Annotated in this window: 63 protein-coding genes and 7 tRNA genes (1 of these 70 cut by a window edge); 12 read left to right on the top strand and 58 right to left on the bottom strand. The window is 38.3% G+C overall.

The window, feature by feature from the left end; all coding sequences use genetic code 11:
- The 12 genes from AB1467_03795 to uppS all read right to left on the bottom strand — a co-directional run.
- Positions 1-110: the 5' portion of a 50S ribosomal protein L30e gene (locus AB1467_03795; GenBank protein MEW6295389.1), read on the bottom strand. The gene continues 232 nt to the left of window position 1, outside the view; only the first 110 of its 342 coding nucleotides appear in the window; it begins with the start codon at positions 108-110; its stop codon lies beyond the left edge, outside the window.
- 12 nt (positions 111-122) lie between these two features.
- Positions 123-1328 (bottom strand): DNA-directed RNA polymerase subunit A'', encoded by a 1206-nt coding sequence (locus AB1467_03790; GenBank protein ID MEW6295388.1) that lies wholly within the window; start codon positions 1326-1328, stop codon positions 123-125.
- 15 nt (positions 1329-1343) lie between these two features.
- The gene (locus AB1467_03785; GenBank protein MEW6295387.1) at positions 1344-3956 is read right to left on the bottom strand and encodes a DNA-directed RNA polymerase subunit A'; all 2613 of its coding nucleotides are present in this window, start codon (positions 3954-3956) and stop codon (positions 1344-1346) included.
- Between the two features lie 35 nt (positions 3957-3991).
- Positions 3992-5803, bottom strand: a complete 1812-nt coding sequence (gene rpoB / locus AB1467_03780; protein MEW6295386.1) for a DNA-directed RNA polymerase subunit B — start codon at positions 5801-5803, stop codon at positions 3992-3994.
- 11 nt (positions 5804-5814) lie between these two features.
- Entirely contained in the window at positions 5815-7284 is a 1470-nt protein-coding gene (locus AB1467_03775) for a DNA-directed RNA polymerase subunit B'' (GenBank protein MEW6295385.1), read from the bottom strand.
- Positions 7285-7527 (bottom strand): DNA-directed RNA polymerase subunit H, encoded by a 243-nt coding sequence (locus tag AB1467_03770; GenBank protein ID MEW6295384.1) that lies wholly within the window; start codon positions 7525-7527, stop codon positions 7285-7287.
- Positions 7528-7806: 279 nt separating this feature from the next.
- Complete coding sequence (locus AB1467_03765) at positions 7807-8223, bottom strand: HEPN domain-containing protein (protein ID MEW6295383.1); 417 nt, start codon at positions 8221-8223, stop codon at positions 7807-7809.
- Complete coding sequence (locus tag AB1467_03760; protein ID MEW6295382.1) at positions 8220-8756, bottom strand: nucleotidyltransferase domain-containing protein; 537 nt, start codon at positions 8754-8756, stop codon at positions 8220-8222. The genes AB1467_03765 and AB1467_03760 overlap by 4 nt, the downstream gene beginning before the upstream one ends.
- Before the next feature lie 28 nt (positions 8757-8784).
- A complete protein-coding gene (locus tag AB1467_03755) occupies positions 8785-9279 on the bottom strand; it encodes an HTH domain-containing protein (protein ID MEW6295381.1) in 495 nt (164 codons plus the stop codon).
- The gene (locus tag AB1467_03750; protein ID MEW6295380.1) at positions 9276-9590 is read right to left on the bottom strand and encodes a hypothetical protein; all 315 of its coding nucleotides are present in this window, start codon (positions 9588-9590) and stop codon (positions 9276-9278) included. Before AB1467_03750 ends, AB1467_03755 begins: the two co-directional genes overlap by 4 nt.
- On the bottom strand, positions 9553-11250 hold the full coding sequence (tes, locus tag AB1467_03745) for a tetraether lipid synthase Tes (protein ID MEW6295379.1): 1698 nt from the start codon (positions 11248-11250) through the stop codon (positions 9553-9555). The genes AB1467_03750 and tes overlap by 38 nt, the downstream gene beginning before the upstream one ends.
- Before the next feature lie 119 nt (positions 11251-11369).
- On the bottom strand, positions 11370-12077 hold the full coding sequence (gene uppS / locus AB1467_03740; GenBank protein MEW6295378.1) for a polyprenyl diphosphate synthase: 708 nt from the start codon (positions 12075-12077) through the stop codon (positions 11370-11372).
- Between the two features lie 76 nt (positions 12078-12153).
- Between uppS and AB1467_03735 the strand changes: the two genes are divergently transcribed.
- Positions 12154-12789 carry a hypothetical protein gene (locus tag AB1467_03735; GenBank protein ID MEW6295377.1) on the top strand — a complete coding sequence of 212 codons (636 nt, stop codon included), beginning with the start codon at positions 12154-12156 and terminating at the stop codon, positions 12787-12789.
- Here AB1467_03735 and AB1467_03730 read toward each other — a convergent pair.
- The gene (locus AB1467_03730; GenBank protein MEW6295376.1) at positions 12778-13758 is read right to left on the bottom strand and encodes a winged helix-turn-helix transcriptional regulator; all 981 of its coding nucleotides are present in this window, start codon (positions 13756-13758) and stop codon (positions 12778-12780) included. The two genes, AB1467_03735 and AB1467_03730, sit on opposite strands and share 12 nt — an antisense overlap.
- Positions 13759-13857: 99 nt before the next feature.
- Here AB1467_03730 and AB1467_03725 point away from each other — a divergent pair, with 99 nt between their 5' ends.
- Both AB1467_03725 and AB1467_03720 read left to right on the top strand, forming a co-directional pair.
- Complete coding sequence (locus AB1467_03725; protein MEW6295375.1) at positions 13858-14940, top strand: radical SAM protein; 1083 nt, start codon at positions 13858-13860, stop codon at positions 14938-14940.
- Positions 14927-16054, top strand: a complete 1128-nt coding sequence (locus AB1467_03720) for a radical SAM protein (GenBank protein ID MEW6295374.1) — start codon at positions 14927-14929, stop codon at positions 16052-16054. Before AB1467_03725 ends, AB1467_03720 begins: the two co-directional genes overlap by 14 nt.
- Here the strand turns inward: AB1467_03720 and AB1467_03715 are convergent.
- Both AB1467_03715 and AB1467_03710 read right to left on the bottom strand, forming a co-directional pair.
- Complete coding sequence (locus tag AB1467_03715; GenBank protein ID MEW6295373.1) at positions 16051-16929, bottom strand: CoA-binding protein; 879 nt, start codon at positions 16927-16929, stop codon at positions 16051-16053. The two genes, AB1467_03720 and AB1467_03715, sit on opposite strands and share 4 nt — an antisense overlap.
- A 99-nt stretch (positions 16930-17028) precedes the next feature.
- Positions 17029-18225: an ATP-grasp domain-containing protein gene (locus AB1467_03710; protein ID MEW6295372.1), complete on the bottom strand. Its 1197-nt coding sequence runs from the start codon at positions 18223-18225 to the stop codon at positions 17029-17031.
- Between the two features lie 116 nt (positions 18226-18341).
- Here AB1467_03710 and twy1 point away from each other — a divergent pair, with 116 nt between their 5' ends.
- The 4 genes from twy1 (at position 18342) to AB1467_03690 (ending at position 22578) form a co-directional block, all read left to right on the top strand.
- Entirely contained in the window at positions 18342-19307 is a 966-nt protein-coding gene (gene twy1, locus AB1467_03705) for a 4-demethylwyosine synthase TYW1 (GenBank protein MEW6295371.1), read from the top strand.
- Positions 19308-19398: 91 nt separating this feature from the next.
- The gene (locus tag AB1467_03700) at positions 19399-20721 is read left to right on the top strand and encodes an ATP-binding protein (GenBank protein MEW6295370.1); all 1323 of its coding nucleotides are present in this window, start codon (positions 19399-19401) and stop codon (positions 20719-20721) included.
- A 94-nt stretch (positions 20722-20815) separates the two neighbouring features.
- Positions 20816-21295 (top strand): hypothetical protein, encoded by a 480-nt coding sequence (locus AB1467_03695; GenBank protein MEW6295369.1) that lies wholly within the window; start codon positions 20816-20818, stop codon positions 21293-21295.
- A gap of 8 nt (positions 21296-21303) precedes the next feature.
- A complete protein-coding gene (locus AB1467_03690; GenBank protein ID MEW6295368.1) occupies positions 21304-22578 on the top strand; it encodes a nickel-dependent hydrogenase large subunit in 1275 nt (424 codons plus the stop codon).
- Here AB1467_03690 and AB1467_03685 read toward each other — a convergent pair.
- The 11 genes from AB1467_03685 to AB1467_03635 form a co-directional block, all read right to left on the bottom strand.
- Positions 22559-22951, bottom strand: a complete 393-nt coding sequence (locus AB1467_03685; GenBank protein MEW6295367.1) for a hypothetical protein — start codon at positions 22949-22951, stop codon at positions 22559-22561. The two genes, AB1467_03690 and AB1467_03685, sit on opposite strands and share 20 nt — an antisense overlap.
- Positions 22952-22953: 2 nt before the next feature.
- Positions 22954-23280, bottom strand: a complete 327-nt coding sequence (locus AB1467_03680) for a hydrogenase/urease maturation nickel metallochaperone HypA (GenBank protein MEW6295366.1) — start codon at positions 23278-23280, stop codon at positions 22954-22956.
- 12 nt (positions 23281-23292) lie between these two features.
- On the bottom strand, positions 23293-24525 hold the full coding sequence (locus AB1467_03675; protein MEW6295365.1) for a geranylgeranyl reductase family protein: 1233 nt from the start codon (positions 24523-24525) through the stop codon (positions 23293-23295).
- Positions 24526-24543: 18 nt separating this feature from the next.
- Positions 24544-24978 carry a hypothetical protein gene (locus AB1467_03670; GenBank protein ID MEW6295364.1) on the bottom strand — a complete coding sequence of 145 codons (435 nt, stop codon included), beginning with the start codon at positions 24976-24978 and terminating at the stop codon, positions 24544-24546.
- A gap of 17 nt (positions 24979-24995) precedes the next feature.
- Complete coding sequence (locus AB1467_03665; GenBank protein MEW6295363.1) at positions 24996-26147, bottom strand: glycosyltransferase; 1152 nt, start codon at positions 26145-26147, stop codon at positions 24996-24998.
- A 103-nt stretch (positions 26148-26250) separates the two neighbouring features.
- Positions 26251-26472 (bottom strand) — tRNA-Asp (locus AB1467_03660).
- 38 nt (positions 26473-26510) lie between these two features.
- Entirely contained in the window at positions 26511-27011 is a 501-nt protein-coding gene (locus AB1467_03655; GenBank protein ID MEW6295362.1) for a metal-dependent hydrolase, read from the bottom strand.
- Between the two features lie 18 nt (positions 27012-27029).
- Positions 27030-27245, bottom strand: coding sequence for a ferredoxin (locus tag AB1467_03650; GenBank protein ID MEW6295361.1), 216 nt, complete (start codon positions 27243-27245; stop codon positions 27030-27032).
- 4 nt (positions 27246-27249) lie between these two features.
- On the bottom strand, positions 27250-27474 hold the full coding sequence (locus AB1467_03645; GenBank protein MEW6295360.1) for a DUF1858 domain-containing protein: 225 nt from the start codon (positions 27472-27474) through the stop codon (positions 27250-27252).
- Between the two features lie 56 nt (positions 27475-27530).
- Positions 27531-28385 carry a hypothetical protein gene (locus AB1467_03640; GenBank protein MEW6295359.1) on the bottom strand — a complete coding sequence of 285 codons (855 nt, stop codon included), beginning with the start codon at positions 28383-28385 and terminating at the stop codon, positions 27531-27533.
- A 21-nt stretch (positions 28386-28406) separates the two neighbouring features.
- Entirely contained in the window at positions 28407-28553 is a 147-nt protein-coding gene (locus tag AB1467_03635) for a hypothetical protein (GenBank protein ID MEW6295358.1), read from the bottom strand.
- Positions 28554-28719: 166 nt separating this feature from the next.
- Here AB1467_03635 and AB1467_03630 point away from each other — a divergent pair, with 166 nt between their 5' ends.
- Positions 28720-29811 carry an AbrB/MazE/SpoVT family DNA-binding domain-containing protein gene (locus AB1467_03630; protein ID MEW6295357.1) on the top strand — a complete coding sequence of 364 codons (1092 nt, stop codon included), beginning with the start codon at positions 28720-28722 and terminating at the stop codon, positions 29809-29811.
- Between the two features lie 469 nt (positions 29812-30280).
- Here AB1467_03630 and AB1467_03625 read toward each other — a convergent pair whose 3' ends face one another.
- From AB1467_03625 to AB1467_03605, 5 genes are all read right to left on the bottom strand, one after another.
- The gene (locus AB1467_03625) at positions 30281-30583 is read right to left on the bottom strand and encodes a hypothetical protein (protein ID MEW6295356.1); all 303 of its coding nucleotides are present in this window, start codon (positions 30581-30583) and stop codon (positions 30281-30283) included.
- Positions 30580-30894 (bottom strand): UPF0175 family protein, encoded by a 315-nt coding sequence (locus AB1467_03620; GenBank protein MEW6295355.1) that lies wholly within the window; start codon positions 30892-30894, stop codon positions 30580-30582. Before AB1467_03620 ends, AB1467_03625 begins: the two co-directional genes overlap by 4 nt.
- Entirely contained in the window at positions 30891-31427 is a 537-nt protein-coding gene (locus AB1467_03615) for a hypothetical protein (GenBank protein ID MEW6295354.1), read from the bottom strand. The genes AB1467_03620 and AB1467_03615 overlap by 4 nt, the downstream gene beginning before the upstream one ends.
- Before the next feature lie 129 nt (positions 31428-31556).
- Positions 31557-31838, bottom strand: coding sequence for an addiction module toxin RelE (locus AB1467_03610; protein ID MEW6295353.1), 282 nt, complete (start codon positions 31836-31838; stop codon positions 31557-31559).
- Complete coding sequence (locus AB1467_03605; GenBank protein MEW6295352.1) at positions 31839-32102, bottom strand: hypothetical protein; 264 nt, start codon at positions 32100-32102, stop codon at positions 31839-31841.
- A 198-nt stretch (positions 32103-32300) separates the two neighbouring features.
- Here AB1467_03605 and AB1467_03600 point away from each other — a divergent pair, with 198 nt between their 5' ends.
- On the top strand, positions 32301-33020 hold the full coding sequence (locus AB1467_03600; protein MEW6295351.1) for a hypothetical protein: 720 nt from the start codon (positions 32301-32303) through the stop codon (positions 33018-33020).
- A 98-nt stretch (positions 33021-33118) separates the two neighbouring features.
- Here AB1467_03600 and AB1467_03595 read toward each other — a convergent pair whose 3' ends face one another.
- Positions 33119-34072 (bottom strand): Fic family protein, encoded by a 954-nt coding sequence (locus AB1467_03595; protein ID MEW6295350.1) that lies wholly within the window; start codon positions 34070-34072, stop codon positions 33119-33121.
- A gap of 255 nt (positions 34073-34327) precedes the next feature.
- Here AB1467_03595 and AB1467_03590 point away from each other — a divergent pair, with 255 nt between their 5' ends.
- A complete protein-coding gene (locus AB1467_03590) occupies positions 34328-34756 on the top strand; it encodes a hypothetical protein (GenBank protein ID MEW6295349.1) in 429 nt (142 codons plus the stop codon).
- Here the strand turns inward: AB1467_03590 and AB1467_03585 are convergent.
- The 4 genes from AB1467_03585 to AB1467_03570 all read right to left on the bottom strand — a co-directional run bounded on the left by AB1467_03585 (position 34743) and on the right by AB1467_03570 (position 39295).
- Positions 34743-35042 carry a ribbon-helix-helix domain-containing protein gene (locus tag AB1467_03585; protein ID MEW6295348.1) on the bottom strand — a complete coding sequence of 100 codons (300 nt, stop codon included), beginning with the start codon at positions 35040-35042 and terminating at the stop codon, positions 34743-34745. The genes AB1467_03590 and AB1467_03585 overlap by 14 nt on opposite strands.
- A gap of 150 nt (positions 35043-35192) precedes the next feature.
- Positions 35193-36239, bottom strand: a complete 1047-nt coding sequence (locus tag AB1467_03580; GenBank protein MEW6295347.1) for a RuBisCO large subunit C-terminal-like domain-containing protein — start codon at positions 36237-36239, stop codon at positions 35193-35195.
- 7 nt (positions 36240-36246) lie between these two features.
- Positions 36247-37179 carry a Fic family protein gene (locus tag AB1467_03575; protein ID MEW6295346.1) on the bottom strand — a complete coding sequence of 311 codons (933 nt, stop codon included), beginning with the start codon at positions 37177-37179 and terminating at the stop codon, positions 36247-36249.
- Positions 37180-37300: 121 nt separating this feature from the next.
- Complete coding sequence (locus AB1467_03570) at positions 37301-39295, bottom strand: CD1107 family mobile element protein (protein ID MEW6295345.1); 1995 nt, start codon at positions 39293-39295, stop codon at positions 37301-37303.
- A 177-nt stretch (positions 39296-39472) separates the two neighbouring features.
- Between AB1467_03570 and AB1467_03565 the strand changes: the two genes are divergently transcribed.
- Positions 39473-40351 carry a DDE-type integrase/transposase/recombinase gene (locus AB1467_03565; GenBank protein MEW6295344.1) on the top strand — a complete coding sequence of 293 codons (879 nt, stop codon included), beginning with the start codon at positions 39473-39475 and terminating at the stop codon, positions 40349-40351.
- 347 nt (positions 40352-40698) lie between these two features.
- On the opposite strand, the gene AB1467_03560 is transcribed toward AB1467_03565, so the two are convergent.
- The 4 genes from AB1467_03560 to AB1467_03545 all read right to left on the bottom strand — a co-directional run bounded on the left by AB1467_03560 (position 40699) and on the right by AB1467_03545 (position 42677).
- Positions 40699-41589 carry a phosphatase PAP2 family protein gene (locus AB1467_03560; GenBank protein ID MEW6295343.1) on the bottom strand — a complete coding sequence of 297 codons (891 nt, stop codon included), beginning with the start codon at positions 41587-41589 and terminating at the stop codon, positions 40699-40701.
- Positions 41590-41704: 115 nt separating this feature from the next.
- Positions 41705-42142 (bottom strand): DUF2666 family protein, encoded by a 438-nt coding sequence (locus tag AB1467_03555; protein MEW6295342.1) that lies wholly within the window; start codon positions 42140-42142, stop codon positions 41705-41707.
- Positions 42143-42383: 241 nt separating this feature from the next.
- Positions 42384-42458: transfer RNA gene (locus tag AB1467_03550), tRNA-Thr, on the bottom strand.
- Between the two features lie 77 nt (positions 42459-42535).
- Positions 42536-42677 (bottom strand) — tRNA-Glu (locus tag AB1467_03545).
- A 56-nt stretch (positions 42678-42733) separates the two neighbouring features.
- On the opposite strand from AB1467_03545, the gene AB1467_03540 reads away from it, so the two are divergent.
- On the top strand, positions 42734-43384 hold the full coding sequence (locus AB1467_03540; GenBank protein MEW6295341.1) for an HAD-IA family hydrolase: 651 nt from the start codon (positions 42734-42736) through the stop codon (positions 43382-43384).
- Between the two features lie 29 nt (positions 43385-43413).
- Here the strand turns inward: AB1467_03540 and AB1467_03535 are convergent, their stop codons facing one another.
- The 18 genes from AB1467_03535 to AB1467_03450 all read right to left on the bottom strand — a co-directional run bounded on the left by AB1467_03535 (position 43414) and on the right by AB1467_03450 (position 54696).
- The gene (locus AB1467_03535; GenBank protein ID MEW6295340.1) at positions 43414-43542 is read right to left on the bottom strand and encodes a hypothetical protein; all 129 of its coding nucleotides are present in this window, start codon (positions 43540-43542) and stop codon (positions 43414-43416) included.
- On the bottom strand, positions 43523-43906 hold the full coding sequence (locus AB1467_03530; GenBank protein ID MEW6295339.1) for a type II toxin-antitoxin system death-on-curing family toxin: 384 nt from the start codon (positions 43904-43906) through the stop codon (positions 43523-43525). The genes AB1467_03535 and AB1467_03530 overlap by 20 nt, the downstream gene beginning before the upstream one ends.
- A 46-nt stretch (positions 43907-43952) precedes the next feature.
- The gene (locus AB1467_03525; GenBank protein ID MEW6295338.1) at positions 43953-44291 is read right to left on the bottom strand and encodes a hypothetical protein; all 339 of its coding nucleotides are present in this window, start codon (positions 44289-44291) and stop codon (positions 43953-43955) included.
- A gap of 41 nt (positions 44292-44332) precedes the next feature.
- Entirely contained in the window at positions 44333-44698 is a 366-nt protein-coding gene (locus tag AB1467_03520) for a DUF4430 domain-containing protein (GenBank protein MEW6295337.1), read from the bottom strand.
- Positions 44655-45350 carry a hypothetical protein gene (locus AB1467_03515; protein ID MEW6295336.1) on the bottom strand — a complete coding sequence of 232 codons (696 nt, stop codon included), beginning with the start codon at positions 45348-45350 and terminating at the stop codon, positions 44655-44657. Before AB1467_03515 ends, AB1467_03520 begins: the two co-directional genes overlap by 44 nt.
- Positions 45351-45549: 199 nt before the next feature.
- Positions 45550-45655, bottom strand: a tRNA-Met gene (locus tag AB1467_03510).
- A gap of 61 nt (positions 45656-45716) precedes the next feature.
- The gene (gene rpiA, locus AB1467_03505; GenBank protein ID MEW6295335.1) at positions 45717-46385 is read right to left on the bottom strand and encodes a ribose 5-phosphate isomerase A; all 669 of its coding nucleotides are present in this window, start codon (positions 46383-46385) and stop codon (positions 45717-45719) included.
- A gap of 67 nt (positions 46386-46452) precedes the next feature.
- A tRNA-Thr gene (locus AB1467_03500) sits at positions 46453-46525 on the bottom strand.
- Between the two features lie 19 nt (positions 46526-46544).
- Positions 46545-48080, bottom strand: coding sequence for a histidine ammonia-lyase (gene hutH / locus AB1467_03495; GenBank protein ID MEW6295334.1), 1536 nt, complete (start codon positions 48078-48080; stop codon positions 46545-46547).
- A 42-nt stretch (positions 48081-48122) separates the two neighbouring features.
- Complete coding sequence (gene hisS, locus AB1467_03490) at positions 48123-49424, bottom strand: histidine--tRNA ligase (GenBank protein MEW6295333.1); 1302 nt, start codon at positions 49422-49424, stop codon at positions 48123-48125.
- Positions 49425-49494: 70 nt separating this feature from the next.
- Positions 49495-49567 (bottom strand) — tRNA-His (locus AB1467_03485).
- Between the two features lie 225 nt (positions 49568-49792).
- A complete protein-coding gene (locus AB1467_03480; protein ID MEW6295332.1) occupies positions 49793-50107 on the bottom strand; it encodes a nucleotidyltransferase domain-containing protein in 315 nt (104 codons plus the stop codon).
- Entirely contained in the window at positions 50080-50460 is a 381-nt protein-coding gene (locus AB1467_03475; protein MEW6295331.1) for a HEPN domain-containing protein, read from the bottom strand. Before AB1467_03475 ends, AB1467_03480 begins: the two co-directional genes overlap by 28 nt.
- 79 nt (positions 50461-50539) lie before the next feature.
- A complete protein-coding gene (locus tag AB1467_03470; GenBank protein ID MEW6295330.1) occupies positions 50540-51061 on the bottom strand; it encodes a hypothetical protein in 522 nt (173 codons plus the stop codon).
- A gap of 1 nt (position 51062) precedes the next feature.
- A tRNA-Leu gene (locus tag AB1467_03465) sits at positions 51063-51146 on the bottom strand.
- A gap of 73 nt (positions 51147-51219) precedes the next feature.
- Positions 51220-52773, bottom strand: coding sequence for a hypothetical protein (locus AB1467_03460; GenBank protein ID MEW6295329.1), 1554 nt, complete (start codon positions 52771-52773; stop codon positions 51220-51222).
- A gap of 19 nt (positions 52774-52792) precedes the next feature.
- A complete protein-coding gene (locus tag AB1467_03455; GenBank protein ID MEW6295328.1) occupies positions 52793-53836 on the bottom strand; it encodes a hypothetical protein in 1044 nt (347 codons plus the stop codon).
- 29 nt (positions 53837-53865) lie between these two features.
- Positions 53866-54696 carry a hypothetical protein gene (locus tag AB1467_03450; protein ID MEW6295327.1) on the bottom strand — a complete coding sequence of 277 codons (831 nt, stop codon included), beginning with the start codon at positions 54694-54696 and terminating at the stop codon, positions 53866-53868.
- Positions 54697-54766: the final 70 nt, after the last annotated feature.

Below are 54766 nucleotides of genomic sequence, written 5' to 3'. Positions count from 1 at the left end.
AGTTCCCCATTTCCTTTTAAAATATTTTTATTTGACTGCCTTGAGCCAAAAATTACTTTTCCCGTGTCCACAGCCCTTCTTATTTCCTTGTTTACATCTATTTCAACCATATTTCATCACAATTAATTTTTGTTTTTTCCTTGGCCCATCAACAGCTCAACAGTCCCTGTGCCCACCTTTATTGGCTGGCCTACAATTATGTTTTCCACTACCCCCTGCAGTTCTTCTGTTTCCCCTTTGAATGCAGCGTCAAGCAGGTGTTTTATTGTTTCCTCGAATGCAGCCCTCGCCAATGGAGAACTCTTCTGTCTTGTAATCCCTGTCCTTACAATCCCTTTTATGTCGCCTTCAAAGCACATCAAGTCTGCCAACAGTATGAGGTGCCTTATGTCCACCATTATTCCGTTTTCTTTGAATGTCTTGAATAATTCGTTTACAATTGAAATTCTCCCTGCTTCAATTCCAAGGACCCTGCTTATCTCTTTTATGTCATTTGTTATTGTCCTTGTTTCATCCACTTCCTTCATTCTCATTAAGGTTTTGAGGTTTGTTCCTCTTGTCCTAATAAGGAATTCGCCTTTTTCTTCGAACACAATTGTTTTCTCTATTCCTCTCACGCCTTGTATCCTCATGTTTATTACCTTGTTCAGATTCTTTCTTATTTTAATTAAGGGCTCTCTCCCAAGAGCGAATTCATTATGCTCTTTTCCTTTTGCCTTGCTTTTCAAATACCTTTCAATCTTTTTTGTTAATTCTTCCTTGTCAATGTTCCTTTCCTTTATTTCTTCTTCAAGGAAATGCACTTTAAGCATTCTTCCATCAAAATCTTCCTCGAACTTTACTACATCACCTATTCTCACATCAATAAGGGATTTCGCAAAGATGTCTGCCTTCTCCCTGTTATGCTTTAATTCCTCTGTCAAGTATATTGTCATTGAAGGATACTTGGCTTTGCTTCTAGCGTCCACTATTTCTTCCACCCTCTGTATCCCCGAACCAACTGAAACCTCTGCTGCCCCAGCGTAGTGTTTTGTTCTTAATGTCAATTGTGTTCCTGGTTCTCCCATTGACTGGGCTGCAACTATTCCTACTGCCTCCCCCGGCTCAACCAGTGAACTCAAGTATTTTTTTTCAATGTTTGCCACAAGCCTTGCTTTTTCTTCTGTGCTCAAGCCATACTTTACTGTTTTTTCGTCTATTTCTTTCATTATGCCGTAAGGCAGGAATTCGTGCTTTGAAATATTTTCTTCTTCCTTCATTATTTGGGCTATGGGCTTCTCTATCTTTTTCTTTTTCATTTTTTTTCTTTTTTGTTTTCCTTTTGCCATTTTTTTTGCCTCTGGTTATTCATACAATCTTTCCAGTTCCCTTCTCATGCTTATGGTTTTTCCTTTTGTGGTTTTCATTGGAAAGACACCATCTTCCCCGTACATGAACTGGATTATATTCTTGTTTGCGCTCCTTGTGGTTTTATCGTAGTTTATCACCAAATCCTTCAGTGAGTTCGCAAACCTCCTGTATAAGTATCCTGAAACCTTTGTGGAAACCCCTGTGTCTACCTCTCCCTGCCTCCCCCCCATTGAATGGTAGAAGTATTCTTTTACGCTCATTCCTTCCATGAAGTTGTGGCCTATAAAGCCTCCTGCAAGTGCCCCAACATCCTTCTCTTTGTTTGTGGTTATTAGCCTGTTCTTGAAGCCTCTTTTAGGTCTTCCTTCTCTTACTGCTGCCTGCCCCCACATGCCTTGAATATTTGTAAGGTTGATAGGGCTTCCCCTTGAGCCGCTCATTATCATTATAGTGCTGTTGTATTTCGGATTTTCCCCAAGCATTTCGTCTATTTTTTCTTTCATTATCTGTTTTTGGACTTCATCTTTTGTCTTGAAGCCTATCTGCATCATCTTTATTTCAAATGATTCTTCCAGTGTCCTGCCTGGAATGTGCTCTATTATGCCTTCCCTGTATTCTTTAACCAATTTTTCTGATTCTTCCAATTCCTGTTGTATGGCCTTTTCTTTCACTTTTTCTATTGTTTCTGTTGTCTTGTATTCGTCAAGGCCTACATTCATTCCTTTTCTTGTGATAAGGTCTTCGATTATCCTGTTTATCTTGTAATAGAATTCTTCTATCGCGCTTGCATTATAATCCCTTGCCAGTACGTCCACAATCTTTCCTTTTCCTTCCCCTACAGCTTCCTCGTCTATTACTCCTGTCTTAAGCCTGCCTTCCTCTATTGTTATATATGCGTCATAAGGGCAGCCCTCTTTCCTGCATTCATCGCATGGGTTGATCTTCTGTATTTCCTTGCAGGTATTGCTCTTGAAGCTCAAATTCAAGTCTTTCGGAAGCAGTTGGCTGAATATTAATTTTCCTGAGTAATAACCTCCTTCAAGGTCTGGCTCAGGGATTTCTGTAATTCCAATTTCATAGAAATATTTCATTGCTTCTTCTCTTGTGAATTTTGTCTGGCGCATTGTAAGGACATAGGTTCCACTAATTCCGTCCTCGTCCAAAATTATTACCGGAGCCCCATAGCGCGGGGATATAACCTGGTTTGCTGCAAGCATTAATTCTTTTGCTTCAGTTTTTCCTTCCTCTGTCTGGGGCACATGCAAGTTCATTTCGTCTCCATCGAAGTCTGCGTTGTAGGGCTTGCATACAATAGGATTAATCCTGAAAGTCCTTCCTGGAAGGATTCTCACTTTGTGCGCCATCATACTCAGCCTGTGCAGTGAAGGCTGCCTGTTGAATAATATGGTGTCTCCATTCATTATTTTTCTTTCAATCTTGAATCCTATGTCCAGTTCATCCAAGGCCTCTTTTTTTGTCTGCTCTGAAACCCTTTTTCTTGCTCCATTAGGCCTTACAATGTAAAGCACTTGGTCTGTTTCTTTAATTAGCCTTAATATTTCTTTTTTGTTCCATTCAGTTACTTGCTCTGGAACTGTAAGGTCGTTTGCTATTTCTTCTGGAACGCCAATTTCGTTAATTGAAATGTAAGGGTCTGGCGTTATGGTTGACCTTGCAGCAAAATTCACCCTCTTTCCTGTGAGGTTGTACCTGAATCTTCCTTTCTTTCCTTTCAGCCTCTGCACCAAAGTCCTTAGTGCCCTTCCGCTCCTGTGCTTTGCCGGGGGAACTCCCGCTGTATTGTTATCGAAAAAGGTTGTTACGTGATACTGCAGTAAATCCCACAAGTCTTCAATTATTAATTGAGGGGCCCCAGCATCAATGTTGTCTTTCAGTCTTTGGTTAATTCTAATGATGTCCACAAGCTTGTGCGTTAAATCGTCCTCGCTTTTAATCCCTGATTCAAGTGTTATTGAAGGCCTCATTGTGATTGGAGGCACTAAGAGTACAGTAAGCACGAACCATTCAGGCCTTATCCTTTCAGGGTCATAGCCAAACAACATTAAGTCCTTGTTTGGAATCTTCTCCAGCCATTCCCTTATCTGGGTTGGGTACAATCTTTCTTTTCCCTGGAAAAAGTTTGTTGGCTTGTCTAAAATTATTGGCACTTTTTCTGTCCCGCAGTAAGGGCACTTATGCATTTTTTTTGCCCTTAAAAGAATTCTTTTTAGCACGAGCTCAGGGTTCTCCCCAATCAATGGCAGGTACTGTTTTATTTTGTCGTCCGGGATTAACACTCTCCCGCAGCTCTGGCAGCTTCCTACAAGGAGTTCTTCCACTTTCCTGCTGAACTCTGAGTGCACTACAGGCCTCACCAATTCAATTGAGCCGAAATGCCCTGGGCACTGCTTCATTTTCTGGCCACAGGTCTTGCACCTCAGGCCCGGGTTGATCACCCCCAAGTGGGGGTCCATTAATCCTGTCTCCATTGGGTAGCCGTCTTTGTCGTAAGTATCAGGGGTTTTGATCTCTAATGCGCTCAGCTTCCTTATCATCTGAGGGCTTAATACCCCGAATTCAACTGCAGAAATTTTCTTCAACAACATTTTATTTCACTTTCTTTTTTTTTAATTTTTTTCTCTTACACCCTGTCCTTGATTATTAATTGAGGCATTATTCCTAATGCCTTTAATTCGTCTAACAATAACTTGAAGCCATAGCTCATTTCAACTGGATATACGGCTGAACCCCCGCATAAAGCACAGTATCTCCTGTTCCTTATCTGATCATTTATTGCAATTATACCGCATTTCTCGCACACTAATTCAATTACCTTATCTGAGTCTTCAATGAATTTCTCCTGCAAAAGCATTGCTGCTCCGTGGCCAACCAAGGTTTCCCCTTCCATTTCACCGAACCTTAATCCCCCCTCTTTCTCTTTTCCTTCTGTCGGCTGCCTTGTAAGAATTTGCACTGGGCCTCGGCTTCTTGCCTGCATCTTGTGTGCAACCATGTGGAACAGCCTTCTGTAAGAAACTATTCCCATAAAGATTTCGCTTTCAATTCTTTCTCCTGTAATTCCGTCAAATAATGTTTCCTTTCCATCACCCCTGAATTTTCCTTCCTTCAGCATCTTCTGGAGTTCCCCCATTGTAACTGAACTGAATGGGGTTCCGTCAATGAATGTTCCTGTAATTGAAGCAGCTTTTCCTGCAAGCATTTCAATTAAATGGCCAATAGTCATTCTGCTTGGAATTGAGTGAGGGTTAAGAATTAAATCAGGCTTTATTCCTGATGCAGTGAAAGGCATGTCTTCTTCTGGAATAATTGCCCCTATTACTCCTTTCTGGCCGTGCTTTGAAGAAAACTTGTCTCCTATTTCAGGAATCATCTCGCTCCTTATCTTCACTTTAGCAAGCCTATTACCATCTCCGTCCTCTGAAATTATTAATTTATCAACAAACCCTGGCTTTCCTTTCCTTACGCTCATTGAAGCCTCTCTTCTTTTTTCCTGCACTACACCGAACTCGCTTACTTCCTCCAGAAACCTTGGCGGGCTTGTCTTTCCAATAATTATGTCCTTCTCTAAAGCAAATTCCTCTACTTCAATCAATCCATCAGAACCCAGCTTCTTGTAATACTCTTCTCCTAAAAATCCTACAGTTTCTTCTGTTGGAATCTCGAATTTGTCTATCTGGCCTCCTGGATACCTGTTCTCGCTGCTTTCATACATCCTGAAATAAGAACTCCTTCCAAGGCCCCTGTCCGCTGCACCTTTGTTCAGCACAATAGCATCAAGTATATTGAATCCATAGAAAGGCATTATTGCCACAACAAAATTCTGTTCCTGGGGCCTTTCCTTTATGTCAATTAAATTCATTGTCTTTGTTTCAACCAAGGCTCTCTGCGGGTAATACAATAAATGGCCTTCAGTGTCAGTCCTCAAATTATAATTTATTGCATTTATGCCTAAAGCCTGCTTGAACATTTTTGCTCCGTGCAATGCCTTTCCAGCCATGTTGTGTTCAAGGTAAGGGATCATTGAAGTTACTATGCTCAGCACGCCGGCAGGGTCTATCTCCATGTGAGTATGCTCTTTTGTTATTTCTTCTTCTTTTGTTGCAATTAAGGCGTTCTCTTCCTCTTCTGCATCCAAGTATTCTATTACCCCTTCCTTCACTAAGTCATGCCAGTGCATTTTTCCTTCTCTCACTGCCTTCAAGTGATCTTCCTTTAATTTCAGTTTACCTTCTTCAACTATAAGCAATGGCCTCTGCACCCTTCCTGCATCAGTGTTAATGTAAACTTCAGCAGTATCAATATGATGAGCAATATTCACTTGAGGGTTGATTTTTCCTTTCCTTCTCAGGGTAATCAACTGCTTTGTGAGCTCTGCCCCGTCCTTGTGGAATCCTATGAGCCTTCCGTTAATGTACGCCCTTGTTACAGCCATAAAGTCCCCTTTTATAATTTCTTTAATTTCACTCCCATGTCATACAAGATTTTTTCTACTGGCGCCCCCTCTTGGTCTACTGTTACCTCTGCAAGCAAAGACAAATTTTTTACGAGCCCACACATCGGGCCATCAGGTGTTTCGACAGGATCAAGCCTTCCCCAGTGCGTTCCATGAACATCCCTTGCCTCATATAATTCCCTGTTCTTGTCCAGAGGGCTTTTTACTTTTCTTAAGTCTGTTAGTGGAGCCAAATAATTCACTCTCTCCATGAATTTGCTTACGCCTGTTGCTCTTCCAATCCAGTTTCCTGTGCTCATGGCAAACCTTATTCTCTCGCTTATTGCGCCAGGCCTTACTACAGTACTTATATTCAGTTTCCTTCTCCTTGTAATAGTCCTGTCAATCTGAAACTTCAAGTCTTTTATGAAGTATTTGAATGAATACCTGAACAAGTGTTCCATTAATTTTCCGCTTAACTCAAGTCTCTTGTTCTTGTAATGGTCTTTGTCATCTTCCCCTCTCAGGCCTTGCGCTAATTCTATTGCTTTTGTTGCCATCATTGCAAGATAGTATGCTTTCGCAAGCCTGTCCTCTGCCCTCTGGCCTATGTGCGGAAGCAGGAATGCATCTATTACCTCCTGTGCTCTCCTCAGCCTGTACTCTATGACCTGCCCTGGAGCAACATATTTTCCTATTTTGTCTAATGCTTCTTCCTGGTTCTTTATTTCAAGGAGCTCCAAATTCAATTGAACGTCATTCTGTATTTCTTTTTCTTCTGAGAATGCCCCAACGATTTCCTTGTCTGCTATAAGTCCTAATGCCCTCAATAATACGAATAACCTTAATTTTCTCGGCGAAGAAGGGAATGTTACTGAAAGTATGCCGTCAATATTTCTTGAAATCCTTACTCTTCCCTTGAATGCTCCTTTTGTTGAAATAACTTCAGCAATTACTTTGTCTTGAGGCTGCTTGCTTACAAGAACCCTGTCTGAAGCCAATACTTCCTGTGTCATTAATGCTTTCTCTGAGCCGTTTATTATGAAGTATCCCCCAAAGTCTTTTGGGTCTTCGCCCATTTCAATTAATTCTTCATCTGATTTCCCTGAAAGCCAGCACATATTGCTTTTCAGCATGATAGGCATTTCCCCAATATATGCCCGCTTCATGTCCTGCTCTACATCCCTTCTCAGTAATTTCATTGAGAGAAAAATTGGTCCAGAGTATGTCCTGTTCCTTATTCTTGCTTCCATTGGATAAAAATTAGTTCTTGGACTGCCATCAGCCTCAATTATTTTTGGCTTTTCCACTTCAATGTCAGCCAACTCAATTCTCACTTCCTCTATTTTTGGAACTATCAGCTTGTTTTCTTCCACTATCTGGTTCAATTTCTCGTCTATGAATTGGTTGAATGAATCTATCTCCTGCTGGGCAATGTTCCTGTCCCTGTAATAAGAATTAATTAAAGGCCAGTACTTCATTTATCCCACAATCCTGTAGCTCACGCTCTTTCCTGCTGTAAGACTGTTTCTCGTAATCCTGATTAGGTCGCCTTTCTTTGCCTGGATTTCTTCTATGACAGGGTCAGTTCTCAGAATTAAAGGGAACTTTTCTTTTAAGTTCCCGTACTTCTTTATTATCTCTTTTGCTTCATTTTCTGGAACAATTTCGTGCATTGGAACAAGATAATGGTTCAAAATAGATTTATTGTCTTTTGAGGCCAAATTCTTTCCTCCGGAGGAATTCTTTCAGGCAAAGCCTAAGCTAAGCTTTTGATTCAATTCAATGCTGTAAAGGCAGGCATAAATCCAAACAAACACCATTTCTTCCAGACAAAAAATCGCTGTGCTTACGGCTCAAACCCAGTTATTTAATGAATTGTCCACAGAAAAAAATTTAAATGAATGCTTTTAAGAAAATAAAATCAATCCTGCCCCAGTTCCTTCACCAGAAACTCTCCTTCCCTTTTCTTGTAGCCTAATTTTCTTGCCATAGTATTTGCTTTAAATCAGTTCTTTTATTTTGCTTAGGAATTGCCGTGCTGTTTTTAGCGCGTGTTCTGCGTCGTCTTTGAAGTATTCTGGCTGCAGTCCGTAAAGGCTTTCGTGCCTTTCAAGCCTCATTGAATTAAATTCATATAAAAGCTGTTTTCCTATTATTTTCTCGTATTTTTCTTCAAGGAATACTAATATAGGAACATGGCCTTTTTCTCTGAATCCTTCTTTAAAGAGCAGGGCTCTGGCAGCATGAAACATTGACATATAAGAGAAAACAATTGTTGTTTCAATCAAGTCTGCTTTCAACGCTTTTTCCGCTTCTTCAAGTTTTGCCTCGCTTATCTTAATTGACTGCTCCGCTTTCTTACTATTAGGCTCTTCCCTCTTAAGCCAGCCTTTCCTGATACAATCTTGAATCTTCATGCAGGCATCCCCCCATACAAAGCTATTCCAGTTGAAATTATTTCTGTGTAGAAAGGATTATCTTTTTTTTCCAGTTCCCTGAACTCTTTTAATGTCTTTTGTATTAATTGTACTTCCACTCCATCCAATTCCTTTATTTTAACTGGTTTTCTTTTGCTTGTTATTACAAGTACATCTAAATCGCTTTCTTTTGTGTTTGTTCCCAAAGCAAAAGAACCAAATAAAACAACAGAAATAGTGCTTTCATCAACAATGTTTTCCACAAGTTTTTTTTTCTTTATCCATTCGAGGTTCTTTATCTTTTTTAGTTCCTTGAAAGTTTGGCTTTCCTGTTCTGCAGAAAAAATCCGCAGATTTGCTTTCCTTTCTTCTTTAATCAACTCAGTTTTCTTCAATTCATCTAATGCTCTTTTTGAAGTGCTTGAACTTATTTTTGCAATGCGTGCAATCTCCCTTAAATAAAACTCTCTTTGAGGGTCATCAAGAAAAAGGTTAAGCACTTTTGCTGTGCTTCCATTAATTTTATCGAACATATGTTCTATTTATAGAACAATTGTTCTATTAAACCTTTCGCTGATTTGCTTTTGGCAGCTTGAATTCTTTCACGAGGCTCAAAAAGGATTGCAGCCTTTTGATTTCTGTTTCGAGGACTTTGATTGTGTGCAAGGCCTTCTTTGCCTTTTCTGTTTTTGCGCCCTTGATTTTTGCGCTCTCCTGCATTAAATCATTCAGTGAGACATTTATTGCTTTCTCCGCTTTGAGCAATACAGCCTTTCTCAGGCAGTCAAGCAAATCAGATTGAAGCAGGACGTAAACCTTCCTGTCTGCGCCTTTCTTTGATTTTTTTATTGTGCCTAATGCTTCAAGGAAGTCAATGCTCAAGGAAATAGTTGAAAGGGAATAATTCAATTTCCCTGCGATTTCCTGCAATGGCACAGGCTTTTCTGACAGGAAAAGATAGCCTAAAATTCTTCCGTGCAAGTCGCTGTATCCTAAAGAACTGGCTACTCCCGCAAAGGCGTCAATTACTTTCTCTTCAATTCCGTCATCGTTCATAGATGAAATCCTTCTTGGAGTAATTCTTTGTATTCAATTTCTTTTTCCTGCAGTTTAATTCCCTTGAAGGGCTTTGGGATTAACTCTAATGCTTTCTTTGAATCCAAATCCAAGGGATTGAATAATACTTCCCCTTTCCTTGAATTGAATTCAATATGCGCCCTGATTATTGGCTCCTGCTTGAGTAACTCGAACTGGATGAATGCAGCGTCATTCCTTTCATTCATTCCTTTGACCTCGAATTCCAGCTTCACTAATTTCTTGAACGGACTTTCACCATAGCTTGAATCTTCTTGCCATTCCTTTTTCATAAGCCAAAACCTTTTCTTTCTCAAAAAAATTCTTTGCTTCAGAATAAGTCTTTCCGTATCTTTCGTCCTGAGTCAATTTTTCTATGTCCCTTGCATACTTGTAGCTGATGCTTTCTTTTGGGTTCTTTTTCTGCCATTCCTCTGCCGGAACACTGTACTGCGCCTGCACTTTGTCCCTGTAAATTTCAGGTATGACATTAAAAGAGCAGAATGGAATTATTCTTCCGTCAGGCATTGCGTAATGTATGTCGCACCTTTCCACCCTCTGCTGGTCGTAAAGATAAGGGTCCATGAAATGCATTAATCCAATGAATAAAGTCTTGTTGTGTATTGCGCCCAATGCATCGTAATCGTGCTTCACCAATGCATTGAATAAAAGTTTTGTGAGGTTCAAGTCCTTTGGCTGTTTCTTCTTGTCAATAAAACTGCCTAACTTCATTAAAACCTTTGCTGTAACTAAAGCCTTGTTTTTCCCTTGCTCTATTTCTCCGGTCTTTTCTTTGAGGAACTCAAAGAAGCCCTCCACATCAACAAACCTTGTTATTGGAACTACCCTGTCTCCATCCAAGAAAAGATAGGTTGCTGCACCGCAAGCGAAATGAATGCTTAATTTGTATTGAGGCTGGTTGGTTAATGCTTCAATGAAATCTGATACCGGGGTAATGCATGGTACAGGGAAGAAATCTTTCATTGAAATCATGCCGTTGGTCTGCTCTTCAATTTTTTTTATTGCCCCCGGAATTGTAATCCTCTGCTTGTCCCTCAAAGTTTTAGGCATTCTTCCAACCAATGAAACAGGCTGGAAGTTAACGCCTCGCACAATATCCAAATTATTCAATGCAAAATTGATTATTGGGCCCAAATTATGGTCGTTAACGCTCCTTATGAGGGTAGGCACTAATACTATGCTTAATCCTCCTTTCCTGCATGCATCCAGAATTAACGGAATTTCGTAATGGTTTTTCGGGTTTGTTTCAGGTGTTGTGCCATCAAAGGAAAGATAGACTGTTGTGGCTCCCGCCCCGCTCAATTTCTTTGCTAATTCAGGGTTGAAAGCAAAATTTATTCCATGAGTATTTAATTGAATGTGATCATAGCCTTCTTTTTTTATTGCACTGACAATTTCCACTATGTCTTTTCTTAATGTGGGTTCTCCGCCAGTTACCTGGCATGCATTTGTGCCCACAGGCCTTTCATTCCTTAAGTTCTTCACCATGTTCACTATCTGTTTTATTGAAGGCTCGTAGATTGCGCTGCCTTCTTTTGCAAAGAAAAAGCAGTACCAGCAGCTTAAATCGCACCTGTTGGTTACAGCAATATTGGCCAGTCCTGTGTGAGTATGATGGTTCTTGCATAGGCCGCAGTCGTTAGGGCAGTTGCTTCCATTGTTTTCTATTGCTTTCCCGACATTTGGGTTCTCTATGCTTCTGCTTCCTGTTGCAAACTTTCTGGCGAAATTATAGTATTCAGCGTCCTCGTAATAAACTTCATCAAAGCTTCCGTGTTCAGGGCAATCCTTCTTTATGAATACTGCCCCGTCCCTTTCATAGACTTCTGCGTCTAATACTCTTTTGCAGTCAGGGCACAGAGACCTTGTCTTCAGAGGCAGCCCTGAAGCATAAGTTGAAGTAACAGCAGACTTATGGCTTTTAGGCCTCATTAATACTATCCCCCCACCAACATCGCAATAATAACAACTTTTAATATTTTCTAAAACTTGTAAAATTTATAATAACTTAGAGAAAAAGAGTTTTTAAACCTTTTCAATTCCACTTGTTTTCAAGTGCCTTTTCTTCTTCGGGTGTTTTTGAAGTAGCTCCAGGCTTCTTCCAGGTCATTGATTTCTAGATCTGGAAAAAATTTGTTTATGTGGTAGTATTCTGCGTAGGCCGCCTGCCATAAGAGGAAGCCGGATTTTGCTTCCCGCGCTTTTTCTTCTTCTCCAGTCCTTATGACAAAATCGCAGGAGTGCTGTATTGCCAAATGCTTCTCTAAATCCTTTTCATTCAAGCCGAAAAACAAGTTCTTCACCCTGTTCATTGGGCTGCTTACTGCCCTGAGTATCTCGCTCTGGCCTGTATACCCAATCAGAATGTTCAGAATCTTGTTTCCATAAAATTTTGTTTCGCTTTTTATTTCATTGAATACATCTGTTATTTTTGTTGGCACCTTGTCTTCTTTTGTTGAAACAAAATTCACTCTCACTTTTTCTTGGTGTATTATGTCTTCTTCAAGCAATTGATTCAATCTCTTGTAGTAAATTCCGTAAAGCCAGTTCAATTCCTCTTTTGTTCTCTTGAAGTTTTCTTCGCTTAATCCGTAAATGCTTATTTCTCCTATATCTTGCTTCTTTAAGGCCCATTTCAGGAATAATTCCATTTTCTCTGCGCCTTTTGCGTGGCCTAAGCTGGGGTGCATTTCGTGGAGTGCGGCCCAGCGCCTGTTTCCGTCAGGGATCATTCCTATATGGTATCTTCTTTCTGTCATTTAATAATCAGCCCATACCTATTATGGAAGAATAATTTTTAATTGTTTTACTCATAATTTGTTTTAGTGCTTTTTTATGGAGAAATTGCGCGCCCTTCTCTTGATTTCAGGCGGCTTTGACAGCCCTGTTGCAGGTCTTCTTGCTGCAAAGAAAGGTTTGGAGATTTATTGCGTTCATTTCTCTCAGGTGCCTTTTGCTGACAATACAGCAGAAGAGAAAGCATTCAAATTAGCCAAACTGATTAAGGCAAAAAAGTTTTTTGTTGTGGAGGCAGGAAACGCCTTCGCTGAATTATCCAAGAAATGCGATTACAAATACTACTTCATTTTGATGAAGCGGCTTATGCTAAAGGTTTCAGAGCAGTTGGCCTTAAAGAATTCGTGCAGTGCATTAATTACTGGAGAGAGTCTGGGTCAGGTTTCCTCCCAGACTTTAAGCAATCTGGCTGTAATTGATTCTGCTGTAAGGATTCCTGTCCTGAGGCCTTTGATTGGCTTTGACAAAGAGGAAATAATTGATATTGCCCGGGAGAACGAGCTTTATGATGTTTCTGTTGGAAGGGAATTATGCGATACCTTGGGCCCAAAGCATCCTGCAACCAAATCAGAGCAGAAATTCATTCTCGAAGAAGAAAAGAAAGTGAACTTGAAAGGAATAGTGGAAGGGTTAAGCGAGAGCGCAAGGGAAAGAATATTAGATTTAAGTACGTAAAGAAATTTCTGGAAAAAATGTAAGCTTATACTCTTTATACCACAGAAAGTGGTCATAGCATTCTATGGAATCTCCAAACTTGGAACGAATATAATGTAGAATTTCCATGAAATGTTCACAGCTTTTTACTTCGGCTTCCATTTCAAGATTAGGGCCTCCTATTGTTTCATATGCATACACTATGTCAGGATGCGCATTAAAAAAAGTAATTATCTTGTCTATTTTTGAATGATCTTTCAGTGTAAAATTAACTTTATACCAATAACGTCCTATTTTTGATAAGTCAATTAAAGGTCTATAAGTTAATATTATTTTTTTCTTTTCAAGATTTTTAAGTCTGTGTACAATGCTCCCAACAGACCAATTCAATTTTTCTGCTATATCTGTAATAGGCACACGCGCATTAGAAGAAATAAACCTAAGTAATTCACTGTCTTTTTTGTCTAAATGCTCTTTGCCTAAATTTGAAATCTTTATAGGCGGTACATCATTAATTGGTTGATTTGAAAAATATGCTCTCTTAAAAATGTAAAAATTTACATATATGGATTGATTAATTGTTTTTATATATTCTCCGAATTCTTCCATAAATTTTATTTCTTCCAAATGAAAATCATTAAGGTCAGACAGCCAGCAAGCAACCCCCAAATCAAATGGCCCTTCTATTGAATCAACCCACCAATATTTTTTGTCTTCAGCAAAATGTGATATTATCTCTTTTTCTTTTTCGAAAGAGACATTCTTTAGTTTTATGAAGAACCTGCAACTCATAAAACCCAATCTGGCCGCATCAATTATAGTATAGAACCCTTTTATTACACCAACATCTATGAGCCTTTTAATTCTGTAACCCACAACCTCCTTACTAGTTCTTGACTTTTTTGCTATTTCAGAATTTGAGGCGCGCGCATTAAAATCCAAATTAAAAAGAATTTTTCTGTCCAGAGAATCAAGAATATCTTTGACCATAAATATAATTATTTACTAAAAATATAAAAATATTTGGTAATTTGATAAAAAAATTTATATAAAATATTATATTAATGATAGATTACTATTAAATATATTATGTATAATATTACAGGTGGTTCAGGAAAACCCCCTCTTCTTAAACATTATATGGTTGGCCCAGAAATAGAAAAAACTATACAGCACAATGTAAACTGGGCAAAAGGAAAAGAAAAACAGCCAATATTCAAATTTGCTTATCTAATGCTGCCAACCTCTTGCAATCAAAAATGCTTGGGTTGCTTTACAGGTAAAGATAAAGGCAAGCTGCCAAAGGAATTAAATGGTCCTTTCTATTCAAAAGAAACATTGGATAGCATTATATCTTTCTTGAAAGAGCACTCTGCAGAAACAATTGTTTATGGCGGGGGAGGCGAACTTTTCACTTGGAATGGTGCAAAAAAATATATACAGCATATAATTGAGTCAGGACTTGGAATAGTAATTTTCACAAACGGCACATTGCTTGACGAAAAAACAGTGAAATGGTTAAGTGAACTTGATGTATCTCTTATTATTTCAATTAGAGACATAAATGAAAGAGAACATAACCGTCTTGTTGGAATAAAAGGATACAAGAAAACAATGCATACACTAAATTTGGCAATTAAGTATGGAATGCAAAAAGATAATAGGCTTGCTGTTGAAATTCCTGTTACAAACTTAAACCAAAACAGGGTTCTTGATGAATTCATTCCGCAAATGCGTTCTTTAGGAGTTATTCCTTTTGTTGAAGAATTTATTCAAATAACAACCAATAAAAAAGAACAAAAAATTTGTCATAACTTCAAACAATCAAGAGAATTTTTTGAGAAAGCACGCAAACTTGATAGGTCTCTTGGATTTGAATGGAAAAACCAATTCGGGCAGAGAGTGATTGCGCAGCCAATGTGTAAAAGGCCTCTTTATTCTTTTGCAGTTTATCCGAATGGCGATGTAATGGATTGTCCCAGTCATAGTGTAAATTATGGTAACATTTACAAAAATCCAAATGGAATTAGAGGAATTATTTATTCTCAAGTGTTCAAAGATGCGCTATTAAATTTTAGTTTGTGTGCATGTTCTGTGTTTTACACTAATAATGTAGCAAAGCTTTCATCTTTGCCTTCTTATTTAGAGGTGTTTAAAGATGAAAAAGCTTAAGCCAAATATTGAGCCAATTGAAAATTGGAAAGAAATGGTCAAAGAAGGCCCAGTTCAATATTGGGGATTTTTTTCAAAAAAAGAATTGGAAGCAAATAAAGGCAAATTGTTGATGCTTGATATTGATTTTGGTAGGGCATGCTCTCTGCGCTGTCCAACATGCTTTAGAAGAAAAAATGTTGTGGACAATGGCGGCATTCCTGACATGTCATATAATGAGTTGCTTACTGTTTTGAAAAATGCCAAAAAACTTGGATTGAAAACTATAAAGTATTGCGGTGCAGGAGAACCTTTTGAGAACCCTTTATTGCTTCAATTTCTCAGAGATTTAAAAAAATTAGGTGTTGGGTCTGCTATATTCACAAAAGGTCATGTTTTGGGCGATAACAAGCTTGCAAGAAAGATTTTTGCTGGAGAAGGAGTAAAGAATGCATTAGATCTCTGCGGGAAGATATACTCATTTAAGACAAGTATTCTATTAAGTTATCAATCATTTTATAGTGAAATTCAAGATAAGCTTGTTGGAAGAAAAGGTCATACAAAAAAAAGAAATAAGGCATTGGAAAATCTTGCTCAAGTAGGATTTAACAAAACTTCGCCTACACGCCTTGCAATGATTTGTGCTCCTATAATCAAACAGATAAAAGATGAAGTTCTTAACATTTATATTTTTGCAAGAAAAAGAAACATATATCCAGTGCCTGCATATTTGATGGTCAGTGGAAAGCAATTAACAAAAAAATTTTTGAGGAATTATGATTTAACAAGTAAAGAAAAGATAGAGCTTCACAGCAAAATATACAAATGGAATATTGAACAGGGCTTGCAAACAGTAGAGCAAATAGAAAATGAAGGTATTCCCTGCATGGCTGGAATTCATCCTTGCAATCAAGTTGCTGCAGGCCTTTATCTTACGCTTAACGGAAATGTTACTAGTTGCCCTGGTGATAATAGAGTAATAGGAAATGTAAGAAAAGAATCAATAAAAGAGATCTGGGAAAAAAGCGAAAACTTCAAAAGAAGAGGAACCTTTAATTGCAGATGCCCGCCAAAAGATGGAAAAACCATTCCCCTACGATTGTACAGAGAAGTTTTAGAAAGAATTAAGACTTAAAGCTTTTCAATTATTTCTGGTATTTCATCTAAATTCTCTGCGATTATTGCGCCGGCTTTTTTGAGGGCTTCAATCTTTCCTTTTGCGTTGCCTGTGCCCCTGCATAGAATTTTTTCTGTTTCAGTCATGTTTTTGGGTTGAAGGAGTTCTGAATTCTTTCCTGCAATAAATGCAATTAATGGTTTTGAGAACTTTTTTTCTTTCAGTAGTTCAGCAACTTTTTCTTCCTGGCTGCCTGAAGAGGCTCCAAGCAGCACTAAGGCTTTTGTCTGCTTGTCTTCCTCGAATTCCTGCAGCAAGTCAGCAAAGCTTGTTCCTGAAAGCATTTCAGAGCCAGTCTCTATCACCATACTTTGGCCTATTCCTTCTTTTTTCATCAGCCATGCAGTTTCATTCGCTAAACTCTCGCTTTTGGACATTATTCCAATGCCTCCTTTGCTGTACAATTCTTTAGGCTTAGGGCTTCCAATGTATCCAACCAATGTTTTTTCAGGGACAATTATTCCTGCGCTTGAAGGGCCTATTATTCTTGCTTCCTTCTCTCTTGCCAGTGCAAGTATTTCAGTGCTGTCGTGCAGTGGAATGTCTTCTGTGAGGATTACAATCAGTTTTATTTCATTGCTTACTGCCTCGAATACTGCGTCTTTCACTCTTGACTTCTGGGCGCACACGACAGAGCAGTCTGCTTTTGTTTCTTCTTCTATTACCTGCGTCAGAGAATTAAAGCATACAAAACCGTTTGGTTCCTCGATTTTTTCCTGGCACACAAAGGCAGAAATCTTTGTACCGTAATCTTTCATTAATTCTATTGTTTTCATTGCCTGCCTTTCGTTGGCGCCCTGTACTACAACCCTTGTGTTCTCGCCTGCAATCATTTAAATTTTCCCCTAAAATTTAAATATGTTTCAAGCTTTGCTTGAAAATTTTCAAAGCTTTGCTTTGAAACTCTTTCAAATTCCTTTTTGAATTTGAAATCATTTTTCCTTTTCTCCTTTCTTTTTCCTGTGCTCTTTTGCTTTCTGCACTGCAATTTTTGTGCTCTCCCTCATTGAAGTATTCCTGTCCAACACAATCAAATCCAATGCTTTCTCTTTCTCTTTTGTTTCTTCAAGCAGTTTTAATGCTTCCTCCTCGTTCTGGCCTGCCCTTCTCACAATTACCGGAAAGGAAGGCTTTAATTCTTTTAAGGCATCGCAGAATCCTTTCATTGTTGTTTCAATGTTCACGTCGCTCACGCTGTGGCCTAAGTGCAGGCATGCTTCAAGCTCAGGCTTTGAGAGCGCAATCTTGGTTAACTGGTATACTTTTTCTGCTGGAGGGCTTCCTTCCAGTTCAAGATAGCATGCAGGCTTTCCCCCGAATTCTATTAGGGAATCAAGGTTTGCCAATGCTGTGCCTCCTGCTGTTGTTATTACTGCAATTCCTTCGCCTTCGTTGAATTCAATGTACTTTGATTTTGAGCCGTTCTGCTCGTATGACTCAATTTTTTTTGCTGCTAATTCCCTTTCATTCAACTGCCTTAAAGGCTCTCTTTCAGCGAAAGCCATTTGAGGGTGCCTGAACATTGCATTGTCATCCAATTCAATTCTTGCGTTCTCTGCTATAAGGTCGCCCTGCATTGTTTCAACCAATGGATTCATTTCAACCAATTTTGCGTCCAATCCCTTGAATACAGAATACAATTTCGAGAGGATTGGCGCAGCCTTGAGAGAAAGCTTCTGGTCGAATCCTGCCTTCAAAAGCAGATTCCTTGAAGCCCATTCCTGCAATCCAATTAAAGGCTCAACATAAATTTTCTGGACTTTATCCAAATTCTTTTCCAATTCCTTTCCCCCGTGAGAGCACGCCAGAACAACAGGCTTGCCTTCACAGAAATCAAAGCTTATGGCAAAATAATACTCTTTTTTTACGTCCAGTTTGTCTTCAACCAAGACCTTGTTCACCTTGTATCCTGCAAGGCCTCTCTCAAGCATTTCGTCTGCAACCTCTTTTGCTGCACTCAAAGAATCAGTTACCTGTATTCCCCTTGCCCTGCTTTTAGTAACCAAAACTTGCGCTTTAAGGACTCCAATTCTTGTAATCTCTCTTGCATCGCTTACTATCTGGCCTTCAGGCACATTAATTCCATGTTTTGCGAAAAGCTCCTTTGACTCGAACTCATACAACTGCATTTCAACCAATCCAAAAATAATTCCCCAAACCCCTTTAAATAACTATCGAAACGTCCTTTGACGAACAACGAAATTTTTTGATTTGTTTTTTATTTCTTTCCGCTCCAATTCTTTTTATGCATTCAGTGAAAGAATTCATTCCAGCGCAAAAGATTAATGTCCTGCAGAGGCAGCATTATGGCCTCTTCGGGCACAGTGCAGTAAAGCTATGCCATTACACTAAAACTGCCTTGAGGAAGAAGAAGTTCTGCTACAAGCGCCAGTTTTATGGGATTAAAAGCCATCAGTGCATTCAATTTACTCCTGCCTCCAATTTCTGCAACCAGGAGTGCGTTTTCTGCTGGAGGACTTTAGGATGGACAAAAAATTCATTCAAGAAGTATGATGAGCCGAAAGAAATAGTTGAAGGAGCAATTAAGGCTCAAATTCAATTGCTTTCAGGCTTTGGAGGCATACAGGACCCAAAGAAAATAAACAGGAAACTGCTTTTAGAGTCAAAGAAGCCTAAGCACATTGCAATCTCTTTGAGCGGCGAGCCTTCTCTTTATCCTGAACTCCCTGAATTAATTGAAGCATTCAGAGAAAAAGGATTCAGCACTTTTCTTGTAAGCAATGGCTCAAGACCTTCAATGCTCAAGAAATGCAATCCTACCCAATTATATCTTTCCCTTGACGCTCCAAACAAGGAATTGTTCAATAAAATTGACAGACCCAAAGAAAGGAATGCATGGAAGAATTTGCTGAATTCTCTTTCCACCCTGAAAAAGCACAAGAGCAGGACTGTAGTTAGAATTACCTTGGTGAAAGGTTTGAATGACTGCTGTAAGGAAGAGTACGCAAAATTGATTTTGAAAGCCAGCCCGGACTTTGTTGAAGTGAAAGGCTACAGCTGGCTTGGCTTCTCCAGGAAAAGGCTAAAAAAAGAGAATGTCCCTGAAATGAAAGACGTGCTTGCTTTCACAAAAAAACTGAATGAATTCCTGGAATACAAGCCTTCAGGCAGAAACCTGGACGCAAGGGTTGTCCTGCTCCACAACACAAAGAAAGGAGAAAAGCTGAAGATAGATTTTTGGGGGCAGTAAAAAACATCTTTGAATGTTATAAAGTGTATCGGTTAAATTTGGTAAAAAGTTACCGATGTATTTAAATATTATTGCTTATAATATTTATTACATGAATGAAACAGAAATAATGAATATACTTGCTGACTGGAATTTTTGGGGTAATTTTAAAGTAGACTTAAAAGAAAGGCCCATTTATTTTTCAAGGATGGAAGATTTGTTTTCTCATAAAACAGCAATGGTATTATTCGGCATAAGAAGAGCCGGCAAGTCTTCTTTAGCTTACTTGTTTATAAAAAAACGCATGGAAGAAGATAAAATTGCTGCTAAAAATATACTTATAGTAAACTTTGAGGACCCAAGGTTTCCTCCAACACTCAACACAGATAATTTATTTAAAATATACGAGACTTACCTAAAAAATCTTGAACCAATAAATCCAATACTTGTTTTTGATGAAATACAGAACATTAAAAACTGGGAGAAATTTATTAGGTATTTGATTGAATCAAAAAAAACAAGGGTTATAGTTACTGGCTCTTCTTCTAAGCTTTTAGGAAAAGAAATTTCCACAACCCTTGCCGGCAGACACACAGACATTGAAATTTTTCCGTTCAGCTTTAAAGAATTCTTGGAATTTAAAGACTTGCACGTAAAAGACAGACTTGATCTTGTTAAGAATAGAATTAAAATAGCTAGACTGCTTGAGGAATACTTTGAATGGGGGGGTTTTCCTGAAGTGGTCCTTTCAGATTCTGCCCAAAGAAAAAATGAACTTTTACTCCGCTACTTTGATGACATAATTATGAAAGATATAGTTAGAAGATTTGGAGTAAAAGAAATAGAAAAACTTGAAAATTTGGTTAATATTTATATATCCAGTATTTCTACCTTGCAGTCATTCAACAAGTTGAAAGATAAAGTAAACGCAAGCCTTGATACAATAGAAAGATTTTCCAAGTATTTGGAAATAACAAGGATTTTTTTGTTTCTTAAAAAATTTGAGTATTCTGTTGCAAAGCAGTTTAAGTCTATTAGAAAAGTCTATGTGGCGGACATTGGCTTTTATGAGATGAGAGGATTTAAGTTTTCTGAAAATTATGGTAGGGTAATGGAAAACATAGTTGCAATTGAGTTGTCAAGAAAATGTTCTTTTAATCCTAAAATGGAATTTTTTTATTGGAAGAATCATCAGCAAGCAGAGGTTGATTTTGTAGTAAAGAAAGGCTTGAAGGTTGCTCAATTAATTCAGGTGACAAGTGCTTCAAACTTTGATGAAGTTAATAAAAGAGAGCTAAATTCTTTGCTTGCAGCCTCTAAAGAATTAAAGTGTAAAAATTTGCTTTTAATTACAAAGGATTATGAAGACACCAAAAGATTTAAAGGCAAGAAAATAAGATTTCTTCCTTTGTGGAAATGGCTTCTAATACCATAATCGCAAAGAACGGGAAAAAAAGCTCAAGATAGATTTTGGGAAGCAATAATTCAGCATAGGTTTTAAATTCTTTTAATGCCTTCTTTTTTCATTTATGAAGAAAAAACTGAAGCTCGGCTTTTTTTCTTTCACTTCATGCGAAGGCTGCGTGATGGTTGTATTAAACTCATTTAACTCAAAATTCAATGAATTGAGTGAATTCATTGAATTGAAGTACTGCATTCCATTGCTGGAAAAGAACGTAATACAGGAAATGGATGCTGCATTCATTGAAGGGGCAATCGCAAGGCCCTCTGACTTGGAGAAACTGAAGAAGATCAGGGAGAACGCAAAGAAGCTTATTGTGCTAGGCGGCTGTGCTGCTACAGGCTGGCCTTCAACGCAAAGAAACTTTTTCTCCGAAGAAACGAAAAAGGAGATTTCAGGCACAGTGAAAAGATTAGGCCAGTTAGAGAAGATTTCTCTTGCAAAGGATTTCGTTAAAGTTGATGAAGCCCTGAACGGCTGCCCAATAGAATTAAAGGCTTTTGAGGATTTAATGGAAAAATTATTGAAAGAATTTCAAATAAAGTGATTTATTGAATGAATGGAATGGAATTGGAAATTGAGTCAATGACAAAGATTGAAGGCCACACAGGCCTTAAAGTAAAGATTTCAGGGAATAAAGTGGAAAAAGTTGAATTGAGGGTTTCAGAGAACAAGCGCTTCTTTGAGGAAGCAGTAATCAGAAAGAATTTCAATGAAATTCCTTTCCTTGTCTCAAGAATTTGTGGCACTTGTAGTTCTTCCCACCTCCTTGCTTCAGTCAAGGCAATAGAGAACGCCTTTGATGTAAGGCAGAGCCCTCAGACCTTGGCTTTAAGGACTCTTTTAATAAATGCCACAATGCTGAGGGATCATGGAATGCACTTGTATTATTTTGTGCTTCCAGATCTCTTCGAAAAAGAAAGCATTTTGGACTTCAATGGAAAGCTTGAGAAGTGGGTTAGGGATTCAATGAGTGTAAGGAATGCTGGAGTGCAATTGGCTGAAGCTGTAGGAGGAAGGTCAATCCACCCCCTTACCCCCTTAATTGGAGGTTTTTCTAAAACTCCTGAAAAAGAGAAATTGAATGAATGCGTTAAGTCCCTGAAAAGGATAAGGCTGCAGGTAATTGACTTGATTGACCTGTTTTATAACCATAAAATAAATTTTGAGAGAAAGACAGATTATGTCTGCCTTGCAGGGGAACCATATAATTTCCTTGAAGGCGAAATAATCAATTCAAGGGGCATCTGCATTCCTGAAGACCAGATGCTCAAGTACGTGGAAGAATTTGTCATCCCTTATTCTAGCGCAAGCCAGTTTGAATTTGACGACAAGGCTTACATGGTTGGCGCTCTTTCAAGGCTTAATTTGAACAAGTATCACTTGCACAATGAAACAAAGAATGATGTAATGAGGGCAGTGGAAAAGTTTCCCTCTAATTCTTGCTTTGACAATAATCTCGCGCAGGCAGTTGAAATGCTGCACTGCATTGATTATTCAATTGAATTAATTGAATTGAATGATTTTGTTAAAGAGGAAGTTCCTGCAATCGAGCCAATAGAATCTGAGGGCATTGGGGTAGTGGAAGCTCCAAGAGGCACTTTATATCATGAATATCATTTTAATGAAGAAGGAAAGGCAACGCACTGCAATATAATAATCCCCACTGCACAGAATGCAAAAAACATTGAGCACGACATAAAGGATTTCATTGAGCCAAAGCTTTCCCTTCAAAAAGAAGCTCTTTCTTTGGAATGCGAAAAAGTTGTGAGGGCTTATGACCCCTGCATGAGCTGTGCTACTCATTTCCTTAAAGTAGAATGGCTTTGATCTTCTTTCCTGCTTCTCTTGCAGCCTTTTCTTCAGGGTAATCCATTGGAATTCCAATAATTTTTATTTCTTTTATCTGCCCTGTTTTTTTCAGGAGCTTTAAATTGAATGCTGCATCAAAGTCATGGCCTGTAATCCTTGGGGGTAATTTCACTTTCTCCAAGTCTTCAATTAATTCCACCTTCTTTATTCCCTGCACTGCATCCATTGCAATGATCTTCCCCCCAAAATTCTTTATCTCTTCAGTTGAATCAATGAAAACGAATTCAATTTCAGGGAATTCAGGGCCTAAGAGGAGTGCAACCCTTAATGCAAGGCTGTCTTCTTCCACTTCAGGGCTCCCGAAAACAAGAATCTTCTTTTTTTCTTTCATTTTCATTCAACCTTTTTTAACAGGAGGTCTTTTCCTTCCAGGATTTTTGGATTGAATTTCCCGCACTTGGAACAATTGATTAAAATAAAGCCATGCCCCCTCTCTGCAACCATTGCTCTTCCTTTGTAGCCACAAGGGCATTCCACCGAAGAATTTTTTTTGTCTATTTCAATCTCCCATCTCACTTCCCTTTTCAATGCCTGCCTTAATTCTTCTTCTGTGAGCTCAGCTATTTCTCCTAATTCAAGCACTATTCTTTTAGGCTCTTTTCCATTCAATTTCTTTCGCGCTTGCATTACAATTTCTTCCACTATTGCGTGCTCGTGCATTTTTTTTCCTCTTCAGCTGAAAAGCACTTTCAGTAAAAATATTAAGTTGAATTCCGGTTTTTCCCTCATTTGCACTTTTGCAAGGCTTTCTGCAATCAATTCATTTGCTTTTTTGCTTTTGTTTGCTTTCCTTATAATCCAGTTAAGCAAGAACTTCATTTTGCCTGCTTTCTGTAGCCTGTAACTCCTCTTCAATTCAGGCCATAATTCATTCCATAATTCTTTTTCATACTCGCACAGTTTTCTTTCAAATTTTTTTTCGTTTTTCTCTTTCAGTGCCTCACCTATCACTTTTGCTGCAATTATCCCGCTTGCAACAGAATTTGATATGCCCTCACCTGAAAAAGGGTCTACAAGCCCTGCTGCGTCTCCCAATAAAATGCAGTTCTTTTCCTGTACCTTCCTTTTCTTTGAGCCAAAAGGCAGCTGCCATCCCTTTAATGGTGTAATCCTTCTCGCATTCCTGAATCTTTCCTTGAATAATGGTTCCTTTTTTATTATTCGTTGGAGTTCTTCCCTCAAGTTCTTTCCCATTTTCTTCATGTCACATTCAATTATTCCAAGGCCTACATTGTACAGGCCTTCTGCTTCAGGGAAAACCCAGAAATATCCTGGAATCAAATCTTTAATGAAGTGAATTTCTATTTTGTCTTTGCAGCCTTTGACATTCCTGTAATAAGCCCTGAGCGCAATGCAGTTATGCTTTGAATCATGTTCTCTTCCTCTTATTTTTTCTGCTATAAGCGAGTTCACCCCGTCTGCCCCCGCAATAACTTTTGCATGGAATTCTTTTTCTTTTCCTTTTGGGTCAATTCCTTTTACTCCAGTTATTTTTCCTTTTTTTTCAGTAAGGCCTTTCACTTCAAACCCTTCAATTGCTTTCACTGAACTGAATGCCTTTGCTTTTTCGAACAGGATTCCGTCAAAGTCTTTTCTTTTGAACACGTAGCCTGAAGGCTTTCCTTTTATTATTTCTATTGGGATTTCTGCTGTAATTCCTTCCGGGGAAGAAACTGTTATCCCGTAAATTTTCTTGTGAGGCCTTCTCTCAATTTCTTTTTCTATTTTGAGTTCCCTAAGGAGGGCAAGAGTCTTCCAGCTCAATCCGTCACCGCATGCCTTTTCTTTCGGCATTCTTTCTTTCTCCAAAAGCAAAGTGTGAATTCCCTGCATTCCAAGAAAGCACGCGCAGCTCGAGCCAGCAGGCCCTGCGCCTACAATTATTGCGTCAAATTCCTGCTTCATTGTTTTTCCCCTTAATTTTCATTTCACTATTTTTGCTATTGTCATTCCGCCTAACAGGAAAATTATGAGGCTTTCTATTGCCCATTCCACTACAAGCATTGCAGGAAGGTTTATGAGCAGTATCATTGAAAGGCTTGAGGGAATTGCTGCTACAAGGAATAGTATTAGCCCGTAATTGAGTCCTTTTTCTGTAGCATCTTTTCCTGGCACCGCCTTCTTTATTTCACTGTATACTATTGCATAGAGTAATGCTGCGATGAATCCAAATGCAATTGAATAGTAAGTGAATTCCGCTGGCGGAGGCCCTGCTGCGGGCATCATTATCTTGCTCCACACTGCAAAGTAGTTTGGGTCAAGGTAGTAGCTCATTGAAGCCATTGCCCCCAATATATGAATTATGTATCCTATTACTGTGAATATTATTGCCGCAATTATTATTTGTTTGTAATCCATTTTTTTCTCCCCCTTTTTTACTTTGATTTCTTTGTTTTTTCGTATAATTTCTCCAACTCTCTTTCAATGTTTTTAATTGATTTCTCTTTAGCTGTATTCACTGCGTTTTCTGATAGCCCCTGCATTAATTCTTGTGATGAATGAAGTTTAATTATTTTTTCTGCTAACTGCTTTTCATTGAATGCCTTGAACAAGAATCCATTTACTCCTTCCTTGATTGCTTCGGGTATTGCAAGGTAGTCTGCCCCGATGCACGGAAGCCCTATGGCCATTGCCTCGAACACTGTAAGGCCTTGGGTTTCAATCGTGCTTGCCGTAACAAAGATGTTGCTTTCACTTACTTTTTCTGCCAATTTCTTTCCCCTGAATGCACCCAAGAATTGCACTTCTTTCTCCAGCCCGGCTTTTTTTGATTCTTCTTTCAGGGATTCAATTGCAGGACCATTACCTATTACCCTGAATTCCACAGGAAATTTTTTCTGTTTAAGTATTTTCACTGCCTTGATTATTACTTCAATGTTTTTCTCGTAGCTTATCCTTCCAAAGTAAACCAGCCTTATTTTTTTTAAGTCAAATTCTTTTTTCCTAGATTCATTGAATAACTCAAAGTCTATTGCATTGGAAAGCACGAACACATTCTTCAGGCCGTGTGCTTCCAGTTCTTTTTTCATTGCCTCTGAGGGCGTTGTAATTACATTGCAGTTTTTGTAGAATAATTTGGTGTAAGCCCAGCTGATCTTTTTTGCAATGTCTGTTTTTTTTATTAGGGGCAGAGGAAGGTAAACCAAAAATTCAGGGAGGAGTGTATGATAAGTTCCAATCAAGGGCTTCCTCATTATTTTTGCTAGGCTGACTCCAATCCATCCAAGAGAGAAAGGTGTGTGCACGTGAATTATGCCCGGATTGAATTTTCTTACTTCTTCTTCTGCTTTTATTGATAGTGGAGGCGAAATCCTGTACTCCTTGTATGTGGGCAGGTTGATTGCAGCAATCCATTGCACCTTGATTTTTTTATTTAATTTTAATCCGGCTTTTTTTTCTTTTGGTTGAGGAGCAAAAATTATTATTTCATGGCCTTTTTCTGCCAGGGCATTGCACGAATTGGCAATTGAGGTCACAACCCCATTTATCTGCGGCCAGAAAGTATCAGTGAATACAGCAAGCCTCATTTTCTCCCTCAGCCATTAAACACATACAATAATAATATTCTGCTTAAAATTAGGTTTAATCCAATTTAAATTTATTGCCTTGATTCGGCTGAATAAAAAAGTTCGCCTCGGCCGGGAATCGAACCCGAGTCGCAGCCTTTCTCCCCCTTTCTTTCTTTTAGGAAAAGAAAGAAAGTGGTAAGTTATCCCAAAGAAAGAAAAATCATAATAATTGAATTTTGCTTTGGCAAAATTCCCTTTTTCTTTGGGTAACCTACACTTTCTTTTTTCTAAAAAGAAAGGGCGGGGCGACAGGGCCGCATCCTAACCGCTAGACTACCGAGGCACCTTTTTTCTTTAAAAAAGAATTAGTGGGGAGTTTTTTTATTTGTTTCGCAGGGCTTTTGTTTTTGGGTTCTTTTCTCTCCATAAATAAATTATTGCGGTTATTATTAAAGAGAAATTTATTATATTGAGTTCTATTGCATAATATTGAGGTTCAGCGTAGCCTATGGGGGAAACAAAAGTAAATTTTGATAGGGGCCAGAAGATTTGGTGCCCGTAATTTGCGTGAGTGAAAAGGTCCAGAACATTATGAAATCCCAGCCCGAAAACCACTCCTTTAAATTGCTGGAATTTTATTAGTATTACAATTGAAATTATTGCAAAAACTATGAACGAATGCAGTAAATTTGACACTTGGAAAGCAATTGAGCCCTTATAAAAAGAAAGGAATTGGGTGAAGCTTAACCCTAAGAGTGTTGTAATAATTAGGGTTGCAATGAATGGAATGTCAGGAATAATTGATGCAATTACTGCCTGTTTCACCCAGTATTTTTTTCTTGCAAGAAAGTAAGTCCAGAAAGGGTGAGAGAAAGTGTCCATTTAATAATTCCTTTTTTTTCAGATAAGCTTCTTTTTTGCTTGAGTGTCTGTGATGTGTATTACATTCACTGGGCAGCTTTGCGCTGCATTCATGTTGCATCCTAGTTCGTTCAAGTCTGTTTTCTTTGGCTTTGCTTTGTCTCCAGTCATCTCCCAGTTGCCGGGGCATACTGCAGCGCAGGCCCCGCAGCCAATGCAGTTTGGCCTGTCATGCTCTATCTTGTATTTTGCCATTCAATCACCCTTTCTTTGAATTTTTTGAATTATTCTTGTTGATTTCTTTCACTATCTCGTTAATCTTCTTTCCATCCATTCCGTGGGCCAGGCAGCCTTGCTCTAATGTTTCATACATTGAGACATGGCAGCCCAGGCAGTGAAGCCCGTTTTTCATCATGGTTTGCGCTGCCTCTGGCTTTAATTCAAGTATTTCTTGCATTGTCATTTCTTTTGTTATTTTCTTCATTAAATTCCCCGAATTCCCGTTTTATTTCATTATTAATCATAGAAAAATATTATAAATCAATGCTGCTTTTTTGTTCCAGTAAAAATATTCACTACTGCAACAATGTTCACTGTCAGGAAAAGCCACCCCCAAAAAATTAGCAACGGAAGGCCTGCGAACTGCGCTCCTGAAAGGGGAATGTTCCTGTAAACCCATTCACGGGCAAAAGTGTTAGGGATTTCATGCAGCAAAAAATTTATAATCCACGTCATGATGATTAATAAAAGAATTTTCTTGTTTCCTTCAAGCATTTCGAACAGCAATGACTGCCCGTGCCTTTTGAATACGACTGCATCGAAAGCGAAAATGTCTGCGACCATTCCAGCAAAAATTATTTCCCTTATGAAGGCGCTAGAAAAGAAGGCAAAAGAAATTATTGGGGCAATAATTGAAATAAAAAGTATTGCAATGAGGGAGTCTGAAATTCTTTTTTTTGTTTCTTCCTTTAATTTCTTCTTTTTTCTGTTTTCACTTAATTTTTTCCTTAAAAAGAATTCAAGGAAATAATACAATTCATATATTGCAAATGCCCCGAAGGTATAGAAAATGAAGGCAGGATAAATGTAATTCAATGGATAACTGAAATTTGGGTAGAGCCAGAATTTCCCTAAAAATCTCCCGTAAATCAGGTCCAGAAGAAGGCCGAAAGCAAAAAAGAAAAAGAAAAGCTTGAAGAATTCCTTGAATTTTTTTTCTAGGAGAAGGGAGAGAATTGAAGTGCCCCTTAATCTGAAGTCATAGCAGTCAAAGAAAAGCCATGCCCCAACAATAAAGTAAGTGTACCAAAAGCCTGAATGGAACCTTACTGCCTGAATTATGCCAAACAAGGCAAGCAACAGGCCTGAAGCGCTTAAAATAATTCTTTTGTCCATTGAGCGATGCCTTTTTTGTGCTTATAATGGAATTTTAAGCAAGAAGATTTTAATGAATAACTCCATGGACAAAAACATGAGCGAATGAACAATGCATTCAAAGAAAAGCCTGTTGTTGATATTTGATGAAATTAATTTTTTCTTAGCTCCATTAAATTTCATTTTCATAACAAGCCTCCAAGCAATTTCCCCAGTAAAAGAAGCTCAGCCCAATTATAAAACGGTTTTCCTCGTTAAATATATTTTAATATATTAAATATACAGAATATATTTTCTATATTTTTTATATTAAAAAAATAGTATTATATTTTTTTTGCCTTTAATTATTATATGTATGAAGAGAAAGGTCATAAGACAGGGCCACAACACTTTTACTGTTACTATTCCTATTAGGTGGGCCAGGCAGCAGGGCCTGAGCCCTGGCTCTGAAATTGATTTAGTTGAAAAAGGAAATTCTCTTGTAATAAACACTGACAAGGTCAATAACAACGGCAACACCAGGGCTGAAATTGACATTACAGGCCTTCCCAACAAGCTTTTATGGCGTTATATTTCAGCTGTGTACAGGGCAGGCTATGATGAAATAAAAATCAATTTTGACAGCACTGAAAACAATAACGAGAAATTGAATGAATTGTACTATGAAAGGCTTTTCCCAAGCCCCTCTAATGAAAGCCTTAACCTTTATGATACAACCGACTGGTTTTATAGGGGCCTTGTGCCTAAGAGAGTGCCTAATATTACTGCGCTTGATTCAATTCAGGCTTTAGTGAATAGGTTCATTGGGGTGGAAATAATTGAGCAAAAACAGGGTTATGTGGTAGTAAAACAGTTGGGGGAAATTTCCTACAAGGAATTCGACAATGCATTGAAGAGGATTTTCATGCTCTTGATTTCAATGGGGAAGGATGTATTAGAAGCAATAGAAAAAAACGATTTTTCAACTCTTAGAACAATTCACATGATTGACACAAACATTGACAGGTTTCAAGACTACTGCTTCAGGGTGTTCAACGTTAAAGGCTATGAGGAATACAAGAAGACGCCCACAATTTATTCCACTATTTTTCTGCTTGAGCTTGTAGGAGACGAATACAAGATAATTGCACAGCATGTAACCCAGGACAAGCACAAGTACAAGAAGAACTGCCTTAAATTGTTAAGTGAAATCAACTCCCACTTTGAATCCTATTATAGCCTGTTTTGCAATTTCGAGCTTAAAAAGGCAGTAAAGATTTTTGAGAGAGAAGATGAAATTGAGAAGAATGCAAGAAAGCTTTACGAGAAATGCTCTGACGAAGAAAAAGAATTACTGCATCACCTGAAGAAGATTGCAAGGCTTACTATTTCTCTTGTAGAACTGGCAATAGACCTGAAAGCTGAAAAATCTTTCGAGCCAGAGCCTCCCTCAAAAACAAAGCGCTAAAGATAAAAAAATTCTGCCTTAATGATTTGCACAGGGAGGTTAGATTGTTTGCCGTTTGTAGACGTTTTAACTCTTCCAAAAACTTTTACTACCCCAATCCCCTTGCCTTTAAGGGTCTCTTTTACTTTTTTAACTAATTCATTTTTTTGTTTTACAAGCAGTTTACGATTTGGTCTATTTTTTTTTTAGTGCAACATATCTATGATGGTTTGTAACTCTTATCACTTGACCTCTAATAGCTCCTTTAGCAACTTCTAAAGGAGTACTAAACCAGGCTGCTTTAATACGCTGAACAATAGTGCGTTTCATTATAAAACTATAAGAATAGTCATATATAATCATTTAGCTAGCCCTCATCTTTTCACTCTGTAAGCGCAGAATACTTCTTCTACCACAGAAATAGTAATATCCCGTCTTCTGGATTTGTCAATTGGAGGCATGTTGTTGGGAGTAAGAGGTTTGCGGTTTCTCATTTCTTTTCCTTCTTTTTGTATTTTTTATTTAAGAACAGGTAATCTCTCTTTAAGGCATCTGTGTATGCAAGATGTGGGCAGTTCTTTTCCAGACAAATATATTGGGGGATTCCTATACAGTAATACGGCTTTTTTGGCAGTTTGTATTTTGGGTCATAGCGGGGATTTGGAACTTTTTTGGTTTTGAATTTTTTCCAATCGACAACTTCATACCAGTATTTGTCTTTTTTGTCGCTCCATTTCCTAGCGCAGTATGCTTCCAATATTATGTGAGTCCAACCAATTGCATTTTTGCTCATTTCCAAACCTTTTCAAGGTTTTTGAGGCCTTCTTTGAATTCCTCTTCGCCTAACGGGTTAACTATGTTTCTTTCTTTTAGTTCGTCCATTATTTCCCACAAGCTGACTCCTGCTTTTTCTGCTGCTTTGCCTATGCTTATTTGTCCTTTTTGGTATTGCTCTATGGCTTTTTCTAGCTTGTACTGTTTTGCCCCCAGTGAAAATATCCTTTTCAAGGCCGTAGTTTTGTCTGTTTTTTCTTCTTTGGCAACTTCTTCTATTAGTGCAGTGTCTGTCTTTTCAAATCTTGCGGAAACTAACTCAGTTTTCATTTTTTTCCTCCTTTAATTTTTTCGATTTTATTAAATGCTTTAAGAATAAAATCAATCTTATATCTCCCTTCCTGCTGTGCTATTTTTAGTGCTTCTAAAGCATTTTCTTTGGGGATTTTTGCCCTTTCAGCAAACCCTACAATAATGTCTGGAATAGTTGCCCAGTTTATTTCAAGCAATTTTGCTGCATTTATTGCTTGCTTGTCGTCGACCAGCAAAAGTTTTGCATTTGTTTGAATGTAAAGATGTATTGCCTGACTTTCTCCTTCATCCAGATTAAGTTCCTTGAACCATTTCATTACCTTGCTGTCTTTAATAGGCGTTGCTTTTTTAACCATTATTTTGTTTTCTTCGATTGCTTCCTCTATTTTCAATGCATCTATTTTTTGCAACTCTTTTCCTGCTGCAACGGTTTCTTCAAACACTTTCTCAGGAATTTCAACCTCAAATTCTTCACATAGTGCAGTCAATAATCCGGCCTTTGTTCCAATGATCAAAGAGCTGCTGTCACTAATCACAAGCAACTTTGTCATACAATATATTATAATGTAAACAGATTATAAACCTATTGCCGTCCGGCGTGCCTTTTTATTGAGAAAAAGTCCCGCCTCCCGGATGTGCTGTCCAGAAAGTAGTTTTTGGTGTGTGGTTTGTGGTTCATTTTATCGCCTATACATATCATCGTGGTGCCCAAATTTATCAAAAATAATGAAATTTTTTTCTTTGAATACTTTGAAGAAGAGCACAAAGCTTTTCGCAACGTGAACTCTTTTGAATTCCTTCAAATCGTATCGCAGATTTTTGTAGAATCCTATTGTGGTTTCATCTCTTGAGACAACTTCTTCAATTTTTTTCATCAAAGAGTCGTAGAGGTTTTTGTCTTTCTTGAACAGCTTTTCAAGAGTTTCCTCTAACCCATCGCTGAAGTCGTATTCGAATGGCACTTACTTCGCCTCAATAATCTTCCGCAAATCTTTAACACTTCTGCTTCTGAAGCCGTATTTTTTGATGTGCCTGTCACAAGATTCAATGACTTCTCTAATGACGTCTTCCTTTACTTCAGGCTCGACAAATTCCTCCCCGCAAAGCTCGGCAAACTTGTCAAGGGCCTCGCCCTTGTCTTTCAAGCCATACTTCTCTTTAACAACACCAATTACTCTGTTTGTATAATCTTTTACTTTAACATTCATGGTCACAGTTTTCTGCATATAATTTCACCTAATATAAAATTAGTTAAACTAATTTATAAACCTTTCTAGTCGGCGGTCTTTCCAGAGGTCAATCCCGCCTCCCAACCTCCATCTGTGAGTGCAACTCCCCGACGAAAATGGCTGTGTTTATGGTTATTATTTTATAGGTGTTAATGTTCATTATTTATTAGAATTAGTTTATTTGGGAGATGTTTTTTGGCGAGAAAGAGGTTTTTGCCTGTTTATTTCTTGAGGATGGCTGAGGGGCTAAAGCAGGGAACTCCAAGACAGCAGATTGTTACAGAAATTAGCGAAAAGTATGGCATTCCGCGATCAACGGTTAGTGTTTATTTAAGCCAGGTTTTTCCAAAAAAAGAAGCTGTAACTCCTGCAAGAATAAAAGCGTTGTTGTGGGAAAAAAGAAGGGCTGTTTTATCATCTTATGATAGAAGTGAGAGGGCTTTGAAGAGAGAAGCTTCTTTGACTCCTGAGCAGAGGCGTGAGAGGGCTTTGAAAGGTTTGAAGGCTATAGCTTCTTTGACTCCTGAGCAGAGGCGTGAGAGGGCTTTGAAGGCTGCAGCATCCAGGCTGGGGAAAGTTTTTGGAGAATCGAAGTATGTTGAAGATTTGCCTGTGCTGAATCTTTTAGGTGAAGCCGAAAGAAATAAATTGTATGAAGAGCATGTTGGGATAATTGATGCAGCGGTAAGAAGGTTTAGGAACAGGCCTGATTTTGGGGATATTCAGGGAACTGCTGACCTTGCTTTTTTTGTTGCTTTGACTAAGTGGGATAGAAAAGCTGATTTGCCTCAACTGATTAAAGACCAGATAAACTATAGTTTGATTGTTTATTTTTCCGCAGAAAAAAGGCATGCTATTACTGAAGTGCCTTTTGATGAAAGAATTGCAGGAAAACCAAAAAGAGGAAAAAGATAAAGACGTTGCTATTTCTTGCTCATAAAAAAAGGTAAAATATCCCCCCTCCCAACACCGATCTGCTGGTGCAAATCCCGCCGAATTTGGGCGGCTACATTTTATTTATTTGTAGTCGCCTTTAATTGCTTTCTTAGCTTTTTGTACTCATCAAGCAGTAATTCGATTGTTGGTCTGATGTCATGGTTGTTTTCATATTCTTGCAATGATTCATAGTATTTTTTCCTGTTTTTGAAATCAATGTTTACTGGAGGCAATCCGTGCTTTATTAGTATATTGTTCATTAGTATTCTTCCAACTCTCCCATTTCCGTCCTGAAAAGGGTGAATGTTTTCAAACTGGTTGTGTACAACTGTTGCGAGTAAAATGGGGGGGTATTTGTTTTTGTATTTGTTGTACCATTGTGATAGTTCTTTTAGTAATTCAGCAGTTTTTTCTGATGGCGCTCCTTGATGAACAATATTCCCAAGACCGTCTCTTACAACAACTTCTATTCCTTTTTGTCTTATTTTGCCGGCAAATGGCTTACTATTTCTGAAAACAATTTCGTGGATTTGTTTGATTAGTTCAATCGAAATGTGTTCTTTTGTTTTTCTTATAAATTTGATTGCTTCTGTAACGCCATATGCTTCTGAAATGTCTTCTTTAGTTTTATCTTCAGGCCATTTGTCTTTTTCTAATATTTGGTTTACCTCTTTTTGGGTTAGTTCGCTTCCTTCAATTGCGTTAGTATTGTAGGTGAATATTTCTGAGAATCTTTGCCATTGTTCTTCAGATAAATGAAATATTTTAAAGGCCTTTTTTGTTTCAAGTTCCTTTATTTTTTTTATTTCTTCTTCTGTTAAAACTTCAAGCAGCGGGTCATTTATTTTCTTAAATATTTTTACTCTTTGTAAAATTTGTTTTTCTGCAACTTCCCTCATTTGTACAAGTTTTTCTTTGCTTAGATTGCTCCCCAGATATCTTCGAATTTTTCTAACTTTCTTTCCATCTCTAAATGAATGAACTAGATAATATTTCTTCTTGTTTCCGACTTTTTTTATTTCGATAAACATATTGATATAATAGACGGCTACATTTTTTAAATATATCTAAAATTTTGGCTACATTGGCAAAAAAAGCTATGTGTAATAGACTAAAATGTGTAATAAATCCCGCCTCTCAACCCCCAGCTGTGAGTGCGAGTCCCGACAATTTCAGCCATTGCTTACCTGCTGCTGGTTAATTTGTTTTAAATAATTTAAAGCTCTGCTTTAAATACTTAAATTTGCTGTGGCAAATTTAAATAATGTTAAGCAATAGTTGTTACTATGCAGCAAAAATTTTATCTTGACACTGCAATCTGGCGTGATTACTTTGAAGACAGAAAAGACGGCATTAAGCCTCTTGGCGAATTCGCTTTTCAGTTCCTGCGACAGTGCAGGGAAAAAGACATTGAGATTCTTGTTTCCGATACTGTTGTTCTTGAGTTGGAGCGTAGGCTTTCAAAGGAGCGAGTAAAAGAGATTTTTTCCTCTTTTAGTGGCATTATCAGGAAAGTTTCCGCTAGCGCTGAGCAGGTTTCTGAAGCAAGAAGAGAATGGCAAAAGAGAAACAGGCAACTTCCTTTCAAGGATGTTCTTCATACAATTATAGCGAGGGACAATAAGGCTGTACTGGTTGCGCGGGACAAGCATTTCTTTGATTTGCTGGCTTCAATTGTTGAGGTGACAATGCCAGAGGACATTACTTTAGATTGATTCCAAATTTTTTTTCATAGTGTTCTCTTATTTCTCTGTCAATCTTTTTCTCAAATTGTTGCTCTTCCTCTCTGGTTCGCATCGGCACCTTTCCCTTGAGTATTCCTCTTACAGCAAATAGTGCTTCCCACGCTTTCTTTTTCTCTCTTTCTGCTGCCAGCTGTTTTAATTTATCTCTAATGGACTCTCTAATGAATTCTGTTTTGGTAGTGTAATTGAATTCTCGCATGTCTCTCTCAATCTGCTTTGCAAAGGCAGCATCCAATTTAATGCTCACGTGCTCCATATCATTAAGTAATACCTGGTGCTTTTTATAAACCTTGCGTTTCAAAGGCGAGAGTTGCTCTAATAGGTAAGTCCCGCCTCCCAACACCGATCTACTGGTGCAACTCCCGCCGGATTCAGCGATTCTTTTATTGTTTTCCCACGCTGGCAGCTATAGATTTTGCTTAATTCTTCTTACTTTTTCAACCACATTTTTACACATTTGTGAAGACTTCTTATCGTCTGCAAAGATTTGATAGCCAAATACCAAACCATAAGGAATTCTCATTTTTTCATATGGCGCCATAATATTCTTCAAGCTATTGATTCTTGCCCCACCAGCAAGTAATGGCATGGTTTTTTTGATAGGCAAGTCTTTTGTAAATTCCATGATTATTTCTTTTTCTTCTTGTTTGCTTACATTAAAATAATCAACGTCTGCGATAGGGCATATGTAACCATCGCAGCCAAACAGCCTGTGCAGCATTGCAAAAACTTTGTGAGAAAAACTATATCCATAAACTCCCTGCAATGCAGGATGTGAGATTATGGGAACTTTTGAAATTTTCTTGATTTCATGAAGCAAGGGAAATCCAAGAGTAGAAGCATTGATTAGAACCGCCCCTATTTTTTCATCAGATACTACTTTCCTAAAATCTTCTGCCTTATCCAAGTTTATGGCTGGAATGTATTTTTGATATTTCTTTGCAAGTTTAATTCTGTGTTTCAATGGCGCATAGTTTAAGTTCCCTTGCATTTCGTCATCTTTTACTGCATTGAATCCGCCTGATAAAACAGATTTTATTTTTGTTTCCAATATTTCTGTGGTTAGAGTTTTTCCCAGTGAAGGTTTAATTATAGCCATTAAAAGCGGGTAATTGGAAACGTCAAATCGCTTCTTTATTTCTTCAGTTCCAAATTTTGGGCCTGTAAACCATTTGTAAACTTCATTTGGCAATTGTAGTTCTAAGAATTTTACTTTTCCAAAGTTCTTAACAAATGACAATTCCCCAAACAGCACTGTTACAAACTGTGAAACTGAACGGTCAAAAATATCTAAAGGGTAATATAATTTAACTAAAATAGTGTTTTTGTCAGTTTCATGAAATTCAATATTGTCACAAGGCAGGTCTTTAATCTGTTTCCAGCGCTCAATAAATGGTTCTAATTTTTTAATATCAATTTCCTTTAATTCCAATGTTGAAATAATTTGCTTCATACAATCCCTATCCTTTCAACGCATTTTGGTATTGTTTTTTGAATCTTCTCACAAGCCTGATTGCCAACGCCCTTGCATTGTTGTTGTAATGGCATTTTTCTAATGCTTTGAAGTATTGTTGTTTTTCTTTTGTTTTTATGTCAATCATTGCATAGCCATTTTTGTGTAAAACAAAATTCATTATTATTCTTGCTGTTCTTCCATTGCCATCTTGGAATGGGTGAATTCTTACAAGCTTCCAGTGCGCCCAAGCGGCAAGCTCCAGTGGGTGTAATTCTTTTTTGAGTTTTTCATATTCTTTGAAATACAGTTTTATGTCTGTTTGCACAAGTTTTGGTGGGGTGGTCTCAAATGCAGAGCCAGTTATCCTATTTTGTGCTGTTTTGTATTTGCCTGCAACGTAAGGTTTGGTTTCTTTAAAATATATTTCATGTACGTTCAGCAAAAATTCTTCTGTTAATTCTTCTTTGTGTTCTTTCACAAAGTTTAGCGTTTTTTCTGCATTCTTTGCCTCAAGCACATCCTCAAGCGGCTTATTCGGCGCAATATTTTCTCTTAACAGCAGTTCAACTTCTTTTGGTGTTAAAGTGCTGCCTTCAATTGAATTTGAGTTGAAAACAAAAGCCATTACAAAGTTCTGGTCAAATTGTTCCTGCACTGTCTTATTTTGTTTGTTGTATCTTTTCCAAAATTCTTTGTTGATTTCGTCGATCTCTGTTATTTCATCTTTGGTTAAATAGTGAAAGCCATGCAATTTAATTTTTTCTTTTTCAACTTCTTCTTCAAATTTTGCCACCTGTATTTGAAGCTTTGTTTCAGAAGGTTTTTCATTCCCCAGATATTTTCTAAGCTGCTTTCTCTTGCCAGTGGCTATTTGAATGTTTTCAACCAGGTAATAGTATTCTTGTTTGCCTTTCTTTTGTTTTGCCAAATAAGCCATAATTAGTTATTACTCAGAAATGTTTAAAAAGGCATGAGTAATAACAACAATTGAGTAATAAATCCCGCCTCCCAACACTGCTCTACCGGTGCAAGTCCTGCCGGAATTTACAAAATTAGAATTATTTTTTGTAGGTTAAGTCGTTTTTTGGTTTTTGTATTTTAAAATAATAGTATGCTGCTCCTGCTATAATTATTAAAATAATTAGAATAATGAACGGAGTAAAGTCTGTTTCTTCTGGTTTTTGTGGTTCTTTGCCATCATCATCTGTAACTGTTTTTGTGATACATTTCCCATTTTTGCATTCTTTGGTTGTTCCGCAGCTTGTTCCTTCAGTTAAGTTTGTGTTAGAGCATTCTCCTGTTGTAGAATCACAGGAATCTTGGGTGCAAGGATTATTGTCATCACAATTTTTTCCTTTGCACAAGTCTATTAGAGGTTCTTCTTCTGCGAATTCTGCTACTATTGGGGCAGTCATTTCATTTATTGCCTGATTGCTTACCTCGTCGTCTATAGTATAGGTTATGTTTTTTGTCTGGTTTGGGTTAACTTCGTCAATTGAAAATTCAATTACTGGGTCTTCTTTTAATATAGTGAATTCAAAATCGCTTTTTATTTGTGAAGCGTTTAATGCCACTGATTTTGGAATGAATTCAATTATTTTTATGTTTGTTTTCTTTTTTCCTGGATTGTTTATGTTGATTGTCATTGTAGTTTGATAACTTATTTCTCCTGTAATAGTGTCTGTTATTTTTTCCACTGTAATTGTTCTGCTTACTGTTGTTTTTCCTACTGCCTGAGAAGCTTTTTCTATTGCATTCTCTGAAGCTCCAACTTCAGTTAATTTATTCCTTATTTCCTCTGAAGTGGGTTTGTATGAAATTACTTTTTCTAATACAGTTTCTTTTGTTTCTGTTTGGCAGTCTGCTGGGCAATTGCTTGCATTTTCGTCTCCAGTGCAAATTCCATTGCCGCAAACTTCCTGAACTGCAGGAGTGCATTCAACTGAACAGCATCTATCAGAGTCCAGTGCAGTGAGCCATTGTCCTGTACATTCTTCATCATCATTGCAAATGTCTCCATAATGGCCGTCAATGTATTGGGCACGACAGTAATTTAGGCCTCCTGTATTAGGCGCTGGCGGGGAGGTTACAGATATTGTTACTGAAGCAGTTGAACTGTTTACGTCTGATTTTGTTTGTGCAATAACATAAAATGTATGGCTTGCGGTCGTTAAATTATTAAAGTCATAAGAAAGATTTGTACTGTTGTCTACCCATCCATTTGAATCTACTTGAACGTAATATTTGTTTATGTCTCCTGTGTTTGTTGCGCTGTAAACTAATGTTACTCCAGTTGATGTCTGGCTTGAACCGTCTGCTGGATTGGATATTGTTACTACTGGCGCAGTCTGGTCAATTAACACATAAAAAGTGTTTACGTCTCCAATATTTAGCGCTGCGTCAGTGGAATTGAAGTCTAAAGCCCAGTTTCCGTCAGAATTAATGAAAATGTTTGTGTCATATGTAGTCCAAGAGCCATAGGAAACTGTGCTTGATGAGTCAGTGTCAACCCTGTATTTTGTTGTAGGGCAGTTGTTTGAAGCGTCAACGCAGGTCAAGTGAATGTTGGCATCAATTTTCTGCCAAGTAGTATTGCCATCCCATGAAGTTGTCGGAGCAGTATTATCTATCATAAAGCTTGTATTGCTTGAATCTGAGCCTGAATCCCTGAAAGTACCGTTTGGCAGGCTGTCCACAACATTTATATCAATAAAATAGTTTCCGTCTGTGACCACTGCTGTGTTCCAGCTGTAAGTGCAATTATTTGTTGTTACAAAATTTTGGTCTCCGCAAACGCTTGTATTCATTAGGTTTAAGTCTGTGATTAAAGTTGTAAAAGCCCCCTGCGTAGAACTGTAATAAATGCGTGCCATCAGGTTTGAGTCAGCAATAGAATTTGAATCATTATCTGTTACATTAAAATCAATTGTATAGCTTCCTTTAATGTATTGGCTTCCGTTTGGCTGGATGACAAGCACTGTTGGCGCTGTAGCGCTAATAAATCCTAATATTAAAAGGACTCCAAAAAAAATTAAAGCTGTTTTAAATTTCATGTCATACTATAATAGAATATTGTTCTTTTTAAATGTTTTGTTGCTGTAAAGTAAACCTTTTAACTTCCCACTGACCGAAAGCTTCTTTTTGTTGGATATTGTTTGTATATTCAAAGGAGGGAGTAGTGGGCATCCAGAAGGTGGGGGATTGGAGTCCCCCACTACTTTGGATTATATATGCGGTTAACACAAGAAGAACGACATTCCATAATAAAATGCTTACGGCGAGGTAATCCTGTTTGCCTTGTAGCAAAGGTTTTTGGTGTTAACAGAAAGACTATTCGTTACTGGGGTAAACGGGATGCCAGAACAAGCTTGAAGGATAAGCCAAGAAACAAAAAAAGAAAGATAGCCTTTGAAGTAGAGCTAGCCATATTATTCATGCGTGTAATGTTTAAGTGGGGCACAGCCAGAATACAGCAAGGCCTTGTAGCCTTACCAGCATTCATGCAGAAAGAAATGAAAGAATGTCCTCAAGGAGTAAATCTTTCAAGACAATCCATTAACAAGGTTTTATGCAAGCATCACGTTAACGGATTTAATAGAGAGCAGAAGGCATGGAAGTTTTTTAGAGCTAAAGAGCCTAATGAACTCTGGCAGTTAGACTTGAAAGGGCCTTTTACTGTACAAGGAAAGAAATGGTATTTTCTGCTTTGCGTTGATGACTACAGCAGATATATTATTACAGCAGAACAGTTTGATCACTGCCCAAACATACAAGAGATATTCGCAGCCATAAAACCATTCATGCAAGAGTATCACCCCAGAAATGTTCTTACTGACAACAATCCCTTCAAGCAAGAGTGGGTTGACTTGCTCGCACAACAAAAAATAAACGCTTTGTTTGCTCACCCTTACTATCCGCAAGACAAAGGTAAAGTAGAGCGAGCCATCAGAAATCTTGCAGAAGAGTTTGTTAACCTCTTACTGAAATTTCCTCACTGGCTGGCAGGAAAAATCAAAGAATGGGTAAAATGGTACAACAACAAATGCTACCACAGAGGCATTAAAAACTATCCTGCACAATTATTCTTTAATGGGAAGTTAAACACTTGACATTACAGTTTTTGATTTTCTTTCTTATTTTGTGTTTTTATGTTTTTTTAATCTTTTGATAACAAAAGTTATGTAGTAATCCCGCCTCCCGGATTTGCACCGGGGACCTTCCGGTAACTGCTTGCTTCAGCACCAATAATAATTGCGTCGTAACACCGCTTCAAAGGTGTTGACAAACCCTTTTTTCTTTTTTGGGCAACTTACACTTTTTTCTTTTCCTAAAAGAAAAAAGGGCAGAACTACAGCCGGACGCACTACTACTATGCAAAGGCGGGAAACTGCCACTGTCAGTTTTCGCCAGCCTTTTCCTAAAAGGCTGTTAGAATTAATTTTGGTGTGAAATTGTTTTAAAGGTTGCCTTCTTTTTGGAGTGATTGCAATAGTTCTGTCTTGAGTATTTTTTCGTAGAGCAAGGGCATTAAGAGTGTGACCCACAGCCCTATCATGAATAATAATATGAATTTTATTGGTATGTCTATGGCCGGGATGAGGAGGGCTGGAATTCCTATTGCTGCCATCACCATGAATCCAATGAATTGTTTTATAAACATGTTTTGTGTTGTTAATTGTGTTGTTGTATGCCTTGTTTCTTTTAGTACAAAGAATCCTGCGTAGTACCCTATGAATAAGGCTGCTTCAGGTATGGGGCTTGCAAGCAACAGCAGGATTAATGCTATTGCTATAAGTATTATTACTATTATTTCTTCTTCAAGGCTTGTGAGCTTGAATTGGGCTTTATCAAATCTTTTGAATAAGTTCTTGCACGCCTTGCCTATCAGGAGGCCTAAGGCTATCCCAACTATTACGTCTGAAGGGAAGTGCGCTCCCACGTAAAGCCTGCTGTATGACACTATTAGCACTGCAAGGATTAACATTATTGTTAGTTTTGATTTCACTTTCCTTTCATAGAATGCTGCAACTGAAGAAATGGTTGTTGCGTGGCCGCTTGGAAAGGAGTATTCACTGCTTTTGACTAGAACCCTAAATTCGTTGCTTGAGGGCCTTGCCCTCATGAAGAAGTCTTTTAATCCAATGATAATTATTCCTGTGAATACAAGCAGGGTTGTAAGATAGAAAGAGTCTTTTTCCTTTCCTTTCCAGTAAAGCATTGAAGCCACAAGGAACCAGAATAAAGGACTTCCGAGCTCTGTTATGGCAATCATTAGGTAATCAAGAATCTGGTTGTAGAATAATTGGATTAAGTGAAGTAAAGTGTAATCCAATGGAATTAGAGTCATGTAAAAAACTCCTGTTTTTTTACATATTTCAATTTTAACAAAATTGAAATCATTTTTGCATCACATCAAAAGAATAGGCTTTTTTCTATTTAATCCTTGCTTTTTTTTCCTTATTTCAGGACTTTGCCTTCTGGAGTTTTCTCATTCCAGGAATTTCTATTTCGCTGTAGTCTATTTTGAGCTTTAATTCTTTGAGGGCTTTCTTCATTGCGTAGACTTTCATGAATTCTGCTATCTCTTTTTGCTCGTTCTTCTGGAGCTCGGGTTTCTCGCTCAAGGAATTTATCATTGAATTTATTTTTCGGCTGTTTATTTCTTCAAGCATTTCTGCAATGCTTTTTTTTCCTTCGCCTAAGACCTCGTTTATTGTTGAGTCCAGTTTGCTTAATTCAATTATCTTGCCCAAGTTTTCTTGCACCTTCCTGTCAATGCCTGTTCCAAGGGATGCAAGGAATTCCATTACTGTTTTTGGGTCTGTTGTCTCTATTACCTTTAATTTTTTTACTGCCTGCCAGCCCTGGCAGTTTGCAATGAATTGAATTGATTCTTCCATTTGATACCACCTTTGCTTTTTTTGGTCTTTTAACTTAATTTTCTTCATCAGTAAAGTATTTAAATGCCTTCACCGTTATTAAACCAGTGATGCCTTTTTGAATCCAATGCAGACATGGGTTGACGACCTAATACTCCAGTTAAAGAAAGGAAATATCAAAATAGACTTTAATGAAACAGAAAAAGAAGAAACCAAAGAAAACTAATTCAACTAATTCTTCTTCCTTTCAACTAAATTTTTGTGGAGCCCCTGGAGGGACTTGAACCCTCGACCTACTGATTACAAGTCAGTTGCTCTGCCACTGAGCTACAGGGGCGCATTCCGTTGAGCTAATAATTTTTTTATCCCAACAATTTTAATTCAATATCTTTGTTTTTGGAGAATAAAAAAATGTGCCCCGACCGGGATTCGAACCCGGGTCGCGGCCTCACCCTCAGTCTTTCTTTCTTTGGACAGACCGTAGACTTTCTTTCTTTTCTAAAGAAAGAAAGGCTTGGTGAGAGGGCCGTGTGCTTGGCCTCTACACTATCGGGGCTTGAATTAATTTTGGGTTTGAATGCTTTTTTATTGTTTTCTTTCTTTTTATTATTAATGCAGCAAAAACTGAAGGCAATCTTGTTGGATTTGGATGGAACGCTTATTGACAGCATTCCCCTGCACATTGAATCATTTCATGAATTGTTTGAATTCCATAAAAAAAAGATTTCTCGCAGAAAAATTCGTTCAGTTGTAAGGCTGCCTTCAGATGACATCTATGTTAAACTGCATGCAAAGAAAATTCTTGGCTTGAGCTTGAATGAATTCATTTTTGAGAGAAGGCATTTTTATTATTCTCTCATAAGAGGGCGGAGCCTGCTTTTTCCTCATGCCTTTGAACTGCTTAAGGAATTAAAGAAGAAAAAATTCTTGCTTGCTTTGGTGACGAATTCGAGCAGGATTACAACAGTAAAGTCCACCCCGAAAAAGGCTTTGGGCTTGTTTGATGTTGTTGTGGCCTATGATGATGTGAAAAAGGGAAAGCCTGACCCTAAGCCGGTTCTCTTGGCGCTAAAGAAATTGCACGTGAAAGCAGGAGAGGCTTTGATGGCTGGGGACAGCGTTTATGACATGACTGCTTCAAGGAAGGCTGGAGTAAAAGAAAGAATTGGTGTTGTCACAGGGGTTTCTTCAAGAAAGGAATTGATGGAAAAAGGCGCAAGAATTATAATTAATGATTTGGTTGAATTAAGGAAGTTCACTTGATTTTTTGTTTGTTCTATTTTTATCTTGTTTCATAATTCTGCGAGTTCTTTATAAAATTCTTTGTACTCCTTCAAGTGTGCTTTAACAATGTGCTTTACATCTTTCCATTCTGCCATTGTTATGGGCGCTCTTTTCCCTTTAATTTTTATTTCCTTCATTTCGATCCCCTCTTGTGTGGTTTGCTATCCATGTCACGATTTCATCAAGTTTTGTTTTCGGTTTGATCGACCATACAACAACATTAAATCTTGATGTTTCGCCCACTTCCAGTTTTTTTCCGTTCAGCTCAAGAAAGGCCATCATTGATTCAAATGCAGTTCTTTTATTGCCGTCCATAAATGGATGCCTTCTTGCAATTTCTACAAGCAATGTTGCTGCCTTTCTGTCAATGCCGCGCGTGCTTGCCACTTTAAATACTGTGTGGTCAATTTCAGCTTCACTTCTTGTTGTTCCGTCTGTGAATTGCTTGTTAATATTGATAATAACTTCCTTTGAAAGAGTTTTTGCATAAATCCTTGCCATGCACAAATTCTGTAAATTACAGAATTTAAACATATTGTTTTTGGCCTTATTTTTCTTTTTCCTTGTGTTTCTTTTCTTCTTTGTCGTATTTCTTGAACACTAGTGTTGCGCCTACTATTACTGCAATTAATGCAATTATTGTTTTGATTATTGAGTACATTACTGCAATTCCTGCTATTATCTGGATTGACTGCATTGAGGCTGCAATTCCTGTTATGTCTGTTTCTGTGCCTAGTGCTACTGCATCAGGGCTGTTCAGTGAATCTAGAAAGTCTTTTGTGATTGAGTTTACTGCAGATCCAGCCAAGAAGGCTGCAATCCCTTCCGCTGCCATTACTAATCCAATCAAAATCAATGCAATTCCAATTAATTTCAATGAATTCATTTTATTCCTCCTTTTAATTTAACTGATTTTTTCTTTTTGTTTTACTGCTCGTATTCCGATACATTCTTGTAAGACCATTTTATTTCTGTGTCCTTGTCTAAAGTGTAAGCGTCAATTGCTTTTGTTGCAAATTTCCCGTCAACGTAGAGGGCCCAGAAATGCTCTGCGTCAGGCTTTATTCCTTCAATTGATTCAATGAATTCACCGAAAGAGCTTTTCTTTGCTTGAACAGAGAAAACCTTTTTCATTGCGTCAAAGGCATTGCTTCCTTTCTCTACTTCAATTGTTTTTGTTTCAGTGCTCCCGTCTGCCTTCTCCAATATGAATGTAGCTTTCACTAATTCCTTTGCTGTTGCTGGCGCACTATTGCTCTGACTTGTACATCCTAATAGTAGTACGCTTGCCATTAGGATCAAGCTTAGTGACACTAATAATCTTGAATTCATCTTTCTGCCTCCTTAATTTAAGTAATGGCGAAAACAATTTCGCGAAAACAATGTTTGAGCCGATATGCGTAAAAGTGAAAGGCATTGAAGTCAGGAAATACAGTGGAATTCCAAGCAGTCCAAAAGCCAGTCCAATGCCCATGAAAGACCCTGAAAGGTTCATGATTACCTCAAATACTGCTGTTCCCATAACTGAAATTATTATTAAGTCCTTGCTTGAAGGCTTTTTTGTTTTTCCAACCAAACCTCCTAAGGCCCCTGCAATGCCCGCCCCTAATGCCTGAAAGATAGTCCAGGGCCCTTGAAGGCCCCAAACAAAAAAATTTGATGCAGTGTAAGCCCCTGCACCTAAAGCAAATCCTTCCCTTGCCCCGAAAAGCATTCCTGCCATTACAGCCAAAGGAATTATTGGTTCAACTGAAGGCACCCATTGGAGTGCAACCCTTCCTGCTGTTGCTGCAGCCATCAAGCCCAAAAAGATTGCAAGGGACCTTAATTCTTCCCTCATTTTTCCTTTTGTTTTCTCTTTCTTTATTTTTTCCATTAACCCTAGCTGCTCTTCTGTAAGCTCTTCTTTTTGTTCTTGGGCTTGAATCTGCTTTTCTGATTGCATTGTGAAAGATAATTAAAGCAAAAAAGAATTTAAAACGTTTGCGTTAAAGCAAAAAGAAAGGAAAGCCAGAACAGAATTACAGCAATTTCCCAATAATTCATTTTTTCCCCTTGAGTTTTGATAGAATTAGTGGGAGGAATCATAGTTTAATTTTACGGAATGCTCAGGCAGAAAGCTAACTAAAATCAAAGAAATGGAATGCCGAGGGAGGGATTTGAACCCTCGACACCCAGATTATGAGTTTCACCCCTTCAATTAACTTAAATTGAAGAACTGGTGCTCTAACCAGGCTGAGCTACCTCGGCAATCAGAACCTTAAGTTCCAATAGCCTCGCACCGTTTAAGATTTAGTCATGTGAAATTGTTTTAATTCTTTCTGATTCTGCTCTTGACTTCAATTTTTCCGTTGTGCAGGATGATTCTGTCAGCGTATCCAATGAAGAGGCCTGTTTCTATTACGCCAGGAATGTTTTTTGCCTCTAATTCAAAGTCATCTGGGTCCTGCACGTGCGTTACAAGGACGTCAATAAGATAGTTTCCTGATTCTGTCTTGAAGTAAGAGCCTTCTTTCATCCTGATCTTTGCTGTTCCAAGGCTCTCCAACTGAATTAAGGTTCTCTTCCACCAGAAGGGAACAACCTCAAATGGGATGCCTCCATAAATTACTTTGGCAAGATTTTTCTCTTCTGTTATTACAATCAATTCTTCTGCGCTTTGGGCTATCATCTTGTCTCTCACAAAAGACATTGAGTCCCTTTTAACGAAATTGTACTGCTTGTCCACCAGGTCAACGAATTCAATTGCCAAGTCAACCTCTTTTTCGTCAAGTGAAGCAGAAGGCAAGTGCAGCTGCGAAAGAGTTGCAGCCATTGAAGCGCTTGTAGGAATTATTTTCAGTTCCAGTTTCTCTTGCTCTTTCTTTAAGGCAATCTTTCTCAGGAAGTGCTCTCCCATTTTGTTTGATCCGACCCCGATTACCTGGCCGTCTTTCACATACCTTGCCACAAACTCTTCAATTCTCTCCTCTGAAAGCATTTGAACCCTAACAATTAACGCAATAGCAGATTAAAATTTTATCGTTTTTTTGCTGAATAAAATTAGGAGCCTCAGGCGAGATTTGAACTCGCGACCTATCGCTTACCAAGCGATTGCACCAACCACTGTGCTACTGAGGCATTTTTTTGGCTCAGACAATTACTTTAATTTTCCTACTACTTTTTCAACTGCTTCCACTATCTCCCCTGACCTTACGACCTCAGACAATTTGTTGATGTCGTTGTATAACGGTCTGTCTTCTTCAAGTGGCTTCACATACTTTCTTATGACTTCATAGGCTGCTTGGGTTCCTTTCCCTGGCTTCAAGGGTTTCCTGAAATCCAAGGCCTGCGCTCCAGCCATTAATTCTATTGCGAATATTGCGCTTGAATTCTTCAGTATCTCTTTTGTTTTTATTGCAGTTGTTGCTGCCATGCTCACGAAGTCTTCTTGGTCTGCTGCGGTTGGAATAGAGCCTGTTGCAGCAGGAGTTGATAGAACCCTGTTCTCACAGACAAGAGAAGCTGCAGTATACTGGGCTAACATCATGCCTGAAAACATTCCTGCGCCTTTTGTCAGGAATGCAGGCAAGCCCATATTAAGATTCGGGTTTACAAGCCTGTTCATTCTCCTTTCAGATAATGCCCCCACTGTTGTAAGGCCTATGCCTAAATATTCTAGGGCGAAAGCTAATGGCGTGCCCTGAAAGTTTGCTCCTGTAAGGCAGATTCCTCCTTCATCCTGGAAGAATAAAGGGTTGTCTCCTACCCCGTTTATTTCTGTTTCAAACATTTTCCTTGAAAATTTCAGTGTGTCTTTTGCTGCGCCTACAACTTGGGGCGTACTCCTTAAACTATAGGATTCCTGGACTTTCTGTGGCTTTTGTTTTAGTATTTCGCTTCCTTCAACTATCTTTCTTATGTTGGCAGCGCATTCTACTGCTCCTTCATATCCTCTTGCTTTATGGATTCTTTCATCGTATGCCAGCATGTTTGGAAGCAAGGCTTCAAGAGTCATTGCTGCTGCTATCTCCGATGTTTTTATTAGTTTATCAGCGTCAAATACCTGCATGCAGCCCATCCCTGCAACCATGTTCGACCCGTTTATTGTTGCTAGGCCGTCTCTTGCTTCAAAGGTTATGGTTTGAATTCCTGCTTTTTCCATTGCTTCTTTGCCTTTCATTCTTTTTCCTTTATAGAATGCTTCTCCTTCCCCCATTAAGACTAATGCTCCCTGGCCTAAAGGAGATAAATCCCCGCTTGCTCCTACAGAGCCTTTCTGGCACATTACTGGAGTAACGCCTTTATTCAGCATTTCAATCAAGGTTTCAACTATAACAAGCCTTAATCCAGAGTGTCCTTTTGATAGAATATTAATTCTTGTAAGCCAGGCAGCCCTTGCGTCATCTATTGACACTGGCTCACCCCATCCTGCAGCGTGGCTGTAAATCAAGTATTTCTGGAATTCTTTTACCTGCTCAGGAGTCAAAAAAACATTTGATAATTCTCCAATTCCAGTGGATACGCCGTAAAGCTTCTCTCTTCTTGCAATAAGTTTTTCCACTATCTCTCTAGATTTTTTAATTTTTTCTATGGCTTCCTCTGTCAGTTCAATTTTTTTGTTCTCTCTGGCGACTTTTACTACATCTTCAATTGAAAGGCCTTTCCCCTTCAATTCAATTACTTTTTCTTCCATTAATTTCCCCCTCTTTTCAATTCATTCAATTCATTTTATTTTTTATACAATAATCTTTTTTAATTTCTCTAATTCATTCAATTTTATTTTCTCTTCCTTTCCAGTCTTCATGTCGCGCAACTTGAGGCATTCCTCCTTTAATTCGTTTTCTCCAAGCAATGCAACAAAAGGAATGCCCTGCCTTGAAGCATAATCTAAGTTCTTGCTTATGCCCCTCTTCAATAAATCAATGTCAGAATTAATTCCCTTTTCCCTCATCCTTTCAGCCAATTCAATTGCCTTTTTTTCTGCTTCTGTGCCAATCGGGATTACATAAATTTTTGTGTTTGTTTTTTCTGCCTTCAAGCCTTTCTCCATTAATGCGTCATAAATCCTGTCCAAGCCGAAGGCAATTCCCACAGCAGGAAACTCCTTGCTTCCCTCCAGAAAAGCACCAATCATATTGTCGTATCTTCCCCCGCCTGCAATACTGCTCTTAACCTTGCTTTTAGAAAGCACTGCCTCAAACACTGTTGAAGTGTAGTACGAAAGGCCTCTAACCAAAGAATAAGTTATGTATAAGTTATTCACTTTGAATTCCTTGCAGTAATCCAGCAATTCCTCTAATTCTTTTATCCCTTCAATTCCTTCTTTTGATTTGACTGTTTTCTTTGCGCGCGCAATTATTTCTCCATTGCTTCCTTTTATTGAACAGAACTCAAAGAGTGCCTTTATCTTTTTTTCTTCCAGCCCTTTCTCTTCTAATTCTCTTTCCACTTCCTTTTTCTCAATTTTTTCTATTTTATCCAAAGAAAGAAGGATTGAATTCCAGTACTCTTCCCTTATTCCCAAGTCCTGCATTAATCCGTCCAGTATCTTTCTGTTGTTCACTTTAATTTCGTACTCTAAACCCAGTTTCTCTAATGAGGTAGACGTAATTTTGAGTATTTCTGCGTCAGCCATCATTGAACTGCTTCCAACTACGTCTACATCGCACTGGTAGAATTCCCTGTACCTTGAGGTTGTAATTGGGCCGTCCCTCCACACCTTTTCTATCTGGTAGCGCTTGAAGGGCATTTTCAGGTTTGGATTCATTCCAATCACCCTTGCTAAAGGCACTGTGAGGTCGTACTTCAATCCCAATTCCCTTTGGCCTTGATCCTTTAACTTAAAGGTTTCTTTGAGTATTTCTTCCCCTCCTGCATACTTTGAGGCTAAAACCTCAAATCTTTCTATTGCCGGAGTCTCAATTGGGCTGAAGCCGTACAATTCAAAGACCTCTTTTAATTGCCTTATTATTTTCTCCCTTAAAATTTTCTCTTCAGGCAGGAAATCCCTTGTCCCCTTAGGCAGCATTAATTCCATAAATATCTCCTTTCTTTCTTTTTGGGCAACTTACACTTTTTCTTTCTTTGGGAAAGAAAAAAAAAGGGCAGGCCGCGGCCGGGATTCGAACCCGGGTCCCAGGCTCCACAGGCCTGAATCTTAAACCACTAGACGACCGCAGCCATCTTTCACTGTCATTTAGTTTTATGGCTGAATTAGAATTTAATTGTTTTCCGAATGCCTTCAGTTCGCTATACAAAATTAGAGTAAATTCATTTTCTGTAACATTTTTGATCAAACTTTTTTCTAAAAAGTTTGGTATGAAGGCACTCACTTTTCATGAGAATCAACAATAATTTATGTACAAGAGAATTTAAAAACCTTCAGCTTTTTAAATAGGTTTTACTTTAAATCAGATTTTTTCCTTCTTTTACTGCTGTTGAAACTATTCCTATCTGTTTTCTTTTTTTATTGAATTCTTTTGGTGTATAACACAGAAGGTCTGCGCTAAAGTACGCCCTGCATTTCTTTATTACTTGGCTTATCCTTTCAAGGAAGTCATATTTTTTGAATTCTTCTGAAACAATTATAAAATCATAATCACTGTCTTTTAAGTAGTCTTTTCCTGCCCTTGAACCGAACAATATCACTTTTTCAGGCTTAAAGTGTTTCTTTAACTTTGCCAGAAATTCTCTTATTTTTTTATCCTTGACTTCGCCCATTCTAACACCTTTTCTGCATACAATACCTTTATTTTGGCTTTCTTTAAGTCGTACATTTCTCCTGGCACCCCGTTTGCTGCATCAGGATATCTGCTTACAATAAAGTCTGGGTTTAATTCAATTAATCCTTCAAGTATTTCTTTTGGCAGCCTTAATTTTTTTGCTATTTCAAGCAGGTTGTGGGTTTTAATTGTTTCGCGTGTTCTTTCAATTCCGAATGCTTTTAATGCTTTTTCTGCGCACTGCTGTGAATAAAACGCTGAAACAAAATAGTTTTTTATCTGTAAGTTTCCTTGTGCTGCCCCTAAATCCATTTCAGCCTGCTTCAACCAATTCCTGGTTTCTTCTCTCATAAAAAATCAATTAATTGAAGTTAATATAAGTATATTGTTTCTTTATTTCGCACAGTCCAATTATTATTTTTTTTGAATTCTATTTTATTTTTTTGTATCCGTATTTTTCAAGTTCTTTTTTTATGTCAGAATATTTTTTCCCGCAGAGCATGCCTCCTGCAGCAAACTTCTCTTGCGTTACGTCAGCAAGGCAGAATTCAGGCATTCTAAAATCCTTTTTTTCTCCCTCTGTATTGAATTCGAAGTCTATGAGTACAAGCCCTTTGAGTGGCCCTTGGAATACGTCTATTTCTGCTGTTCTTCCATTGTAAGGGTATTTGTATCTTTTCTTCCATAACTTTTTTCCTTTTATTTTTGTTAGAGCATCATATTCTTTTTCAGTTAAATGAATAGTGTGTTCTGCCTGTTTTGAGCTGTCTTCTTTATGGGTTGGCTCTTTTTTTGTTATTTCTCTCTTTTCACCTTTTTTTCTGATTCTTAATGTAGGGTGTTCGGCTTCTCTTGGTATATAAATGTCAATTAATTCAATGCTTTCGCATTTCCGCAAATCTTCAGGAATTTTTTTTGCCAAGAAAGTCCTTTCAAGCTCTAATTCAGTCATATGCAGGGGGAGAGATTCGAACTCTCGAAAGCCACTAAGGCGCCGGCCTCTGAAGCCGGTGGAATTGCCACTATCCGACCCCTGCTTTTCTTCAATTAGATTTTGTAATAGAAAAATTAGTTTAAATTAATTGTTTTTAATTGATCGCTTTTAATGCTTTATTTTCTAAGCAGTATTATTGTTATAATTAAGAGAATTGCTGGAATTATTGCTTCATTTAATTCGGCAGCATAAACCGGCCTTATTTCTATTACCTCAAATATTTTTCTTCTCTCGTTGTCGAACAATTGGTCTGCTGTTTCTTTATCGTCTTCGTCTTTTACTACTGCATTAATGAAGTAATTGGTTTTTATTTGCAGGGGAGAATTAACCGTGTATTCATACTTAAATTCCCCTGTTTCTCCTGGTTCAATTTTTGGCCCGCCGACAATTTCTTCTGGGGTTCCTTGAACTGGAAGGCTTCCTTCTGTTGTAAAATAGAATCTCACTTTTGCTTTGACTTCTTCAGTTTTGCTCAAATTCCTTACTGTTGCAGTGAAGGTTATTTTTTCCCCTAATTTTGCTTTCATTGGAACTGCTGTCAGCTTCTGCAGCCATAAAAGGTTTTGTGAAGTTGACCCTACATCAATTGAACCACACACGCTTGAAGCTGTTATGCCGTCCCTGTCCCGCACTTGGACTGAAACAGTGTAGTATCCAGGGAAAGAGTATTCATATTCGTCTTCAGTGTCATTCCTAAAAGGCCCTTCACAGATGTTGTCTCCTGTCCAGTCAAAGCAGTACCTGTAAGGTGCAGTGCCTCCAGTGGTTTGGGTTACTTCTGCCTTGAATTCTTGATTCAAATTTCCTGATGTAGGGCTTACAGTGCATTGAACGCTTAAAGGAATAGGGCCTATTGGCAAGACATTTACTGTTGCAGTGTCATCTGCTACTCCTCCTTTTCCGTCCTGCACTACAATTGTTGCGTCCCTGTTTCCTGGGGTGGAGCAGTTTACTGTGAAATTGTTTAAGGTGTTTGAATTGCTTGCAGTGCAGTTGCTTGACGGATTCAAAAACCACATGTAAGTCAGAGGGTCGCCATCAGGGTCTGAGGCTGTTGCATTGTTCACTACAATATCTTGGTTCACTTGCCCTGAATATGGGCCATCAGCTTCCACTATTGGAGGCCTGTTTACTGGAATTACTGCATTAACCACAATTGTTGCTTGCGCTTGGGCGTTCTGTTGAGGAACACTTGAATCCCTTGCCCTCACTGTTGCAGTATAAGTGTTTGCAGGCGTGTACTGCCTTGTTTTTATGTCAGTAACCGAATTGGTGGGAGGTGTAGTGTCATCTATTGTTCCATCCGAAGTATAATCCCATTCATAAGTGTAAGGGCTTGTGCCTCCTGTCACGCTTGCAGTCAATTGTGTTGTTAATGGGTCGTTTCCTGTATTAGGGTTTGCTGTTAGTGAAACATTTAAGGGCTGTGTTGGGGGAACAGCTGCTTCCAGGTAATAGCACAAGTATAATTCGTAGCCTCCCCCTGCTGCTCTGCCGCAGGGCTGTTCAGGAACAAAAAACCTTAAATTGTAATTTCCTGTTGTTGTGCTGTTCCCGCCTTGCGCTATATTTCCCCTGATTTCGTATTGCGCGTTTGATGCATAAAAGGCATTAACTGAGGAAATAATTAAAATCAGAAACAGGAAAGAAAAAAAAAATTTTTTGTTCAATTATATTTCCTCCAAAAAATTATGTCAGCCTGCAACATCTTGCATATGCATATACGCGTATGTCAAAAGCTTGTTTTACATAAGTACAGGTCCAAGCAGTGTTTCCAAGTGGAGCAAGCCTGTTTAATGGCACGCTGTATTGGTCTCCCCCGCCATAGGCTACCAGTGAGCAGCCGCCGCCTGTTACAACATAATTGCCAGGGCATTCTGCCATTGCATAGCAATACGGAGTTGAACTTCCAACATTACAAAGTTCATCTTTTGTGCTTTGAACACAGTCCAATGCCTGCCAATTCGTCCTTCTTGTTCCACCCAATGTTATTCCTCCAGTTGAAATTAATTCTGGTGAGGTTACAGAGGTATTGCTTATGAATGGGCCTCCTATTGTGGTTGTTCCAGTGAAAGAAGCTGCATTAGAGCCTGCCGTTAAAGTTTCAAGCAAGGTGTCTACTATATTTCCTGTGCCTGGATCAGGCCATGTTGTTTTCCTTACCCCTCCGAGAGTGATTCCCCCTGTTGAAATAATTTCTGGTGTTGTCATTGAACTTCGCGCCCAAATGTTTCCGTCGTTGTCTAAGGTGTAAACCCTTGCCATGCCTCTCATTCCTGCTATTATTCCGCTGGCTATTCCCACTAATGATGTTGAAATGCTTCCAGCATTAAGGCCTCCTACTGTATAAGTTGCTGTTGTGTCAATATCATTGGGGCCTATTTGGCCTTGCCCTCCCCTGAACTTGAATGTATTGCCTACCTGTGTTCCATTCACTAAGACTTTCATGTAATAGTCGTCATTAAAGTTGAGGCTTAATGTCTTTGTTGAGCCTACAAGAACATCGAACGCCCCTTGATTTATTGTGTTATTGAATGTTTCTCCTCCTGTAAGCAGGCAGGTTGTGCCCCCTGAATCAGTGCATACATCAATCATGATATTTCCTGAAGCAATTGGAGTTCCAGTAGTTGAATCTTTCACGAAGCCGTGCACTGAGAGCAGGGTTGCTTGTGCTGCGCTTGCTGTTGCAGCAAAAATCAAGGAAAAGGCAATTATTAACAAAATTTTTTTCATTTTTGATTCCTTTTAATTAATATGAAGTCCTAATTTATATACTTTTCTTTTTTGTGCTGGTGTTTGAGCGAGAGAATTGCCGTTATTGCTGCAATTGTTAGGATTAATGTAATTAAGTTTGTTTCAGGCATTCCTTTTGTTGTCCTTTCTTCTAGGACCACAGAGAATATTGTTCTCCTTTCATTGTCTCTCTTGTATTCTGGCAGTTCAGTATAATTTGCGTCTGCTTTGGAGTTAATGAAGTAGTTTTTTCCTGCCTGGAGCGGTGCCTTCACAGTGTAATTCCAGTCAAACCTATAGCTTTGCCCTGCAGCAATCTTTGTTGGGCCTAAATAAACAGAAGGCCCGGCAATACTGTTTCCTGATTCATCCGAAATATAAAAATTCAGGTCTACTTCCACTTCCCCTTCATACAAATTCTTCACTGTCGAAGTGAAGAGAATGTTTTCATCCATTTTAAGTTTTCTTGGAACCGCATCCATTTCAATTATGTTAATTATATTTTGTGATATTGAAGGGCCTGGTCCAACATAAACTTTGCCGCACCCCCTTTTGTCTATTTCCCCTGTACTTGTGTTTCTTGCAAAACCATTTACATCAAAAGAGCCTTCAATGGCATACTTCTTTTTATCCCAGTTATTGGGGTTGTTTGGATTACTGCACAAATCAGAGTCAGTCCATTGAAAGCAGTATCTGTAAGTGCCTGGCGAGTTCATGGTCATGGTTGCTGTAAACCAGTCAAAATTTGCATTTCCTTGTGTTTTGTCTAAACTGCAACTGAAATCTATTGCAGCCGCAGCAAAACTTAGTTGAATTGTTATTACAGTAATTAAAATTAATGCTTTTGTCGGGTTATTCATTAAAGCACCGTTGAATTGCTGTTTTTATTATTATAAAGGGTTCATCTGCATTTAAGCTTTTGCACGCCCC

This window comes from Candidatus Diapherotrites archaeon (assembly GCA_040755695.1).
In the GTDB taxonomy this organism is placed as follows: Archaea; Iainarchaeota; Iainarchaeia; order Iainarchaeales; family 1-14-0-10-31-34; genus JBFMAK01.
The sequence above is the reverse complement of the archived record's forward strand: the minus strand, read 5'-3'. Positions and strand labels throughout refer to the sequence as shown.

Bases quoted from the DNA above. Each gene is read 5' to 3' on its own strand.
- AB1467_03530 (MEW6295339.1), bottom strand. From the start codon at position 43,906: ATGGCAAGGATTTATGCAAAAACTCTTTCAAAGGAAGTTATTATCAAT.
- AB1467_03695 (MEW6295369.1), top strand. From the start codon at position 20,816: ATGAAGAAAAAACTGAAGCTCGGCTTTTTTTCTTTCACTTCATGCGAA.
- AB1467_03535 (MEW6295340.1), bottom strand. From the start codon at position 43,542: ATGAAGGAAATAAAAATTAAAGGGAAAAGAGCGCCCATAACAATGGCA.
- AB1467_03470 (MEW6295330.1), bottom strand. From the start codon at position 51,061: ATGACTGAATTAGAGCTTGAAAGGACTTTCTTGGCAAAAAAAATTCCT.
- AB1467_03615 (MEW6295354.1), bottom strand. From the start codon at position 31,427: ATGACAAAGTTGCTTGTGATTAGTGACAGCAGCTCTTTGATCATTGGA.
- AB1467_03605 (MEW6295352.1), bottom strand. From the start codon at position 32,102: ATGCAGAAAACTGTGACCATGAATGTTAAAGTAAAAGATTATACAAAC.
- AB1467_03650 (MEW6295361.1), bottom strand. From the start codon at position 27,245: ATGGCAAAATACAAGATAGAGCATGACAGGCCAAACTGCATTGGCTGC.
- AB1467_03750 (MEW6295380.1), bottom strand. From the start codon at position 9,590: ATGAAAAAGGAATGGCAAGAAGATTCAAGCTATGGTGAAAGTCCGTTC.
- AB1467_03620 (MEW6295355.1), bottom strand. From the start codon at position 30,894: ATGAAAACTGAGTTAGTTTCCGCAAGATTTGAAAAGACAGACACTGCA.
- AB1467_03475 (MEW6295331.1), bottom strand. From the start codon at position 50,460: ATGAGAGAAGAAACCAGGAATTGGTTGAAGCAGGCTGAAATGGATTTA.
- AB1467_03675 (MEW6295365.1), bottom strand. From the start codon at position 24,525: ATGAAGCAGGAATTTGACGCAATAATTGTAGGCGCAGGGCCTGCTGGC.
- AB1467_03450 (MEW6295327.1), bottom strand. From the start codon at position 54,696: ATGAATAACCCGACAAAAGCATTAATTTTAATTACTGTAATAACAATT.
- AB1467_03540 (MEW6295341.1), top strand. From the start codon at position 42,734: ATGCAGCAAAAACTGAAGGCAATCTTGTTGGATTTGGATGGAACGCTT.
- AB1467_03730 (MEW6295376.1), bottom strand. From the start codon at position 13,758: ATGGTCAAAGATATTCTTGATTCTCTGGACAGAAAAATTCTTTTTAAT.
- AB1467_03580 (MEW6295347.1), bottom strand. From the start codon at position 36,239: ATGAAGCAAATTATTTCAACATTGGAATTAAAGGAAATTGATATTAAA.
- AB1467_03720 (MEW6295374.1), top strand. From the start codon at position 14,927: ATGAAAAAGCTTAAGCCAAATATTGAGCCAATTGAAAATTGGAAAGAA.
- AB1467_03760 (MEW6295382.1), bottom strand. From the start codon at position 8,756: ATGTTCGATAAAATTAATGGAAGCACAGCAAAAGTGCTTAACCTTTTT.
- AB1467_03525 (MEW6295338.1), bottom strand. From the start codon at position 44,291: ATGAATTCATTGAAATTAATTGGAATTGCATTGATTTTGATTGGATTA.
- AB1467_03685 (MEW6295367.1), bottom strand. From the start codon at position 22,951: ATGAAAGAAAAAAAGAAGATTCTTGTTTTCGGGAGCCCTGAAGTGGAA.
- AB1467_03655 (MEW6295362.1), bottom strand. From the start codon at position 27,011: ATGGACACTTTCTCTCACCCTTTCTGGACTTACTTTCTTGCAAGAAAA.
- hisS (MEW6295333.1), bottom strand. From the start codon at position 49,424: ATGGAATTAATGCTGCCTAAGGGGACAAGGGATTTCCTGCCTGAAGAG.
- AB1467_03480 (MEW6295332.1), bottom strand. From the start codon at position 50,107: ATGGGCGAAGTCAAGGATAAAAAAATAAGAGAATTTCTGGCAAAGTTA.
- tes (MEW6295379.1), bottom strand. From the start codon at position 11,250: ATGAGGCCTAAAAGCCATAAGTCTGCTGTTACTTCAACTTATGCTTCA.
- rpoB (MEW6295386.1), bottom strand. From the start codon at position 5,803: ATGGCTGTAACAAGGGCGTACATTAACGGAAGGCTCATAGGATTCCAC.
- AB1467_03555 (MEW6295342.1), bottom strand. From the start codon at position 42,142: ATGGAAGAATCAATTCAATTCATTGCAAACTGCCAGGGCTGGCAGGCA.
- AB1467_03690 (MEW6295368.1), top strand. From the start codon at position 21,304: ATGAATGGAATGGAATTGGAAATTGAGTCAATGACAAAGATTGAAGGC.
- AB1467_03765 (MEW6295383.1), bottom strand. From the start codon at position 8,223: ATGAAGATTCAAGATTGTATCAGGAAAGGCTGGCTTAAGAGGGAAGAG.
- AB1467_03710 (MEW6295372.1), bottom strand. From the start codon at position 18,225: ATGCAGTTGTATGAGTTCGAGTCAAAGGAGCTTTTCGCAAAACATGGA.
- AB1467_03565 (MEW6295344.1), top strand. From the start codon at position 39,473: ATGCGGTTAACACAAGAAGAACGACATTCCATAATAAAATGCTTACGG.
- AB1467_03665 (MEW6295363.1), bottom strand. From the start codon at position 26,147: ATGAGGCTTGCTGTATTCACTGATACTTTCTGGCCGCAGATAAATGGG.
- AB1467_03575 (MEW6295346.1), bottom strand. From the start codon at position 37,179: ATGGCTTATTTGGCAAAACAAAAGAAAGGCAAACAAGAATACTATTAC.
- AB1467_03590 (MEW6295349.1), top strand. From the start codon at position 34,328: ATGCAGCAAAAATTTTATCTTGACACTGCAATCTGGCGTGATTACTTT.
- AB1467_03775 (MEW6295385.1), bottom strand. From the start codon at position 7,284: ATGAAGTACTGGCCTTTAATTAATTCTTATTACAGGGACAGGAACATT.
- AB1467_03725 (MEW6295375.1), top strand. From the start codon at position 13,858: ATGTATAATATTACAGGTGGTTCAGGAAAACCCCCTCTTCTTAAACAT.
- AB1467_03785 (MEW6295387.1), bottom strand. From the start codon at position 3,956: ATGTTGTTGAAGAAAATTTCTGCAGTTGAATTCGGGGTATTAAGCCCT.
- AB1467_03625 (MEW6295356.1), bottom strand. From the start codon at position 30,583: ATGAGCAAAAATGCAATTGGTTGGACTCACATAATATTGGAAGCATAC.
- AB1467_03570 (MEW6295345.1), bottom strand. From the start codon at position 39,295: ATGAAATTTAAAACAGCTTTAATTTTTTTTGGAGTCCTTTTAATATTA.
- AB1467_03640 (MEW6295359.1), bottom strand. From the start codon at position 28,385: ATGGACAAAAGAATTATTTTAAGCGCTTCAGGCCTGTTGCTTGCCTTG.
- AB1467_03455 (MEW6295328.1), bottom strand. From the start codon at position 53,836: ATGAAAAAAATTTTGTTAATAATTGCCTTTTCCTTGATTTTTGCTGCA.
- AB1467_03585 (MEW6295348.1), bottom strand. From the start codon at position 35,042: ATGGAGCACGTGAGCATTAAATTGGATGCTGCCTTTGCAAAGCAGATT.
- AB1467_03630 (MEW6295357.1), top strand. From the start codon at position 28,720: ATGAAGAGAAAGGTCATAAGACAGGGCCACAACACTTTTACTGTTACT.
- AB1467_03790 (MEW6295388.1), bottom strand. From the start codon at position 1,328: ATGGCAAAAGGAAAACAAAAAAGAAAAAAAATGAAAAAGAAAAAGATA.
- AB1467_03645 (MEW6295360.1), bottom strand. From the start codon at position 27,474: ATGAAGAAAATAACAAAAGAAATGACAATGCAAGAAATACTTGAATTA.
- rpiA (MEW6295335.1), bottom strand. From the start codon at position 46,385: ATGCTTTCAGAGGAGAGAATTGAAGAGTTTGTGGCAAGGTATGTGAAA.
- AB1467_03560 (MEW6295343.1), bottom strand. From the start codon at position 41,589: ATGACTCTAATTCCATTGGATTACACTTTACTTCACTTAATCCAATTA.
- uppS (MEW6295378.1), bottom strand. From the start codon at position 12,077: ATGACAGAAAGAAGATACCATATAGGAATGATCCCTGACGGAAACAGG.
- AB1467_03735 (MEW6295377.1), top strand. From the start codon at position 12,154: ATGGAGAAATTGCGCGCCCTTCTCTTGATTTCAGGCGGCTTTGACAGC.
- AB1467_03670 (MEW6295364.1), bottom strand. From the start codon at position 24,978: ATGGATTACAAACAAATAATAATTGCGGCAATAATATTCACAGTAATA.
- AB1467_03520 (MEW6295337.1), bottom strand. From the start codon at position 44,698: ATGGCAAGCGTACTACTATTAGGATGTACAAGTCAGAGCAATAGTGCG.
- twy1 (MEW6295371.1), top strand. From the start codon at position 18,342: ATGCATTCAGTGAAAGAATTCATTCCAGCGCAAAAGATTAATGTCCTG.
- AB1467_03595 (MEW6295350.1), bottom strand. From the start codon at position 34,072: ATGTTTATCGAAATAAAAAAAGTCGGAAACAAGAAGAAATATTATCTA.
- AB1467_03700 (MEW6295370.1), top strand. From the start codon at position 19,399: ATGAATGAAACAGAAATAATGAATATACTTGCTGACTGGAATTTTTGG.
- hutH (MEW6295334.1), bottom strand. From the start codon at position 48,080: ATGGAAGAAAAAGTAATTGAATTGAAGGGGAAAGGCCTTTCAATTGAA.
- AB1467_03755 (MEW6295381.1), bottom strand. From the start codon at position 9,279: ATGAACGATGACGGAATTGAAGAGAAAGTAATTGACGCCTTTGCGGGA.
- AB1467_03515 (MEW6295336.1), bottom strand. From the start codon at position 45,350: ATGCAATCAGAAAAGCAGATTCAAGCCCAAGAACAAAAAGAAGAGCTT.
- AB1467_03680 (MEW6295366.1), bottom strand. From the start codon at position 23,280: ATGCACGAGCACGCAATAGTGGAAGAAATTGTAATGCAAGCGCGAAAG.
- AB1467_03635 (MEW6295358.1), bottom strand. From the start codon at position 28,553: ATGAAAATGAAATTTAATGGAGCTAAGAAAAAATTAATTTCATCAAAT.
- AB1467_03715 (MEW6295373.1), bottom strand. From the start codon at position 16,929: ATGATTGCAGGCGAGAACACAAGGGTTGTAGTACAGGGCGCCAACGAA.